Below are 57,671 nucleotides of genomic sequence, written 5' to 3' on the forward strand. Positions count from 1 at the left end.
ATAAATGATCCTCCACCATTGGAGTACAATACATTTGGGAATCTCCAGATGTTACCAAGTCCAACAGCAGAACCTATCATTGCTAAAATAAATGTTATATTACTGTTCCACACACTTTTATTTTCATTCGACATTTATATCACTTAATTATATAATTTAGATTTTTCCTTAATATATAATTGGTGATTTCTATATGTTTAATTATCAAATAAAAGCATTAGATTAATTATTATAAAAATTAAGCAATTTTTTTAAAAGTGAATAATATTTTTATAATATTTTAAAAAATAGAACATTTTTCATTAAAATGATTTAAATAAAAAAAGAGGAAATTAGGATTATAATCCTAATCTGCTAAATATTCCATCTAAAGAGAAGCCGCCTGAATTGTTTCCTACAATTTCAGTCACTTGATTTGTGTAGTTTGCAACATCTCCCTGTACAGCCTGAACTCCACCGATACTTGTAGCAAGGTTTTCAATACTGCTGTTTGACATATTGATGTTGTTATTTACTGTATAGTTGTAAATAATGTTTACAATAGTGGAGTGGTCTGTGATATTATTTTGTTGTACAGTTTCTTTAACGTTGTCCACTAATTTTGTTAAGTTTTCTGCACTTACATTATCTTTTTGTACGATTTCTGATTCTGTGTAAATTTCTTCGTTAGCAGCTTTTTTTACAGTATCAGGTATTTGAACATTGGTTGCTGCTTCGTATGAATTCATAATGCCGGCAAGTGCGGATTCACCGGTTGCAGATACTGGACTGGTTACATATGCATGTCCATGAGTAACTCCAGCAGATTTTAGTGCTGAGATGTACATATCCGCAGTAATAGTGGTGATTTTTGATTTATCCACAGTTACTTTAATATTTCCTTGTTCGCTTAAGTCAACTAATGCACATGAGAATATTTGATCTGAACCATAGGTTTTTCCTGTTATGGTACTTGAGATTTTATTCACATCAGCTGCTGTAATAGTTTTGGAGTCAATATTTTTCACATCAACTTTTGCCTGTTGATTAAAGAAGTTATCCACAGTAGACTTATAGTTTGCATTATTATAAGTCGTTTCACCATAGGTAATCACTTTGGTATTTGATTGAGCTGAAAACCCAATAGGCAAAGCGATACCAACAATAACAATTGATAAGAGTATTATACCAATCAAAGATTTGCGCATATTTTCACCTCTAAATTATAATTATAATAAGTAGTATTTAAATATATATGTAGGTAAGTTGTGTTTATATATAAATGCATTGAAAATCAGAGTATAAACAAAGGTGTTGAAGTTGATAAGTGATAAAAAAGCTATTGATATGGCCAGAAATCTTGAAAAGATTGATATTGATGTTAAAAAAACAATAGAAAAAGCATCAACTGCAGGTTATTTGGGAGAAGAACATTTTTACTGCAGTGTAATACAAAACGGTTCTTATACTCTTCCTATTGATAGACTATTTGAGGAAAATCCTCCAAAATTAAAATTGGATAACTTTTACTTTGATTTGGTATCAAAAGCCCTGGATGATGAAGGCATTTATATTTCACTGGCTTACTGCAATCCCGAAATGATGGTTTCGCCTGATGCAGTTGATGAGCTGATATCATATGATGAATATGAACTGGAAGCAGATGAGCTCTATTTCAAAAAGCAGTATGTTCTTGTCACTTCCAACTCAACAAAGGTCTTTGAAATCTATGAGGAGGAAGGCATTCCCGGCCATAAGCCAACAGATGATTTAGGCATAATCGTAAAATATGACAAAGGCCAGTATTATTCCTATTTTGCAGTAAGGTCAACTGACCTGTGCATGTCATCACTTCAGCTATTCCCTCTTAATGAAAACTTGCCTAAGGAAAATGAGTTTTCACTTCTAAATCCAATAAATAAAATTCTGATTGAAATGATGGGTGATGTTATCGTTTTAAAAAATGAGTAACATATTAATTTTACATGTTTTCTAATCGAATTCCCATTTAATTTTTTTATTTAACATCCATTGTGATTGGCTCGTTATGCTGATTACATCGTTTGTTGTCTTTTTTAGTTGCGAATAGATTTTTTGACTTTTTTTGGCAGATTTTATGTGAGAACTGATATTTTTCATTGGTCAATGCCATGTAAAATTTTATATACAAATATTAAAATATATAATATTATATATAATCTCAATTATTTTTTTTAATTTGATTTTGATTGTATATTTACATGTTTTATACAGGTGTTAAAAAAATGAACAATAAAATATTTATTATACTATTTTTCCTGTTTGCATTAATATCTGTGTCTGCTGTTTCGGCGGCGGATGCGGATGGAAACAATGATACGATTGTTTCATCAGCTAATGCGGAGATACTTTCCGCTGCAAATGATGTTAATGCAATAGACGATTTGAATAAAGATTATTCCGACAGTGATGATAAGGCACTTGCAAATGATGCCAAATCACTTGCTTTCGGTAAAAACAATGAAATTATTGGTGCGACATATGAGGAAGCTAACGGGGACTCAGCATCTCCAGTACTTGGTGCAGGCGAGTATGATGTTAATATAGAATGTTGGACTGCGTCATATGATGAATTTAGAACTGAATTTGAGGCTCATATTCAGGGACCGGATCAACCTGTTGGTCGTCTCCAGTTAGATGTCGATGGTAAGCAGGTGGCTTCCGTTGATATTGATAGACCTGGTCAGTTGTTCTCATGTGATCCTGTGAATGCCGGTACCCATACTTGGTCTGCCAACTTCCAGCCTAATGGTGGTGGTGACACAAGTAGCGGAAGCGGATCGTTTACAATAAATAAGGCCGATTCCTCTATTAATATTATAAATCCTTCAATTGAAATCGACGTTGGTGCCAGTGCAAATTTAAATTTATATGTTGATATGTACCCTTATTCAGCTAGTCCAAGTTTTTCTTCAAGTGATGATAATGTTGCTAAAGTTGAAAACGGCCAAATTACAGGTGTTGGTGTAGGTACTGCAACAATTACAGTTTCATTTGCAGGAAATACAAATTATAATGCTGCTGAAAACAAGACTATCACTGTTACTGTAAACGAAGACAAGATACGTGCGAATTGGACTTATATTAGTATGGCCGGCAAGGAAGTAAGTATTACTGGCGTTATACCTGTTCCATGGAACTATTATCCTGAATGTTATGTGAAATATGCTAATGGCACTGCTTTGCCTGTCGGTACAAAAATTACAATTTCATGTCAGGGTGAACAAAATTATACTATCAACGCTGTTACTCAGGAAGATGGTTTATTCAATGTTAATTTAAGTAATGTTAAACTTGGAGAATATAAGACTACTTTCTCTGCTGAAAATTATACTGATGCAAAAGCTACAGTATATGTAGTTAAAGCATTAACTGAAATTAATGTTACCGATACTAATGTTTCTTTAAAAGTTAATAAGAATGTTCCTGCAAGCGCTACTTTAACTCCTGCTGATGCAGGTAACTTGACATACACTTCAAGCAATTCCAGCATTGCAATTGTTGAAAATGGTAAAATTAAGGGTATTAAGGAAGGTAAAGCTAACATTACTGTCAGCTTCGCTGAAAATGAAATGTATTTTGCTGCTAAAAATAAGACAATTGAGGTTACTGTAACTTTAAATGATGCTAGTGTTGCCGCTGAGGATATTACTTTGGATATTGGTGCTAATGCCACTATTGCTGCTACTACAACTCCTGAAGGTTTGAAAGTTGATTACACTCCGGATAACTCTGGTGTTGTGACTGTTGAAGATGGTGTTGTCACTGGTGTTAAAGTGGGTACTGCTAAAGTCACATTAACTGTCGGTGGAGATGAAGTATATGCTGAAAACTCAACCACCATTACCGTAACAGTTAAAAAGATTGATACTACTATTCTTGCTGAGGAATCTTTAGAGTTGACCATTGGTTCTAATGATACTGTTCTTGTTGTTATTGAACCTATTAGTGCTAATTTAAATGCTACTTTTGCTTCCAGCAATCCTTCTATTGTGACTGTTGACGATGATGGTAATGTTAAGGCTGTTGGCGTAGGTAATGCTACAATCACTGTCAGTTATGCCGGTGATGATAAGTATAATGCTGCTGAAAACAAGACTATCACTGTTACTGTAAACGAAGACAAGATACGTGCGAATTGGACTTATATTAGTATGGCCGGCAAGGAAGTAAGTATTACTGGCGTTATACCTGTTCCATGGAACTATTATCCTGAATGTTATGTGAAATATGCTAATGGCACTGCTTTGCCTGTCGGTACAAAAATTACAATTTCATGTCAGGGTGAACAAAATTATACTATCAACGCTGTTACTCAGGAAGATGGTTTATTCAATGTTAATTTAAGTAATGTTAAACTTGGAGCATATCAGACTACTTTCTCTGCTGAAAATTATACTGATGCAAAAGCTACAGTATATGTAGTTAAAGCATTAACTGAAATTAATGTTACCAATACTAATGTTTCTTTAAAAGTTAATGAGAATGTTCCTGCAAGCGCTACTTTAACTCCTGCTGATGCAGGTAACTTGACATACACTTCAAGCAATTCCAGTATTGCAATTGTTGAAAATGGTAAAATTAAGGGTATTAAGGAAGGTAAAGCTAACATTACTGTCAGCTTCGCTGAAAATGAAATGTATTTTGCTGCTAAAAATAAGACAATTGAGGTTACTGTAACTTTAAATGATGCTAGTGTTGCCGCTGAGGATATTACTTTGGATATTGGTGCTAATGTCACTATTGCTGCTACTACAACTCCTGAAGGTTTGGAAGTTGATTACACCCCAGATAACTCTGGTGTTGTGACTGTTGAAGATGGTGTTGTCACTGGTGTTAAAGTGGGTACTGCTAAAGTCACATTAACTGTCGGTGGAGATGGAGTATATGCTGAAAACTCAACCACCATTACCGTAACAGTTAAAAAGATTGATACTAATATTACTGTTGATGAAGAGTCTTTGGACTTGAGAGTTGGTGATGATTCTAGTGTTACTGCTACTTTGACTCCTGCTGATGCTGGTAATGTTACTTTCACTTCCAGTAATCCTTCTGTTGTGACTGTTGATAAGAATGGTAATGTTAAGGCTGTTGGCGTAGGTAATGCTACAATTACTGTCAGTTATGCCGGTGATGATAAGTATAATGCTGCTGAAAACGTTACTGTTGCTGTGACTGTTAAAGACCCTAAGCAAAATACTACAATGGATATTGTTACTGGTGAAGTTGTTGAGGATGAAAACTCTACAATCACTGTAAACTTGCCTGAAGATGCTACTGGTAATGTTACTGCTGTTGTTGAAGGCGAAGAGTACACTGCTCCTGTTGTTAACGGTACTGCAAATATTTCGGTTCCTGGCTTAAGGCCTGGAAACTATTCTGTTCCTGTAACATACTCCGGTGACGACAAGTACAACCCTGCTACAGAAAAAATTACATACAATGTTGAAGAGGTTGACAAATCAGATATCATTTCAGCTCCTGATGTTACCAAATACTTCAATGGGCCTGAAAGATTTGTTGTAAACATTACTGATTATAAAGGCAATCCTGTTGCTAACAGATCTGTCAGCATTGTAATCAACGGTAAAGAATATAACAAAACTACTGATACAAATGGTACTGCAAGCATTGCTTTAGGATTAAACAGTGGTGTTTATAATGCTACTGTAACTGTTGGAAATGAAACCTTAAATCCAGTAGTTACTGTATTGTCTACCGTTAACGGTACTGATGTTGTAAAAGTCTACAGAAATGATACACAGTACTACGCTACTTTCCGTGACAGCGAAGGTAACTACCTCAAAGACGGAACTGCTGTTAGATTCAACATCAATGGTGTAATGTATGACCGTAAAATCTCAGGTAGTGAAGGTTTAGCTAAATTGAACATTAACCTTAATCAGGGTAATTATGTGATTACAGCAACCAACCTTGAAACCGGTGAAAACGCTGCAAACAACATTACAATCATTTCCAGACTCGTAGAAAACAGTGACATTACCAAATACTACAGAAACGCAACACAATACACTGTTAAAGTGATTGGTGATGACGGTAATCCTGTTGGTGCCGGTGAAACCGTAACATTCAACATTAACGGAGTATTCTATAACCGTACTACCAATGCATCAGGCATTGCTAAGTTAAACATTAATTTGCCGCCTGGAGATTACATAATCACTGCAGAATATAAAAACTGTAAGGTATCCAACAATATTAAGGTATTGCCTGTTTTATCTGCTAAGGACTTGAATAAAAAGTACGGCACTCCGGATCAGTTTGTTGCAACACTCCTTGACGGTCAGGGAAAAGCTCTGGCTGGTGAAACTGTTCAGTTTAATGTAAACGGTGTTTTATATAACAGAGTAACTGACAGTGACGGTCATGCTAAGCTTAACATCAGATTGATGGCTGGACAATACATTATAACTTCAAGTTATAATGGTGCAAGCATAGCAAACAATATAGTTATAACTGCATAGTGTGAATATTTCATTCACACTATTTTTTTTAGAATATTCTCTTTTTTTTATCTATCTGATTTTTACCGGGTCAAGGCAATATTTACTTCATGCAATTCTATTGGACAAAAAAGTCAATTTTACTTTAAGCTTACTAAATTTTATATATAATGTAATTAATAAATTACACTTATAGTGGATAATTTTTTAATGCTGCTATGATTTTATTAATTAGCATAAAAAGGGGGTGAAAATATCAAAAGGTTAGACAGTAAGTTGATGTTTATTCTAATAATTTCGTTAATGCTTATGTTTTCGCTGAATGCGATTTCTGCAGAGGATAATTCAACTTTGCTTGCGACAAGCACAGATTCTCCTGATGTATTGCAGGCACCCAATTCGATAAATGTTCACGTAACTGATTCCTATGTTGCTGAAAACAATACATGGAGTGAAGATGGAGTAAATCTGGCTAATGCAAGCGTATCAGTTTATGATTCATCTAACAATTTGGTATTTTCAGGATTAACAAATAGTGAGGGTAATGTTGTTATATCAAATTTAAACTCAGCAAATTATAATGTTGAGATTAAATATTCCACTTATGAGCCTTATCGCCAAAGTGTTGATTTGTCAACCAAAACTTCCCAGGCTATTGACTATATGTTCATTCCTGACATACTCTTGTTGGTGGATTATGATTCACACAATGAAAAAGTTGATTTATTGATGGAAATGTCAAAAAGGGTTGCTTATATAAGTACGACAAACTTTGATTTGACAAGGGAATGGTTATTTGACTATGCAAAATTCATCCAATTGGATATGTTTAACGAAGGTTCATATCATACTGTAACTGGTGAATACTTAAAAGAAGTTCTTGAGACTTCACCTGCTAACATTAACTATAATGTGGCATATACATTTGGTATTTATTCAGACAGTATATTAAATGCAACGGGATTGCATATTGTGGGTGCTAGTCCATCCAATAACACATTCCATACAATAGAAAATACTTATATAGGTTCTTATTTCCAGGCTGATGATATTGATAATTCTGATGTTTTGGATGCAAACATGAAAAATTATCTTAAATATGTTTATTATTTAATTAATTCTTCCAAATATACCAATCCTTTATTGGATGTTAAAAATGCTCCGTTAATGAGTCCTGAATGTGGTTTTTACCATCCTGATTTGGGAATCTATACAATCGTGCCTGATGGAAATATAATCAATGAATGGATTAAAAACAATCCTGGTTACGATGCTGATGGGCATGGAAGTCTTAATTGGATGATTGAGAATTATCCTAACTGGCTTGAAAATACTTTGGATCCTACAACTCTTTTCAAAACATTTGAAAAAGATTATATTGGCAATATTTCTTATGACAAACCATTCATAGTTATTGCTACTTACTATTCTGGTGGAAGTGTAGTCGATGCTTTAATTAGAAGTTATGAGGCTAACGGAAGAGCTGCTTTTAATGTATTTAAAACAGGTACTGTTCCTTCAATGTCTTCTATATTAAATAAGATTACTGATATCTCAACTGTTGGTATTTCAGCTATCACATCACTTTATAGTTGGTCTTTAAATTATGCAAATGGTTCTGCTGAGGGGGATTTGGAAGATATTGATCTTGCAGTATTAAAAGGTGTTTATGATATTTCCGAAACAAGTTATCTCAATGAACTTGGTCCTCAAATAGAATGGACTTTTTCAGTAACTTATCCAAGTTTTGAAGGTGTATACGGTCCTATAGTTTTATCATATGTTGATGGTATGGGTAAATCTCATGTCATACAGTCAGGTGTTGATAAAATGGTCAAATTGTCCTGTCAATGGGCTGAACTAAAAGAAATGGATAATGCTGATAAGGTTGTTTCAATTATTTTGTATAATTATCCTCCAGGTAAAGCAGAAATCGGCGCATCATATTTGGATGTATTCCAAAGTACTTATGACTTGCTTTTCCAATTGGAAAAAGCGGGTTTTGATGTTGGAAATGTTTCAGACATTCCTTCTTTATATAACTTAACTGAATTGATTGTAAAGTTCGGTAACAAGGGTACTTGGGCAAGAGGTTTATTAAATGAATATGTAGAACAAAACTTTGATGAATTGATGGCACACAACCAGCTCATTGATATAAACCAGTTCTATAATTTGACTGCACATATCAATCCTGCATTATATGAATGGATGATTAATCGTTGGGGTGATGGTTTGGGTGAAATCATGGTTTACAATAACACATATATTGTAATTCCTGGTTTGTGGTTTGGTAATGTATTCATCACTTTCCAGCCTTCAAGGGGATGGGAAGAGGTTCAGAATTACCACGACTTGAGCTTACCTCCTCATCAGCAATATGTTGCATTCTATGAATGGTTGGATCAGGTAGTTGGTGCTGATGCAATAATCAACATGGGTACTCACGGAACACTTGAGTGGCTTCCTGGTAGAAATATTGGTGTAATGGAAGGAGATTGGACTTTTGAGTTAACTTTAACTCCTACAATTTATCCATATATTGTTTCTAACCCTGGAGAAGCTATGGTTGCACGTGATAGGATTGCTCCATTAATGATTACTCACATGACTCCTGCAATGGTTTCATCTGCATTATATGGTAACTATACTCTTTTGGCTGATTACATTGCTCACTACAGAGATCAAGTCAAACTTAATGTTTCTACAAATGCTGAGGAATATAAGGATTTAATCATAGATTTGGCTCCTTCTTTAGGTTATTCCAAATTTAATGAATCCAATGAAACATTTGATGAATATGTTGCTGAATTGCATTCATATCTTGAAGGTATGGAAGATGATTTCTATACTTATGGTTTACATTATTTAGGTAAGGTTTTAACTGGATACGAGTTAATCGAAGAGGTTATAACTGTTACAACATCTCAAACAAGAATATATAATCATATATTAGCTCATTTCTATCCTGAATTGGCAAATATGAGTTTTTATGATGATATTCGTCACCATGATGCCTATGAGTTGGTTGAAGCTTCAGTTGTTTCATTCCTGAAAGAATATGTTACCGCTTTGGTTTGCGGAACTTCCGTTGAATATCTGAATGATGAGTATGGAATTGCTAAAGGCTCTGCTCTTTACAATGATACTGCTTATGCGGCCAGTGTTATTGTAAATATTGAAAACAATAATGAATGGGCTGCAATCATCAAGGCTCTTGAAGGAGATTATGTGCTTGCAGGTTTATTTGCAGACCCTGCTTACGGTGATTCAATTCCAACAGGTTATGATGGTTTTGCATCTGATTCAACAAAAATGCCGTCAAGGTCAGCTTATGCATCCGCAATCAAAATCGTTAATTTGCTTTTGGCTAATTACATGGAAGAACATGGTGAATGGCCTAAATTGACTTCATTAATCCTTTGGGGTACTGAAATATCAAGAACAGAGGGAATTGGTATTGCAGAATTCTTATACTTCTTAGGTTGCAGGCCTGTCTGGGCTGAAAACGGTAAGGTCATTGGTGTTGAAATGCTTCCGTTAAGTGATTTGACTGTACAGTTAAATGATGGCAGTGTTGTAAACAGGCCAAGAATTGACGTATTTGCAAGTATCGTAACAAGTAATAAGGACTGGTTAACATGGCTGCTTACCGGTGTAAATCTCGCGTTGAATGCTGAAGGCGAAGACTTCTCACAAAATTATGTAAAACTTCATTATAATCAAACTGGTATAATCGATAGGTTATATGGTCTTCCTGGTGCTATTTTGGAAGGTACGGGTATGAGTAATTTTATTCCAAGTACTAGTGACTGGAATATTGAAACTGTTAATGAAGAGGCAACAAGCATTTATCTTGACAAGGTTTCATTTGCTTGGAACATGGATGATAAAGGTAATATTGTTGTAACTCCGCAAAAAGATGCTTATATGAAATTACTCTCACAAGTTGATTTAATTACTCAAAATTTCGACAGTACATGGAGATTCATTGATTCAGATGATTATTATGATTGGTTTGGTGGATTATATAATGCTGCACGTACACTTGGTGCAAAACCTGATACCGCATTTGTTGATATCAGAAACCAGAACAATTATGTTTCAAGAACTTATGAGGAAGAATTGGACTTTGAAATTCGTAGTATGATTTTAAATCCTAATTATTATAATCCTTTAGTTAATTCTCAGGCAGGTTCACTTTCTTATGCTAAAAATATGGAAAACCTTTATGGAGGATTAATCTTAGGTGGAGGTCAATTAAATGCAGAATTAGGTAATCAAATAGCTAATACATACAACGGATTAACAGGAACTATTAAATCCACTGCTCAGGCTGCAGCTTGGCAGAGTATGGCTGCTTGGATGTTTTACTTAAACGACCAAAAAGTATGGGAAGGTGATCCTAAGGCCGTTCAGGAATTGGCCAATAACATTATTGAAATAGCTACCCAGTACGGTGTTGCATGTTGTCACCACACCTGTAAGAACTTGGACTTTAACATGAAAATCATTCAGGCCAGTTCACTTTCTCCTCAAAAAAAGGCGGAATATGCTGAAATTTTAGCTCAGGCTACTTTGACTGATCCGTTATTTGTGGCTGATGATGCTACTGTTGATGGAGACGGTAAAAGTGAAACAAATCCTTCATCTGAAGAGGTTCTAGTCAATGGAACCAGTGACAGCAATGGCGGTCAGGCCGGTGGTCAGACTGCTGTTGGAGACCAGCCTGCTTCATCACAGGATGCAAGTGCAAGCGCTTCAGCTTCTGCACAGTCAACCAGTGACTCATCACAGAACAATGATGCTAGTGAAGACGCTTCTCAAGCTAGTGACTCCAATGCTTATGAAATTTCAAAAAGCTCTCCAGCTAAAAGCGCTAGTCCTGAATCAAGCATGCCTATCGTTGTAATTATTGCTATCATCGTATTGATTGCAATATTCCTGGTTGGTTATTCTCGCAATAAAGATGATTTTGATGAATATTAAAATCATCTGATTTTTTCTTTTTTTTTCACAATTTTTAAATATGGTTTAATTACAAAAATAAACTTATAATACATTTTTTAGTCAAATGTATTTTAAAAAAGTTATGATGTGATTAAATGTTTAAAAAGATTAATATTATTTTGGTCTTGTTTGTGCTTTTAATCGTTTCTTTGGGCGCAGTCAGTGCAGCTGATGATGTCAATGAAACTTTAAGCATTGATGGGACTTCTCAAAATAGTGAAGTATTGACTGCTTCACAATATACTGTCACTTCTGATACTTATAGCCAATATTTCTCAACTTCTGGTGAAATGGCAAGTGCTATTAATTCAGGAGATACTGTAGTCTTAAACGGTGATTTCTCACAAAAGGATTTCACCATCAACAAGCAAATTATTCTTAAAGGTTCCGGCGGAACAATATCTAACGGTATCATTAAGCTTACCAGCGGAGCTTCCGGAACTGAAATCAGCGGTTTAACTATTAGAAATAATGAAAACTATCATTCTGGAATTTTCATTGATGGAGCTAAAAACTGTTATATTCATGACAATGACATCAAAAATACCGGTATGTCATCTTATCCTATTGTTTTAAATGAAAATTCTGATTTCAACAGGATAGTCAAAAATACTCTTGAAGCTTACGGCCAAACCTATGGTCACGGTTCAAGGTCAACATCAATTATCCTTCTTGGAAGTGCGGATAATAACTACATAGCTGAAAATAACATTCGCGTTGCAGATGCAAATGCAATCTATTTGTCCAGCTATGGCGGAGGTACTTTCAAGGGTGGAGAGTCATTCAACAATGTAATTTATAAAAATGTCATTACCTACACTGTTAACACTACCTCATGGGCTTATGCTATCCAGTTGATGGGTGGAAACAATACTGTAGATTCAAATATAATCAATGGTGCATACAGAGGAGTTTCCTCTTCAAATCAGCCATTGAATAAGGTAATTAACAATATTATTTATGTTGCAGGTACTGATTTCAGTTCCCATGCTGCAACAGGTGGAGATTATGCTATTGCACTTGCAGCAAATGCAACAGTAAGAAATAATACTGTAACTGGTAATTTTGTTGGTGCAGCTATTTCTGCAGGTGACAATTCAGTCATTGAAGATAATTATGTCAATGCAACCAAGGGATACGGTATAGAAGCAAGCGGTGACGACACCAAAATCATTGGAAATGAAATTTACACCACTTCAGGTGCTGCTGTTCACCAGCAAGGTAATCAGGAAGGCATTGTGGTTGACAGAAATGTTATAGTTTCTGACACAGGTATCGGTGTTTTGCTTTCAAAATCATCCAAAACCAAGTATCCTTCAAGAATTACCGTTACCAATAACCAGATTACAACTTCAAACAAGTATATGATTAATGCCGCCGATGCGGATAAGGATTCATGGGTTATTAAAAACAACACTGGTAGTGGTACAATATTGACTCCTTCAGGTGAGGTAGACCCTTCAGTTCCCGACTTTAACTTTAACGGAACAACCCATATAATTACTCCTGCAAATTATCACAATTTCATTGATGAAAACGGAAACCTGAAAAATGACTTCGTACAGGACGGAGATACTCTATACTTCGATGGAGTATTTGACAATAAACAGATTCTTGTTACAAGCAGTGTTAAAATAACAGGTAACAGCCCTAAATTTACCAATTCCACTTTCATTGTAACAACAGATTCTGTATGGATTGAAAACTTGACAATAATCAATAAAAATGCTGAAAGGCATAATGCATGGGGTATTTTTGTAGCGGATGCTCAAATCGTAAAGATTGTAAACAACAACATTACAGTTTATGACCCTGCATCAGCTTATGCAGTCTATATCTATCAATCATCAAAGGTTTATGTTGAAGATAATGAACTGTTCTCCGGCGGAAACTCCCTGACATATCCTTTGCTTGGTTACGGTGCTGAAGAATGTGAATTTACAAATAATGTTGTCAACTGTCTCGGTACCGGTGAGATACATGTATTTGAAGACGGCGCTGATATAAATGCAAACACTTCTGAAGTCTGCATCGGCCAATGCCTTGGAGATGTATTGAAAGAGCACTGTCTTGACGGAACTAATATAGTTCCTGAAATCTACAGGACATACGGTATTTTAATGATCAAATCATCCAACAACACATTAACAGGAAATGATGTAAAAGTCCGTTCATTAATTAATCAGACATTGCCGTCCAATTCAACCAATTCACTTGTGGGTATTGACTTCTACTATGACTGTGACAACAACATGATTTCAAACAATAAAATTGATGTTGAAGGTATGGATAATTACCTGTATGGTGCTGGAGCTATTGCACATTCAACCGGTCAGTTCTCATCAACAACAGCTAAAAACAACACTTTTGTGGATAATGAAATCACTGTAAAAGGACCTAATGTCGCTGAAGGATTAATATTCGGTGATGGCTGCGACGATACAAAAATCCTAAACAATGATTTGATATTGGAATGTGACCGTATGGTTTACGGTATTAATTTGGAGATATCTGACAAGTCAACAATCAAAGGAAATAACATTAAAATCAGTTCCGATGTTGCATATGGTATTGAAGCATTTGAATCAGATGGAAATGTCATTGAAAACAACACTATTGTTGGAGAAGGTAAAGTTATCTCCGGAATTGCAGGTGTTAAAACTAACAATAACATAATTCAAAACAATACCATCACATCTAAAGGCAGTGGTGATAAACTAGACTTTGCTGTTCGCGATTCTGTAAATGCTCCAAACTCTGGTGTGTTCCTTACCGGTGTATCAAAAGGCAATTTAATTGATTCAAACATTATTGAAACTGAAAATGGGTATCCTGTGGATCTGGATACTGCTGCAACCGGAAACACTGTAACATACAATTATCTTAAAGGAAAAGAAGGTTCCGGTGACGATGGAGTAAACAATTCAGCATCCAACACAGTACATGATAACTACGCATCAACATTTGATAATTTGAAAATGGATAACGTTACTGTTGAATACAATACCAAATTCACAGTTACTGTTGAAACTGAAAAAGAGGCTAACGGCGCTAATGTACAGTTCATGTTGGGAAATCTCATTTTAGGCAATGCAACTGTAAGCAATCAAAAGGCCAGCCTGACTTATGATTTAAATAAGAATTTAAATGTTGGAAAATATAATGTTACGGCGGTTTTAACAAAATCCGGATTTAAATCCGGCGAGATTACTTCTGTTTTAGAAATTACTAAAGCTAACATAACTGTAACTGTTGATGATGTATCCGCTAAACAGGGAGGCAGCGTTCCTATAGTTGCCCATGTTGTCGATTCAAATAAAAATCCTGTCTCAGGAATTGTAGTCAGATTCCAGAGAAATACTAATTATATCGGAACTGCAACTTCTGATGAAAACGGTGTTGCATCATTCAATACTAAAATACCCGCATTGTCTGACGGAACATATAATCTAATTGCAACAACAACAGAATCAGATAATTATGCACAAAGCATTGGGCAAGGCAAACTGACTGTAAGCGACACTTCAAAGACATATACAAAAATCACTGCAGGTAATGTAACGATGTATTGTAAAGACGGAACCAGGCTTGCTGCAACCATAACTGATTTGGATGGAAAAGCATTGTCAGGATTGAAGGTTAATGTAACTATTAACAATGTTCAATATACCAGAACAAGTAATGATAACGGCCAGTTCTCAATAGCTTTAGGATTGCCTTCAGGTGTGTATAACGCATCATTTGACTTCAAAGGAGATGCTAAATACAGGGCTTCAAGTGCAACTTCCACAGTCACAATCAATCCTACATTGTCAGGTACTGATGTCGTGATGATGTATAAGAATGGAACAAGGTATTATGTTTCCGTTAAAAAGGACAATAAGCCTGTAGCAGACGTTAAGATTAAGTTAAACATCAATGGTGTAATGTATTACCGTACAACCAGTGCTGTTGGAACTGCAAGCATTGCTATTAATCTTATTCCGAACACTTATATTGTAACTGCTGAAAGGGAAGACACTGGTGAAAAAGTAAGCAATACCCTTTTAATCAAGCCATTGCTTGTTGAAAATAAGGACTTGACTATATACTACAGAAACGGTACCGGATACACGGTTAAAGTAATAAAACAGGACGGCAGTGTTGCAGGTGCAGGTGAAGTTGTTAAATTCAACATCAACGGAGTATTTTATGAACGTAAAACAAATGATCAGGGAATCGCTAAGTTAAATCTTAATTTAGGTCCTAGTGATTACATCATTACTGCTGAATATAATGACTTCAAAGTTTCAAATAAAATTAAGATACTTCCTGTGCTTTCAGCATCTGATCTGACTAAAAAATATGGTACCAGCACTCCATTCACTGTAAAAATAGTGGATGGTCAAGGAAAACCTCTGGCTAATGCAACTATTGGATTTAACATTAATGGAGTATTCTATAATCGTATAAGTGATTCAACAGGTACTGCTAAGTTAAACATCAACCTGATTGCTGGAGAATATATAATCACATCATCTTATAATGGTGCAAACATAGCAAACAAAGTAACCATCACTGCATGAGGTTAATTATTCTAACCTCTTTTCTTATTTTTTTTAAAAGAACATAAAATTAGATTGTTTTTGCAAAAAATTATTTAAATTATTTTTGGTGTGGTTTTATAAATGTAGGTTATGTTTCGAGTAGTCGAAACATATCCTAAAATGATTTTTTTATTTGTAACACGGGAGATGTTACAGTTTAATATTTTGTTAAAATTAGTATTTAAGTGTTTCTTAATTTAAGAATGCCTAAATTTTAAAATTAGTCGTTGAAAATTGATATTTTTTATTTTTAAATTAAATGGTTAGGTTTTTATATAAAATACATGTTTTAATCATAAATGAAAAAAACATGTATCCGATAAATGATTTTTTAAATAGCAACACGGGAGGTGTTACCATTTAATATTATATGATTATATACTATTTAAACATTTCCATATAATTTTAAAATTTTATTATATGCAAAGTTGATTTGACTTTGTAAAAATCTTATTTTTTATATTAATGTTTAATATTTTTAATATTTTATTAAATAATTGTATATTTTATTTTTTTAGTGGTATTCTTTTTATCAATTACTTTCTCATTGTTTTTAAAAAGTATTGGATTTTGTACAGAAAATATCTCTTAGAAATGATTAATTTTTAAATTATGGATTATCTTTATTTAATTCTTTTTTATTTGGGATTTTAGGTATTAATTTTTAATTTTTTTATAAATTTAATTATTCATTGATTTATTTTTTTAATTTATTTTTTTTAAAATAAATTTTGTTTAGATATTTTGTTCATTAATAAATTAACAATATTTATTTATGAATATTAATAAATAGTTTAATGATTAAGTTTTTCTCTTTGGATTTAATCTATAAATTTAAAGGAGGTGAAACTATATGAAAAAAAGAATGCTTTTAATTATTTCGATAATAATTATTTGTTTCTTCTCAATATCATGTGTTAATGCTGAAAGCAATCTAACTAATGATATTTTGGGTGATGATTTGAGTTATAAATCATTCACGGATTTACAGTCGTTAATACAAGATTCTTCTGGTGTTGTAGAACTAACTGATAATTATAAATATAATTCAACTATTGATACTTCTGATTTTTCAAATGGAATATTTATTCCTAATCCTGTTACCATCAACGGAAACGGCCATTCTATCGATGCTTTAAATAAAGCTAAAATCTTTACCATTACTGGATCTAATGTACTTTTAAACAACATAACTTTTAAAAATGCTTATGGTGATCTTTTCGGTGGAGCTATATCCTGGTCAGGTACTGGAGGTAGTCTTTTAAACTGTCAATTCGACTCATGTAAAGCGAAAATAGATGGTGGTGCTATCTATTGGTCAGGAACTTACGCCAAAATCGATAATTCAAATTTCACTTCATGCAGTGCATTTGAAGCCGGAGGTTCAAGTGGTGGTGCTGTCATGATAGCTGGAAAATTTTCAAATATCCAAAATTCAATTTTTGATTCGAATATTGGTCAAAATGGTGGTGGATTAGCTATTAGCGGAGATATGCCTTATTTGGATAATTTGACTTTTGTTAATAATTATGCTACTTCAAGAGGCGGAGGTCTTTATGTGACTGGGGGTAGTTGTGAAATATCTAACTGTAAGTTTATCAACAACTCTGCTCAAGGTCAGGGTGGCGGTGCATATTTCGATGCATGGGCACAGGAATTAACATCTTTGACTTTTGTAAATAACTCCGCTGCATTAGGTGGAGGTTTAGTATTCAAATCATGGAGTAATGGTTTTCTTGTAAATTCTGAATTCTATAATAATCATGCTGCATACGGTGGTGGAGCCATTCTTGAACAAGGACAAACAGGTTTATTCATGAATTTAAAAATTATAAATAATTCTGCAAATGGTTATGGTGGAGCTATATGTTTAAATCATGCTATTTTAAGATTTTCTGATATAATTAACAACACCGCATATGTTGGTGGTGGAGTTTATGCTAGCGGTGGAGAAATATATAATGATACTCATTTCTCAGGCAATGCTGCTGAGTTTTTAGATTCAATTGCACTTTTAGATAATGTGGACCTTCACGGTAATTTCGATTGCGATATTGGTTATGTTAATGTTACTGATGATGTAAGTCCATTGTCTAGGGATGTTTATAAAATGGTTAAATTATCAAATGGTTATTATGCATATTGTAATGAAAAATATGGTGATGGGCCTAATGATGCTTATTTCTATGAAAATATAGATTTAATTAAAAATAGATTAACTGGAGAGTTCATAGGTGAATATCTCAAAATTCTAATCTATGATAATATTAATTCCAAACAGGATGCATTAGCGGTAGATTTAACTTGGGACATTTATGAGTTCACTGATGGTGATTTTAGAAACTCCCTATATTATCCTAAAGTAAAAAGGGCAATAAGCTTGTACGATAGTGGGTTAAGAATTCCAAACAATGCCACTAAGATTTTACAAAATGGTACTGTTGTAACATATCAGTTTGCTTCATACATTACTTCAAAAGCTAATCAGAACTTGTTCTGTTTTTATATAAATGAAAGCGGACCAGTCAACAAAACCTTGATTAAAGATACTTTAAATAAAACAGTATTCGTCGGTGAAAATGTTGAATTTAATGTTACATTAAATAATCAGTATAATTTCACAATGTGTGGTATTGTTGTTGAAGATCATTATTCAAACGGTTTAAGCTATGTTGGGTGGAATCCTACTCATGGTGACTGGACTTATAATGAAACCACTAAACAATGGCATTTAGATAGCCTAAAAAGTGGAGATGTTGCTTCATTTGTTGTAAAATTCAAAACAACTATTAGTGGAGTATTGAACAATACTGTTGTTTCATGGTCTAGAAACACTACTGAGGTATATGATAATAATACAACTCGCACATACCTTAAAAATCTCACAATTGAAAAAATTGCACTTAACCCAACTGTTTTCGTTGGAAATCAAACAACATTTAAAATCGTAGTTAAAAACACAGGTGAAGTAAGTTTGGCTGATGTTAAAATAACTGAGGTTTCTTATGATGGTTTGATTTATGATTCATACAAATCAGATGAGTCATGGGATTATTCAAATAATGTATGGGTTTTAAAAAGAATTTTAGAACCTGGTGAGACTGTAAGTATTGATGTAACATTCAACACAACTCGTGTTGGTAATTTTACTAATATTGTGTGTGTAAGTTCCAATATAACTGAAAATAAAACTACAAATAATAATACAACAGTTTTAAAAGCAGATTTGGAAGTTAAAAAAATTGCTTTAACTCCAAAAGTTAAATTAGGAGATTTAACATCCTTTGAAATATATGTTCACAATATCGGCGATGTTGAACTAAGCAATGTTTGTATTGTTGAAGAGTCTTATCCAGGATTGATTTATGATTCATGGAATGAAGACAAATTGTGGACTTATGATGTTATCGGTGGTAAACATACATGGACATTAAATCGTAATTTGACTTTAGGCGAAAAATTAGCTATTGAAGTTTACTTCAAGACAAATTCCACAGGTAACTTTGTCAATACTGCAGTTGTATCATCTAATGAAACTGAAAATAAAACTGTTACTAACAATACAACAGTTTTAAAACCGGCTATGGATGTTAAAAAAATTGCTTTAAATCAAAGTGTTTCTATTGGAGGCATTGCTATATTTGAAATTATAGTAAACAATGTCGGTGAAGTTGAATTGTATGATATTACATTAAATGAAGTAATTCCTGATGGTCTTGATTATCTTGGCTATCGTGAATCCAAATTCTGGACTTATAAAGGTAATTATGTCTGGAAAGCTAATGCTCCTTTGCTTGTTAATGAGAAAGAGTCATTAATTGTATACTTTAATGCAACCAAAGTAGGTAACTTGACTAATGAAGTAATTGTAAGTTCAAATCAGACTGAAAATAAAACTTCCAACAACACTACTGAGGTTTTAAAATGTGATTTGTATGTTGAAAAGATTGCTCATAACAAAACCGTTGCAATCAATGAAATTGTGACCTTTGAAATTTTCGTTAAAAACACAGGAGAAATTGATTTAACTGATGTTACAGTTAAGGATATTCCTCAAGAGGGCTTGAATTATGTTGGTTATAGACATACTAATGATTGGAATTATGTTGGTGGGGTTTGGAAACTTAATCGTGTTTTAGAACCGCAGGCTTCTTCAGTTATTTATGTTTATTATAATGCAACTAAATTGGGTAATCTAACCAATACTGCTGTTGTTTCATCTAACAAGACAGAAAACAAAACAGACAATGATACTGTTGAAGTTTTAAGACCACATATGTCTGTTGTAAAGATTGCAAAGGATAAAACCGTTAGCTTAGGTTCTAATGCTACATTTGAAATTGTTGTCCATAATGATGGTGAAACTGACTTAAACAATGTACAAGTATCTGATATTGTGCCTGAAGGATTAATTTTCCTATCTCAAAATTCTAGGGGATTGTGGGATTATTCCAATGGGGTATGGATACTTAAAGATACTTTAAAAGTTGGTGAGTATGCTGCATTTTATGTAACATTTGCTACTAATAAAACAGGTAATTTAACAAATACTGTTGTTGCCACTTCCAATGAAACCGGTAACATTACTAATGAAACTAATGTTACAGTTTTAAGCGGTAATTTAAGTGTTAGAAAAATTACTTTAAATCATTATGTAGCTATTGGTGAGAGCATTGCTTTTGAAATATTCGTTGAAAATACCGGTGAAATTGATTTACATGATGTCTATATTATAGAAGAGTCATACGAAGGCTTGATTTATGAAGGCTATAGCAATATCGATGACTGGTCTTACTCTGACGGCAAATGGATATTGAATCATATCCTAAAACCGGGTCAGTTCACAGGTTTGCTTGTATATTTCATTTCAAATAAAACAGGTAACTTTACAAATTATGCAAGTGCTGGTTCTAATGAAACCAATAAAACTTATACCAACAATACTACTGAAGTTTTCAATACGACTGAAGAAATACCTATTTCAAACTCAACAGAAATTGAATCTCTTGATTTGATAAAAACAGCTTTAAACAAACAGGTTACTTTAGGCGATAAGGCTATTTTCCAAATTGTTGTTCACAATACTGGAACAGCTACATTGTATAATGTAACTGTAAGTGAAGTGTTCTATGGTGGATTAATCTATGATTCCTTTGTGGATTATACAGGATTATTTACCAAAAATAGCAATCTGTCATGGACAGTTGATGTTCTTTATCCTGGAGAGTTCTTAGGTTTTACAGTCTATTTCAATACTACAAAACCTGGTGAATTTGTCAATGTTGTATCTGATGGAAATAAAACTGATAATGATACAGTTAAGGTTTTAAAACCATCATACACTATTGAAAAAATTGCCTTAAATAAAAATCTGCATTTGGGTGATTTGGCGGTATTTGAGATAATGGTTCATAATGATGGCGAAGTAAATCTGGATAACATTACTGTCAGCGAATTATTATTCGAAGGTCTTGATTATCTGTACTTTGTAGATTATCTTAACTCATGGGAATATGTTGGAGATTTAACATGGTCCTTAAATAATACATTAGTTCCTGGTGAATATTCAGGGTTCTTTGTATACTTTAACACAACTTTGCCGGGTAAATTCATAAATATGATTTCATCCGGAAATAAAACGGCTAATGACACTGTTGAAGTTCGTGACTTTGTATTTGACATTGAAAAAATAGCTGTTAATAAAGTTGTAAAATTAGGCGATCAGGTTATATTTGAAATCGTTGTTCACAACAGCGGTGAAATTCCATTGAATAATGTTGTTGTTCGTGAAATTTTCTATGACGGATTAATCTATGATCATTATATTGATGAGAATGGTTTATGGAGTTATGATAATTTAACATGGACATTAAATGATTTGCTTGTTCCTGGAGAATATTCTGTGTTTTCAGTTGTCTTCAACACTACTGAAGTTGGTAAATTTACAAATGTTGTAAGTTATGATAATAAGACGGCAAATGATACAGTTGAAGTGTTCACTCCAGAATATGAAATTGGCAAAGTCGCTTTGGAAAAAAGTGCTGTTGTTGGAGATGAAGTAACATTTGAAATCTATGTTCACAATACTGGTAAAGTAAATGTGGATAATATCACTATCAATGAATCATCCTTTGATGGTTTGGAATTTGTGAGTTTTGTCGATAATTCAGAATTCTGGGATTATGCGGGCAATTTATCATGGACTTTAAATAGATTCATCGCCCCTGGTGCATATGTGGGATTCTTTGTAACATTTAAAACCACAAAATCTGGAGAATCAGTAAATGTTATTACTTCAGGCAATAAATCTGCAAATGACACTGTCGAAGTAAACAAACCGCAATACGAAATAGATAAAATAGTCTTGAATAAAACAGTTCAAGTTGGTGAGCAAGTAATTTTTGAAATTGTTGTACATAACAGTGGAAAAGTTGCTATTGATAACATTACCGTAGTTGAGTCTTCATTTGTGGGTTTAGAATATGTTGGTTATTTGGATACCACTGGAAGGTGGATAAATAATGGCTTATCCTGGACATTAAGTGATACTTTAACTCCTGGTGAGTATATAGTATTCTTTGTAATATTCAATACTACTAGCGAAGGTAATTTTACAAATACAATTATTTCAGGTAATTTAACTGAAAATGATACTGTTGAAGTACTTAAAAATGAAACTCCATCTGAAAACAAAACAACTCCTGATGTTCCTGAGGTTCCTAGTGAGGAAATTCCTGCTGAAGAAGTTGTTGTTGAGGATAAATCTGAGGTTAAAATCTCATCAGGAACTGGTAATCCAATTCTATTGATTTTATTAGTACTTTTAAATTTAGTAATTTTAAGACGCAGAAAATAACCTGCGTCATTTCTTCTTTTAAATGAAATATTCATTCAATTATTTTTTGTGTTTTTGATTTTAATTAAATTTAATGAATCATTATTTTATAAATTATGGCTTTAATATTGAAGTTTATTTTTAATAGTTTGGTTCATCTACATGTAGTGGTTGAATTATGATTATTACATCATTTTAGCAAAAACTTAATATAACTCTGTGTTTAAACTATGATTATATGATGGAGGTATTGTCATGTGGGAATGTGATGTATGCGGATACTTGAATGATGACTATGATGATGTATGTGAACAATGTTGGGCAGTACGTGGTGTAAACAACTTCATGGACTGGTCAGACGAAGCATGATTAATGATATGTTTTAAATGTATAAACAACATATTTATATTCGAGGTTTAAAATGACTAGGGTATATGATGTTTTTGATAAGTTTTCAATTGTTGATATTATTTTTGGATTTCTTTTAGGGATTTATCTTGCTGTTTTCCATAACAATCCTGATTTATGGATTCATGCTGTTCAATGGGTGCTCATATATTCCCTCGTTATTACGCTACTTCCTGTAGCGACATCAATTTATGCTAAACACAAATACTCCGAGTCAATCAATCTCCGTGCCCTTATAGAGGCATTTCTTTTGAATGTTGCAATGACTGCAGTCAGTTTGGCATTCGGATTTGTAATCGGATCATTTATTGTAGGCAATTTCATTCCTGATGAAGGAAAATTACCTTTATAACTTCTTTTTGATAACATGAAAAAACAGTTTAAAAATCCTTCAGAATATAACAGGTTTAAAAAGCTTGTTAAGGAAACTAAAATCTATGATGAGCCTATTTCGTTAAACGGCGAGCTGAGGCCATATCAAAAGATTGGTTATTCATGGCTTGTTCAAAACATTAAATTCAAATTCGGAAGCATCCTTGCAGATGATATGGGTCTTGGAAAAACCATTCAGATATTGACTGCAATTCTTTATTTTAATGAGCAAAACAGGCTTGATAACAGGCCGTCATTAATTATTGTTCCTCCAACATTAATATCAAACTGGGAAAATGAGATAAACAAGTTCACTCCGGAGCTTACCTATTATATCTATCATGGAACAAACCGTACTTTCCCGATAGATGATTATGACATCATTCTGACTTCTTATGGTGTAGTTCGCCTTGATTTAGATCTGTTCATGGATGATGACTGGCTTTTATGTGTAATTGATGAAGCTCAAAACATTAAAAATCCGAACACTGAACAGACAAAAGCTATTAAAAGCATTCGTGCATCAACCAAGGTTGCTTTAACTGGAACTCCTATTGAAAATAAGCTGATGGACTATTGGTCAATATTTGATTTTGTAAATGAAGGATATCTTTCAACCAAGGATAATTTTAAAAGGGATTATGTTGTTCCTATTGAAAAGCTGGAAGATGAGGAAACTCTTGAAAACCTGAGAACTATTGCAAAGCCTTTTGTTATGAGGCGACTTAAAAGCGATGATGACATTAAAAAGGAGCTTCCAGAGAAATTCGTAAACGACATCTACTGCACATTGACCAAAAAGCAGATCAGGTTATACAATGCAATCTTGGATGAGATTTTCTTTGATATAGAAAATTCCAAGGGAATTCAAAGAAAAGGAATTATCCTTAAGATACTGACTGCATTAAAGCAGACCTGCAATCATCCTGCACAGTTTCTCGATATTAAAAAGCCTAAGATTTCCGAATCAGGCAAAATGGAACTGCTTGTCGATATTTTAAAAAACATTCTGGATGCCGATGAAAAGGTAATCATTTTCACACAGTATGTTGAGATGGGAAAGCTTATTCAGGAGCTTGTTTCAAAGAAGTTTAAAAAAGAAGTCCTGTTTTTGCACGGTTCACAAACACTTAAGGAAAAAACCCAAATCATAGATACATTTCAAAATGACCCGAATTACAAAATATTCGTTGCAACATTAAAGACAGGTGGTACAGGATTGAACTTAACGGCTGCGCAGAATGTGATTCATTATGATTTGTGGTGGAATCCTGCAGTGGAAAATCAGGCAACCGACAGGGTTCACAGAATCGGTCAGGAAAATGACGTGATGGTATACAGGTTCATCACAAAAGGAACACTTGAAGAGACAATTAATGAAATAAGCAAGCATAAGATAGATTTGGCCAGCAAATCCATAAGCAATGATGAGACATTCATAACTGAAATGAGCAATGAGGAACTGAAAAGTGTTTTGGCATTGAGAATTTAGCTATTTTGATATTTTTTTAATTATTTTCATTTTTTCTACATTAAATTTCTTTTTTTATACTAAAAGCAATATTTACTTGAGTTTGGACTAAATAAAAATTATTTATAGTGTTAAATCTAATATTAATAGTAATTAAACTCTTGATCCAAAAGGGGGTGATATTATTCAGGACAAAATAATATTGCCAATAGTGGGGTTTAAATCGTGGATTTCAATCACTGTTGCTTTTGGTAAATCTATTGGCTTGAATGGAGGAATCTTTGTGAAGATTCAAAAGAAATTTTGGATTTGGATGCTCATATATACTATAATCATATGGTGTTTAGCATTTTACATTATGTGGATTGTGTATAATTGATGGTGTGTCATGATTGATTTCTCCTTTAAATTGTAGGAATCCTCAAATATTATAATTATTGTTTTTCGATAGCCTTGTTTGGTTATGTTTGGGTTTGTTAGATTATAATTGACACTTCCTGCAGTTTAAAAATTAATAATAAACTTTATATATGATTTATTTTAAAATATTCATCAGAGTTTAAAATCCACATTTGGATATAATTAAATTCTAAACTATTCGAGTGAATAGATTTTAATTCAATGTCTAATTGTCCCAACATGATTTTTCATGTTGTAGACATTGATTTTATTTAATTCTTCTTTTTTTCTAAAAATAATGAAATTCTCATTGAGAATTTAGCTATTCTGTTTCTTCTGTTTGAATAGGGAAAATCAATTCATAGCCCATTCCTTTTTCGGGCTGGATTAATCGGATATTTCCGCTCAGCTGCTTTGTCAGGCTTTTGATTATTTCGCATCCAAGATTTTTCGTGATTTTTTTGGTGTCTTCAATTCCCACACCGTTGTCCGTAATTATTAAACAGGCAGTATTGTCATCCACTTTTAAAATCTTTTTGGTGATTTTCTTATCCTGCATTGATTTGTCCGGAAATGCATGCTTTATGGAATTCATTGTTATTTCATCAATGATTAAAAGCAGTGGAGTTATGTTGTCAATTGTCAGGTGGAGGTTTTCATCCACATAGGTTTCAAACTCAATGTCTGTAGGTGAATCCATAAAGTTTCCTGTTTTTTCATCATAATCCTTCATATACTCCTTCAGATTTATGTTTTTAAAATCCTTGCTTCCGTAGGTTTTTTCATGAAGCAATGCAAGTGATGTAAGACGTGTTTGCATATGCTCAATTATTGTGTCGGGATCATTTCTGTATGCCCTTTTTTCAAGATTTAAAAAGCTGTTTAGAACCTGGAGATTGTTTTTTACTCTGTGGTGGATTTCCTTGATTAAAATCTTTTGAAGTTCATTTGCTTCCTTAAGCTGATTCTGTTCCCTTATCTCTTCGGTAATGTCTGTTAAAAATCCTAGGCTATGGACTTCATTATTGTATTCAAATCTTTCTATGTAGACATCAACAATCTTTTTCTTTTTGGGGTTTGCGTCAACTTCAAATGTTATTGTTTCATAGATTTTTTTTATTTCTCCCTGGTATAGCTGTTCAAACCTTTCGGCAGCGTCTTTTTCAACAATGTTGTCTATGATTTTGAGGGAATGTTCATATTCTTCATAATCCTTTTCAATAATGTAGTAAAATCCTTTGGAGAACTTATAATGCTTTTTGTTTAAAGGCTCAATCAGCAAAGCCAATTTTCTGCTGTTCTTAAATCCGTCCATCAGGAAGTCAACCGGCTTGCTGGTTTCATAATGATGGTGCTGTGTAATGTCGTTGATTAAACCTTGGCGAATGATTATTCCGCTTTCATCAAAATAGGAATATATGTTGACTTCAAGAACTTTTATGGCTCCGTCACGGGTCATGATGCGAAGGATTTCATTGCATTGTGAGGTTTCCTTGTTTGTTATAGTAAAAATCTTGTCAACTATGTGCTGGTCTTCAGGTATTGCCAAATCAAAAACGATGTTGTAAAAATCGTCCGCCTCTTCTTTAGGGCGGTTGATGATATTATATATTCCTTGAGACCAGGTATATTTTCCATTAAGATTATAATAGCTACCCGTTTGGGAAAAGCTTTCTATCATGTTGCTTTTGTCTTCATCAAAGTGTTTATCTCCAATATCTTCTTCTTTATTGATGTTTGTATCCACATTGTTTGTTATTATGAATATTCTTTCCATATCATAGACTATTCTTGCTGTGCTCAGTTTTGTCAATTTCTTTCCGTCGTAATAGACAAACCTTATATTTTTTGGTTTGCGCCTTGTATAAACGCCCAATAAATCATCATGTAGAATATCATAAAATAGTGGTGAAAGCTTGCTTAACAGTCTGCCTTTTGCATCTTCCTGTGTGCTGTTGTATCTGTCAAGGGTGAAACTACCTAAAGACTGGATGATGAAGTCTTCGCCGTCGTTATATGGGATGAAAGTGTGGATTTCTATTGGGAGGTTGTTGATGAATTCCTGGATTGGTATGTCTTCAATGTCAAATTCCTGTGGTGTTGGTTTATAAAAGTCTTTTTTTCTGGCATTATAAATTCGAATTTCATCAATGTTTTCTAGAAGCCTATATTCTTTTTCAACTTTCATCTCATCACCTTATATAATATATTTATCGAATAATCTATTTAAATTTTGATAAGTAGGGGATTTACGTTTAAGTTTTTTTCTGAACTTTTTAACATTTAATTGTTAAGAAATTTTCAATAGAATAATCTTTGAAATATTGATGGGTAATATTAAATATTTTGTTTAAATAAATATTACATATTATTATCATTTAAAATATTTTTTGTATAGATAATTCCTTAAATATGGTGTTATTAAGATATATTGTTAAGTAGTTGGTTGTTTGTGGTGTTTTTAAATGCTTAAAAGAAAGATGTTGAGGGATGTTAGTAACTATAAGGCTCAGTTCATATCCATTTTTTTAATGGCATTTATTGGGGTGTTTGTATTTACTGGAATGTATGTTGAGACATCAAGTTTTGAAACAACAATTGACAAATACGTTGGAAAGTATTGTTAAAATGGATATTGACGGCAAATTCTACTGTATTTTTTTAGATGATGCAAACCATGATACAGTTGTAGTCTGCTGTAATGATAAAGATGTTGCCGTACATATGGCTCATTCAATAAATTACAAATAGAATTCAGATGCTGGAGAGCTTTCATCTGATGATGATTTTATATTAAAGGATTTAAGAGATATAACAAAAAATAAGGAATGCTGGGCTGAAAATATTGATAATGTTGCAGCTATTTTAGATAAAGAGCATTCCAATTCTGTTAAAGCAAAAGCATTGTGGATTTTAGGGGAGATGGGATTAAAACATCCTGCAGAAATTGAAAGGTATGTTGATACTATTGCTGGTTATTTGGATGATGATAATCCAAAATTGAGAGAAAGATCAGCCAATGCTATTGGAAGAATCGGAAGAGCTGATAAAAATTTAGTACTTTCTTATATGGACAGATTGATGGAAATGAGATTTGACGAATCCGAAAACGTTAGGCACGCATTCGTATGGGCTTGTGAAAACATTGCTTTAAATGCTCCGGAGCTATTTTGCGAAAAACTGGAAATTTTTCTAGATATGATTTCAGATACATCACTAAAGGCTAGAATTGAATCTCCTGAAATATTCAGGGTAGTTGGAAAACGAAAACCTGAATGCGTAAAGCCTTATCTGGAAAAACTGGAATGGATTAGTCAAAATGATGAAAACTCCACTGTTCGAATCCACAGTGCAGGTGCAGTCCGTATTACTGAAAATTCATTAAGAAAACATTAAAATATTATAATTTAAATAATATTAAATAGATTTTATCGGGAGGTGAAAAAATGAAACTAAATATGCCCTATTTGATTGTTGGAATAATTTGTTTAATAATTGGAATTGTTTTGTGTATACTGAATCAAAAAATTTCTGCAGGCAGTATCGCATCATTTATTCTAGCTATTATTGTTATAATTAAGGGATTAGGATTAAGATAATAATCTCTGTTCATTCTTTTTTTGTAATGCTGATGCTTTCGCGGGAATATAATTCAGGATTATCAATTATTTCCAATGCGATTTTAATTACAGACTCGACAGTAGTGTTATGAGTTTTTACGCTTTCCCCTTTTTTTGTAATGACATAGTCATCTTCATCACCGTAGTCCATAAGGCCTAATCTGAATATTGTGTAGTCCACATCACTGTTTTCAATCAGATCAACTGCATACTGGTTTGGAATTTGCAGCTGCTCGTTATCCACATTCAGATGGCTTGCATTTTCAAGCTCATTGTAAATGCCGACAGTTGCCATAAATATTAGTCTTTTCGGATGGCAGTTTATGATATTGTCTGCAATGACTGGTATGAAATCTCCTGATATCGCACAATAAACCAAATCCTGATTTTCTAAAGCCTTATTCAAATCCCTGATGTTGTTTGAAGCGTCAATGCTTTTAGATTTAATCCTATAGTTGTCTTCAAACTTATTGCCGGCATTTCTTGAAATCAGTGTTAAATTATGGTCTGTATATGCAAGCAATTTTGATGTTAGGGCAATTCCAAAGTTTCCTGTAGCACCGAGAATAGCTATATTCATATTTTTCACCTGTATTTTGATTTGTCTTTCTAATTAGAAAAATCTTTTTAATCATGTGGTTTACAGTTCATGTTATTTTTCAGGTTATAATTTTTCAATAGTTCAATACAATCCTCTTCAAATAATTCATCATAATATTCTTTAAAAGTTTGTTTAGGAAGTTTTTGATAAGTATTATTCATAATTTTTTCCCAAACCATATCTATTTGGGTTTTTGAATATATTTTCTTTTTCTTGTTAATTCGTCATATACTTTTTTTGGAAGTATTATTTTTGAGAATAATTTTTGTAAAAATTCATATTCATCTATTTCTAAAAAACATACTAAAACATCCGAATCATAAAAAATTGGTTTATAATCTATGTTAATCACATAAACTTTTATAAATAAGTTTTTCCTTATATAAATCAAGTAAAATGTCTTTTCTTTTCCCATTACCTATTTTTTCAGCATTCCATAATCTTTCTGTTAATGGTATCATGTGGCCAATTGAGTAGTACTGTTTGTTTTCTGGTGATTCGTATAATTCTGTATCATAACCTAAACTATTGGCTTTTTGTGTGATGTTGAATGAAAATTCTGCAAATTGTGATCCGTCTATCAATTTTTCTGAATATAATCTTCTAATTAATTGGTGGTGGTCTATTTGAAAATACTGCTCACATTTAATAATTTCTTCAATCGTCCATTTGTCAATGTTGTTGGATTCTATAAAATCATATAATCCGTGTGGTGTCATTAGTAAATTTGATGCAAATTCATCTGCTTTTTCTTCTATTTTGTTTTCAAATCCTTCAGAGCATATATAGAAGTTTTCATCCTTGTTTAGCAAATGGTATAATTCATGTGCTAATGTAAAATTTTGACGGCCTCTTGAATGTCGTGAGTTGATTAATATGATAAAATCAGAATTTTTATTAAAAAAGCATCCGCTTACGCTTCTTTTCATGGGAAATGAAACAATTGTTAAATTTTTAATTTTTTGAGGAAGAATTGTAAATAGATTTATTGCACCGTATTCATCAATTCCAAGTTGTCTTCTTATATTGATGTTTGATTTGGGTAGTTTATCTTCTTGTGGTGTTGTATGTTTTCTTAATAGATTTAAATGTGATGCAAGTTTATTGATTTTGGCTATTGCATTTAAATCCATATCATTTCCAGATTTGAACATTATTTTTTGTCTTTCATACTCATCGCTTTGGCCTAAAAGATATTCTGGTGTGCAATTGTATAGGAAACATATTTTGTCTAATAATGTTAAATTTAAATTTCTTTTGTTATTTTCTATTTTTGATAAGTTGCTTTGGTCTATTTTTAAATATTCTGCAATTTGCATCTGTGAATATCCATGTTCTTTACGTAATCTTTTTAATTTAAATCCAATATCTGTCATATTAATCCCATATATAATAATTGTCATATTAATTATTTAAAATTATCTTATTTTTTTAGGTCAAAGATGTGTTAATTTAAATATATGTCATATTTCTTTTTTTTAAGATGGAGTGTTCTTTGATTAAATATTGTTGTTATGTGCAACTATTTATATGATTAATTAAAAAATATTAATTAAGGTGATTAAATGAGTAATCTTGAAATAACAGATAAATGGGATAAAGTTTTTCCTAAAAGCGATAAAGTAGATCATAAAAAAGTAACATTCAAAAACAGATATGGATTCACTTTGGTTGCAGATTTATACAAACCAAAAGATTCAACAGATAAATTGCCTGCAATTGCATGTGCAGGACCATTCGGTGCTGTAAAAGAACAGGTTTCAGGTCTCTATGCACAGACATTAGCCGAAATGGGCTTTTTGACAATAGCTTTTGACCCTTCATTTACTGGTGAAAGTTCAGGCGAGCCTCGGGACATGGCATCTCCCGACATCAACACTGAAGATTTCCAGGCTGCAGTAGACTACCTTGTAACATCAGATGATGTTGACGGTGAAAGGGTTGGAATCTGTGGAATCTGCGGATGGGGAGGAATGGCTTTAAACGCCGCATCCATTGATACCCGTATTAAGGCAACTGTAACATCAACAATGTATAACATGACCCGTATCAATGCAAAAGGCTACTATGATGCAGATGACAATGCTGATGCAAGATATGAAATGAAGGTTGCCCTAAACAACCAGAGAACTGAAGACTTTAAAAACGGCCAATATGCAAAGGCCGGCGGTGTTATAAAAGAAGTTACTGATGACCTGCCTCAGTTCGTAAAGGATTATCATGACTTCTATATTGAGCCTTTAGGTTATCATCCAAGATCTCCTGGTTCAAATGACGGATGGAACGTAACCGGATGTATGTCATTTATTTCCCAGCCGATAATTGCTTATTCAGATGAAATCAGAACTCCAATTTTGATAATTCACGGTGAAAAGGCTCACTCAAGATATTTCTCAGAAGACGAGTTTGCAAAACTGACTGGAGACAATAAGGAATTGATGATTGTTCCTGATGCGGTTCACACTGACCTGTATTACAAAACAGATGTAATTCCTTTTGAAAAAATTGCTGAATTTTTCCGTGAAAACCTTTAAGTTACTTTTTTAAGTAACTTTCTTTCTTTTTTACAATAAAAGTAAATTTTTTACTTGTCGTGACTATTGTCTGGAAAGTGCTAAGTACGAAATTTATCTTATCTCTTTTAGACTGTATAAACTTACAAATCATCACCGGCTAGAGATTTAGCTGTTGTCTTTTTCATCCACTTCTTTTACCATTTGATGATTCATTCAAAATAATTAATTACTGTTCTTGGACTATATCATTTCCTTAAAAATGTAAAATAAAAAAAAGTTGAGAAGTATTTAAACTTCTCATGTTTTAAGCTGTTACGGTTACAGTATTAGAGATTCTTGCTTGTCCGTAAGAAGCAGTAATAATGTATTTTCCAGCTTGCAAGTTAATGTTTAATTTTGCAACACCATTAGCATCGGTTGTACGTTGATACATTACACCGTTTATGTTGAACTCTATTTTTTGGTTAGCGTATGCTTTACCTTGACCGTCAACTAATTTTGCTTCGTAAGCACCAGATTGACCGTATTTCTTGGTAAGGTCATTACCAGTTAATGTTGGTAAAACAGTAACATTGTGAGCAACCTTACATCCTTTATACTCAGCAGTAATAATGTAAGTTTTAGGAGGCAAGTTGATGCTAAGTTTTACATGACCTGTTGCATTGGTTGTACGGTTGTAGAATACACCGTTGATGTTGTAGGTGACAATTTCACCAGCTTTAGCAGGGTTACCATTATCATCTAAAACTTTTAAGACATACTGACTGTCATTGCGGAAGTATTTCACTAAATCTGAATCTTCAGTAAATCTAGGCAATACAGTAATAGTATTTGTTACACTTTCATTGGTAACAGGGTTTGTAGTCTTAATAGAGTATGTACCCGGTACCAAATTAATGTTCATTCCAGCCTTACCGTTTGCATCGGTGGTTCTGGTATAAGTAATATCATTTAATCCAAAAGTAACATCCTTATTAGCCAAAGCATTACCATCACTATCAGTGAATACAGCTTCAAATCTATCAGGTGCCTTTTCAATTTTAGTTAAATTCTCACTAACAACAGTAATGATTTCTTTTTCAACAGTTACGGTCTTATTAGTAGTAGCAGGTTTGTATTTATCATCCCCAGTGTATGTAACTGTGACTGTGTGATTTCCAGGAGCCAATTCAGGTAAATCAATTGATGCTTTACCGTCTTTTACAGGTGCATAGTATCCTTTACCGTCAACATCAACTAATACATAACCGGTTGCATCTTTTGGTAATTCAACGTTAACTGCATCATCAGAAATGTTAATGTCTGCTTTTGGATCAACAGGTTCAGGTGTTGGTTCTTCATCCTCAGGAACAGTTACACTAGCAGGTTTGGTTGCATTGGTGTATTTGTCATCACCAGCATATGTTACAGTTGCAGGATAGGTTCCTTCATCTAAACCGATTACGTTGACTGTTGCTTTACCGTCTTTTACAGGAGCATAGTAACCTTGACCGTTTACATCAACCAATACGTTACCTGTAGCGTCTTTTGGTAAAGTTACTTCAATGGTTGTGTTTGTAACTTTAACAGTCATTTCAGGAGTTACAGGTTCAGGGATTGGTTCGTCTTCTTCAGGAATGCTTACAGCAACGCTGCTTGTGTTTGCTTTGTAGTTATCATCACCAGTGTATGTTACTGTAGCAGTGTAGTTACCGGCATCTAAACCAGCAACATCAACAGTTGCCTTACCGTCAGTTACTTTTGCATAGTATCCTTTACCGTCAACATCAACTAAAACATAACCTGTTGCATCTTCAGGCAATTCAACAGTAATTGTGGAATTGGTTGAATCAACAGTCATGCTAGCATCTTCAGGTTCAATTTCTTCCTCTTTAGGAACACTGATTTTAACAGTAGTCTCATCTTCAGTGAAGTTATCATCACCAGTATAGATTACGGTTGCAGTGTAGTTTTCACCTGCTTCTAAGCCTTTAACATCGATTATTGCTTGGCCGTCTTTGATTTCTGCATAGTAGCTTGTTCCGTCAACGTCTACTATTACACCACCTGTTGCATCTTTGTTTACATTAACAGTTACAGTAGTGTTTTCTGCGGTTGCTTTGAGTTCAGGATCTTTTGGTTCAACTATTGGTTCAGCAGGGATACTGATTTCAACTGTGGTTTCATCTTCTGTGAAATTATCATCACCAGTATAGATTACGGTTGCAGTGTAGTTTTCACCAGCTTCCAAGCCTTTAACATCAATAACTGCCTGACCATCCTTAATCTCAGCATAGTAACTTGTACCATCGATATCTACAACAACACCACCAGTAGCATCTTTATTAACAGATACAGTAATAGTCGTATTATCTGCAGTTGCTTTTAATTCAGGATCTTTTGGTTCAATTACAGGTTCTTCTGGAATATTTAATGGAACTTCAAATGAAGCATTATTATAGTTATCATCACCAAGGTATGTTATTTCGGCAGTGTAATTTCCAGGTTCTAAATTAGGAATTGAAATAACTGCTTCACCATCTTTTACAGGAGCATAATAACCGGTTCCATTAACATCAGCTAAAACATAACCAGTTGCATCATCAGGTAAATCTAAAGTAATTGTTGATTGATCAGCATCAGCAACAACATCTGGAATGATTATAGCATCAGCTTTAGTAATTTCCAATTTTTCAGTATCATTTACCGCTTCATTATAGATTTCATCTTCATTGTAAGTTACAGTAACATCATATACACCTATTGGTAATACAGGTAAAGTAAATTCTTCACCAATAACAACATCGTCAAATGTTTCTTCACCAACTTTAACAGTAACATTACCTTTACAGTTAGTAGAAGTTACTGTAATTGTAGCATTGGTAAATACTGTTCCATTGTTAATGTTTACACTTAATTCAGGAGTTACTTTTGATACAGTGAAATTTGCATTTTCACTTGCTTCAGCATAATATGTATTTCCACCATATTTTGCAGTAACATTGTATGTTCCTTCTTTTAAGTTAGCTATATTTAAAATAGCTTTACCATCAGCAACAGTCTTGTTAGTAGTATTTTCATAACCATTATCTGAAACAATAATGAATGTTATGTTTTCACCATCAAAAGTAGAGTTCATATTTGCAGTTATGCTAATCTCATCAAGAGTAGTGAATTCATCTTCAACTTCTAAAGTTAATTCAGTTTCATTTTTATAACCTAATGCATAAAGGGTGTCTGCAGTTACTGCATAGATTACACCATTTTTATCCATTGCTAATTGTCCTTTAATTTCTGAATTTAATTCAAGACTCCACACTAATTTTTCATTTTGGAAAGCCCAGAGCATACCTTTTGAATCTCCAATATATAAAATACCATTTCCATCAACAATCATGGTAGTAGCATTTGCACCTATATCATATATTTCTGCTTCATTACCATTTTCTTCAGTATTATAACTATATAGTATACCACTATTATCAACTGAATACAATAAACCATTTTCATTATCAATTGCCATTACAGATCCAATACCATTATTTACTGTTATATTCCAAAGTGGACCTTCATTATTTAAAGCATTGATTGTATTGTCTTTACCAAATACATATACAATATTATTTTCATCAATTACTGGACGACCAATAGTACCCACATCAGAAAGTGATAAAATTATTTTATCTGAAGAAATAATATCAACAGCACGAATACCTTCAACTGTATTTACATATAATATATTGTTATCATCAAAAACAGGCATTGAAATTGGTTGTTTATCTATTACAACATTACCATAGGTTATTTGATTTGATGTTTCATCAAAGTTCAACATGGTAACATATTTGCCCTGATTAGGTTGTGCATCATTATCTGCAGCAACTGAAAGATATATTCTTCCATCAGGACCTTTTATTACAGGATATTTACTGTTTGTATACCATTGAACTCGGGAATCACTTGTTCCCATACCAGAAAAAGTATTAACATCAAAAGCTACTATATTTGACCATGGCCTTACATAGGATAATATATGATCATCAATTAAAGATACAGCACCTCTACTACCACCGTCCCGAGTGGTTTTTAAAGTACCATTATTATAGAATATTTTAACATTGCTATTGTCTGCAATATAAATATTGCCTTTGGAATCAATCACAACTGAAGAAATTGGATTATTTACAGATGCATTCCAAGCAACATATGCATTATTTAAACGAGTATATTCGGAATTTCCGGAATTTTTATTATCAAATCCAGGTACTCCCCATTGTGATGCATTATAAATAGTTGCAGTAGATTTATATTCCATATCATCAAAATTACCATCAGTATAACTAACAATCACCTCATAATTATCTGCAGCTAAACCAGAAATAGTAGTTGTTTGCACATCACCATTTAAAGTCAATTTAGATTTTTCCTCACCATTTAATTTTATGCTAATGTTACCAGTAACACTATTTCCACTACCATCAACACTAACAGTAATGCTGTCACTACCTGTTGAAACAGATGTTGTGAAAGGCAATACTAAAATAGGAACATGTAAATCTAAAGGATTATAATTATCATCACCAGGATATGATATAGTCAATCCATAACTTCCAGGGTTTATTGGATTATAGACATATACATAAATACAACTACCATCATACCACCAGTCAGCCATACCATAATTTCCAAAATTTTCACTCATTTGAATGTTAATATTGCCTTGATTAGCGGAACCATAATTCACATTATACTTGTGTGCTGGTTCCATTTCGTCATGATATCCAACAGGCAAATAAATTGTTTCTGGAATATCCACTATAATATCTGATTTTTCACCATCACCCATTACATCATCATCACTAACCCCCAACAATTGAGAGCTGGATGAGTCATTTACAACTATGTTTTTATTCAAAACATAGTTATTGTCACTAGTTTCCACATTTAAGTCAGAACTATCTAAAGTGGAAACATCTGTATTTAAATCATTTTCTACATCAATATCGGCTGCACTGGCCGCGCCAATGCATAAAACCAATACCAACATAGCACAAATTAATGAAAATTTAAATTTCATAAAACTTTACCTTCTTGAATTTAATAATAATCAATTATAAAAATTAATGTTTATTTAAAAATCAATTCAAATAAAATTTAAATTAACAAATATATAATTGATTATATTAGATATTTCTAATAACTATTATATAATGGTTATTAATGCAGTGTTGCATACTCGTCGGAAAATACATTAAACATTTAATTCTTTCTGTATAATTTGATCCAGGATTAAAATAATCTTCCCATAATGGTCGGAAATTATGATTGCACTACTATCACTGCATTGATACTTTCGTTTATAAACAGAAGTAGTGTCATTTATTTCAAAGTTATCTTTTCCTTCCCTATAAAGTTTAGATTAACATTTTAGAGATTTTTCTATCTCAGATACAATTAAAAAATTATTTTTGATTGTTTTATTTTTCACTGCATAAATGATAAATAATGAATCTATATCATCACTAAATTCAATGAAACCTTTTTTTATTAATGCAAAAACTTAATAATTTATCTAACCAATTTAAATCTGTGGTGGTTTTTTGGATTATACTATTATTTATACTCCACTCAATCTTTAACCATTACTATGACTTTAAAATTACTATTAAACTCATTAAAAGTTTTAAAATATTTCTTTTTTTGAAATATCATTTTTTGGATTTAAAAATTTAGTGTATAACATATTATAGTTTAAAAGAAGAATGATACGATTAAATTGATTTTAATCTTGTTACTTGTATTTTAATTAAGTCTCTATGGCATTAAAATTTGATAAATAGTTTTAGTATTTATTATTTTTTATTATATTTGTTGTTGTATATAAATTAAAGTATAATTTAAAAATAGAAATAAATTTAGACATTTTCCGACGAGTATGCAATACTGCTAATTATATTGGGGAAATAATATCAAAAGCATATAAAAGAAAGTATGGAACTAAAGAATCAATAATTAATCAAATTAATGGAAAGGGTTGGATTAAAAACCAAAAAAAATCAACAAACATAATACTAAATTATTTAAATCATATTTGATATATATTAACATAATTCTAAAAAATAATTGAGTTGAAAAAATGAATTTAAAGAAAAGAATAATGTTTATATTAATTATCTCTTTGAGCTTAATGATATTTTTATCACCAACATATGCAAGTGAAATAAATACTAATATGAGTATTGATAATTCAGATTTTCCACTAAAAATTAGCAATACTGAAGATATTCATGATGAAATTATTGCTAAATACCCTGTTGGTATTGGCAACACATACTATAATGGTGATTATAAAAATGAATATGGTGATTATGAATATAATGATAGTTACTATGATTATACTAAAGATTCATCTATAGATTATCCTATTACAGGAGTATATCATGGTCCCTATGTCGAACCTGGGCTGGTAATAAAAGAATTTAATATTAGTGCAGAAGATATTGATTCAAATAATTATGTAACAATTAATGTAAAATTTAATGGAACAATATGCAGCAATATTTTTTCTTTAGAAAGATACCCTGTAAAAATACTGGAAAATGATAAAATAATTGGAATAATAGCAGAAAACACTGTTTCAAATACAGATTATCCTAGAAGCCCTGAGGATTCTTCGTGGTCTACATTAGAACCAAATTATGCATTTACAACATCATTTAAATACAAATTAAAAGATGACACTACTGAATTAAGATTAATATTATGTAGTTTTTCATCAAATACACTTGTATTTCACGGATTGACAAAAATTCCATTAACTAATTTAAATGAAAACTCGATTAGAATTTTAAATAATAATAAAGTACATACTTCCAATTCCTCCTGGTTAAACAATGTCGAATCTTTGAATAAAGCACTTGAATTAGTAGAAGAAAATGGAACAATCATTTTAAATAATACTGACTTTTATATTAACTCAAAAATAAACATCAATAAAAACATTTCAATAATTGGAAATAATGTTACAATCAATGCTTTGGAAAATCCAGAAATATTTGAAATTATATCTGATGTAAAATTAACAAATATTACTTTTAAAAATGCTTCAGATTATATGTTAAATATTAAAAATGTAAATTGCATATTAGAAAACTGTATTTTCACGCAAACCAATGGAAAAATTATTAATAACACAGGAAATCTTAAAATAATCAATTCATCATTTAAGGACATTGATGGAATAAAAACATTCAACAAAATGAAGGTGAATAATAATACATATACTTTAATTTATAATCAGAATACTATTGAAATAAAAAACACAACATATGCAAATATAAAATTACCAAGATATATTGAATTAGACAATCAAATAGTAAATTCAAGTTATTTAATTTATAATTTAAAAAATTCCTTAATAAAAATAGACGATAGTAATTATAATAATGTATCCGCCAAAATAATCCACAATGATGGAAGTATGCATCTTAAAAATACAAATATCACAAATAACAATATTGAATTACCCATACTGAAAACAACATCATATCATAAAAAACTCAACAACACAGAATTAATTTCATCATACATTAAAACCTTTGATCCTAGTACCATTACTGGATTAATAGATAACTCATGTGAAATGAATATCTCAAATTGCAATATTGAAAACCTAACCTGGGTAGGGAAAAATGGAACAGGTAATCCCCTTCATGATTCATACTATATATTCTTTTATATCAAAAATCCATATGAAGTATATGGAGTATATGGTGTCCCATCAACAAGCTTTTCAACAAAAGCAGGAGCAATATACAATACAGGAAAACTAAACATCAACACAACAACATTCAAAAACCTCAAAGCAACCAATTCCGGAGCAATAGAAAATGAAGGAACACTCACAATAAACAATACCCTATTTGAAAACACCAAATCAGACAGGAATGGTGGAGCAATAACAAATAAAAAAACACTGACTGTTGAAAACACATTGTTTAACCATACAACAGCAGGATTAGGTGATAATGGTGATGGTGGAGCAATATACACAACAGGAAACGCAACAATAAACAAAAGCAACTTCACATACTGCGAAGGTACTTACGGCCAGGCAATAGTCAACTACGGAAACATAGCGGTAAACGGCTCAATATTCGACAGGTCAAAAGACAACAGCAGATTAAACCGAAACGGAGGAGTGCTGTACAACGGAGAAGACGGAACATTCACATTAACTAATTCAGTTATTGAAAATACCAGATTCAAACAATCATCAATATGGCCTACAATGTTTTACGGTGTTGTAATAAATGAAGGAGACATGACACTAACCAGAAACGTATTCAACAACAACACACCAACATCATACCAAAACATCATAGGAACATATAACCTATACAATACAGGAAAAATGAATGCTACTTTCAACATATTTACAAATACCATGAGGTCACATTATACACAAACGACTTATTTATATGCATTCAACAACAATAATGGTGAATTTTATATGAATCACAATTATTTTGACTACAACAAAGATCCATATAAAAACCACACCAACATGGAAGTCAACCAGTTCTTTGTCCTAAACTTCGAACCTAATTACATGCCATTGGAAATCGGAGAAAACACAACATTGAAAGTTACTCTAAAACAAAATAACGGTAAATTCTATTCAGATTATTCCAAACTGCCGGAAATGAACATTATATTGGACGTTAACGGTACAGTCATGACCAAAAAATTAGTTGATGGTGAAACATCAATCAACATAAACAACACACAAAATAAAGGAACATACTATGTAACCGCATATTATGGTGAATGGAACCAGACTGTGCAGATAGATATCGGAAAAGAAAACTCAAGTCTTGAAGTTGAAGCAGAAGAAATCTATTATGGTGATGATGCGAAATTCTACATGACCGTAACTGGAAACTATACGCACCAGCCAACCGGGAACATTACAATAATCGTTGACGGAAAGGAATACACAGCAAAAATCAAAGACACCAAAGCTGAATTGACAATCCCCGGAATGATACCAAAAACATATGATTTGGTAATACGCTATGAAGGTGATGAGGATTACTTCAAGGCGTTCTTCCATGAAAACTATACTGTGCACAAATATCCTACACAGATGAACATTTCAATTGAACCTATATATTATGGACAAAACGGAGTAGTTTTAGTTAGCCTATCACCAAGCGGTTTTACAAATCAGGCATACATGTACGTCACAGGACAAAATCAAAAAACAGTATATGTGCGTGACGGCAGTAAATTGCCTTTAAAGAACTTTGCAGCAGGAGAATATAACGTTACAATCGTAACATGGGATCACTCCAAATACGAAGCATGCAACGCATCAGCAGTATTCATTGTTAAAAAATACGAAACCAACCTTACAGTAAACACATCAGACATTATGGCCGGCGAAACAGCATATCTTAACATAACATTAGCTCCTGAAGGTGAAGTTGCAGGAGAGGCTAACTTAACAATAAACAATAAAACAGAAACAATTTATCTAAAAAACGGAAACAATACCGTTAAATTGGAAAACCTCACCGGAGGATCATACAACATAACAATTTTCTTCCCTGGAGATAAAAAATATTCAAACTCATCTGCAAATACAGTTTTAAACGTCAAAAAACACAACACAACAATGGATGTGACTGTTGAAGAGGATAAAATCACAGTTAAAGTCAATCCGTCAAATGCAACCGGAACAGTAAACTTATATATTAACGATCAATTGCAGCAATTAAACCTGACCAATGGAACTGCAACATTTGCTCCAAACTATAACAGATTCAACAACAGCATATTCGTCTACTACGAAGGAGATGACTACTATAACTACACTACATTCAACGCAACATATGAAAACAACAAATTGGCTAATCTAACAGGTTATGATGTATTGACTTATGATGGAGAAAGCGGAACAATTTATGTAACGTTAACTGATGAAAGCGGATATGGAATTTTCGGAAAAAACATTACAATAAGCATTAACAACAAAAAATACACTCATACAACCAATCAATCAGGAATAGCATCACTGACGCTGACACTTCCGATTGGAAATTACACAATAACATCAAAATATGATAATTACACAGCAGAAAATACTTTCACAGTGCTTAAAAATATAAACATGACTACTGTAGGAGATATTGAAGTATATGACAATGAAAGATTCCAATATTATGTTAAGTTAACTGACGGAAGAAACAACAATATCAAAAATGCAGAGGTTACATTCACTGTTAACGGCCAAAAATACATCAACAAAACTAATAATAACGGTATTGCAAGAATATTTTTAACACTAAACAAAGGAAACTACACAATTACTGCCAAATACAAAACAGAAACCTTAACAAATAAAATTAATGTTCGGGAAAACGATAATTACACATTAACTGCTAATGATTTGGAGATGTATTATCGTGACGGATCTGCATTTAATGTAACACTGAAAGACGGAAACGACAACACACTAAGCGGCAGAATAATCACATTCACAATCAATAATAACACATACCAAAGAACAACTGATAAAAATGGTGTGGCATCCATCCAAATAAACTTAGCACCAGGAAAATATGAAATAAAAACAACATACATAGACACATCAACTACCAATAAAATATTGATTAAAGACTATCCAGTTATCATCACTGGTGAAGATGTGGAAATGTATTATCGTGACGGTACCAACTACACTGTCAGCTTAAAAGACACAAGAGGAATCGCATTAACTAATGTCAATGTAATATTTACTGTTGATGGTGAAAACTACACAAGAACTACTAATAAAGATGGTATCGCATCCATTGCAATCAACCTGCCGGAAGGAACATACACAATAACAGCAACTTATAAAAATGCATCAACAACCAATAAAATTGTTGTTAAAGATTATGCACCAGTAATTACAGGAAACGATGTGGAAATGTATTATCGTGATGGTACAAACTACACTATCACATTGAAAAATACTAAAGGAGCACCACTAATTAATGTCGATGTAACATTCACAATAGATGGTGAAAACTACACAAGATCAACTAATTCTCAAGGTATCGCATCCATTACAATCAACCTGCCGGAAGGAACATACACAATAACTGCAACATATAAAAACGCTTCAACAACAAATAAAATTGTTGTTAAAGACTACGAACCGGTAATCACTGGAAGCGACATTGAAATGTATTATCGTGATGGAACAAACTACACAATCACATTGAAAAATACGCAGGGAACTCCGATTTCCAATGCTGATGTGATTTTCAATATCAACAACAGAAACTACACCAGAATAACCGATTCCAACGGTATTGCAAGAATAACAATCAACCTGCCGGCAGGAACATACACTATAAAAGCAACATATAAAAACGCTTCAACAACCAACAAAGTTACTGTTAAAGACTACGAACCGGTAATAACCGGAATAGATGTGGAAATGTATTATCGTGACGGTACTAATTACACAATCACATTGAAAAACAGTAAAGGCGATATCCTATCAAATAAAGTGGTTACATTCAATGTTGATGGTGATGACTATAACAGAACTACCAACAGCAATGGTGAAGCATCAGTGACAATTAACCTGCCAGCAGGAACATACACAATTAAAACAACATATAAAAATGTATCAACAACAAACAGGATTACAGTGAAAGAATATCCTCCAGTATTAACAACTGAGGACTTGGAAATGTATTTCCATGACAATTCAACATTCAAAGCAACCTTAACCAATACAAACGGTGATGTATTAACAAACAGGAAAGTTACATTCACAATTGGAAATGAAACATACACGGGAACTACTAATAATCAGGGTGTAGCATCTATTGCAATTAATTTGGCTCCTGGAAACTACACAATAAAAACAGCATACCAAAACTTAACTAAAACAAACAACATTGAAATCAGGACAAACTACAATCTTGAAACAAAAGATTTAGTCATGATTTACAAGGACGGATCAAGGTTTACTGCAAAACTGACTGACAAAAACGGTAACACTCTTAAAAATGCAACAGTTTTATTTACAATCAACGGACAGCTATACACAAGAAAAACCAATGATGAAGGAATTGCATCAATAGCAATCAATTTAAACAGCGGAATACATACAATCACAACAAGATACCAGGAAGAGTTTAAAACAAACAATATAACAATCAAAGCTACAGTTGAAGCAAAAGATGTTGTTAAAGTCTATAGAAACGCAACACAGTATTATGCGAAATTCACTGACAATGCTGGAAAAGTACTTAAAAATACGCAGGTCACATTCAACATCAATGGTGTCTATTACACAAGAACAACTAATGAATCTGGTGTTGCAAAACTAAACCTAAACCTCCAACAAGGAAAATATATACTAACAGCAATCAACCCAATAACCGGAGAAAACGCAGCAAACAACATCACAATACTGCCAACAATAACAGAAAACAGAGACATTACAAAATACTACAAGAACGCGACACAGTACACTGTCAAACTAATAAAACCTGATGGAAGCATTGCAGGAGCAGGAGAAAAAGTAACATTCAACATAAACGGAGTATACTACGAAAGAACAACCAACGAATCAGGAATCGCAAAAATGAACATAAACTTAAACCCTGGAGATTATATAATAACCGCTGAATATGCTGGTTGTAAAGTATCAAACAACATCAAAGTACTTCCAACAATAAAAGCACAGGATTTGACTAAAAAATATGGTGTTTCCAGCCCATTTACTGCAACGCTGCTTGACGGTACAGGAAAAGCACTTGCAAACGAAAAAGTAACATTCAACATCAATGGTGTATTCTATACAAGAACAACTGATGCTGATGGTATTGCAAAATTGAATATTAATTTGCAGGCTGGAAAATATATAATAACTTCAAGCTACAATGGACTGAATGTGGCAAACACCGTAACCGTACAAAGCTAAAAACATCTATAACCATCACCATTTTTAAATATATAATCAAAAAGGAAGTCTACGAAAAATTGTATAGTTACTATCTTATCTGGATTTAGGCAATCATGAATTTCATTTTTGAAGTAAATATATTTTTTAAATTTTATTTACATACAGTGAATACTAAATTTTTTGAATAGTTATCCAATTCTAAAAAAAAATACAATGCCGTCAACCTAATTTTTAATTTCATATTTTTTTCCTTTTATGTTGGTCTGTAATTCAGATTGAATTTTCTCTGTTTTTTAGGGTTTCTTTTTGTTGTCTGTTTTTTCGTGGATTTGTTTGGGGATTTCGTGCAGGAAATTATCAGATTTTTTGTGTAAGTTCGTATTATTTCTGGTGTTGGGTTTAAAATCATTATAGGCAAATATTTTTTTAATTTTCGAATTAAGTGTGCTTGATTTACCTTGAAGAGTCCAAGTTTTCCTTTTTGTCGTTGCGTTCTGTTTATTAGTAGGTTGAAGTAGTTTTCGTAATGTTGAAAGACGTTATATTTTAGGAATTTTGAATATATGTCTTGTTCTATTGTTATTCTTTTTTTGCCGCTGTAATTTTCGATGTTTAGTCTGTTTTTCATTGTATTGTAGTTGGTTTCGATTCCCCAGCGTAAATTATAGAGTTCTTTAAAATCTTCGATTTGGAACTCTTTATTGAAAATGTTTGTTAATAATGTTTCTGTTTTTCCATTATCTAGTTCAATGGTTAGTATTCTTAGATTTAGATGTTCTTCTTTTCCATATTCTTCTTTTAATGAGGGGTTGTGGAATTTTTTTATTCTGTCTTTGGTTAGTTTGATTTTGATTTCGGAGTCGTTTTCTTTAATTGTGTACCGTTCGTCTATGTAGCTTTTATCCTTTAATCTGACTATAAAATAACTATTTATGGACATTATGTGTGCGTATAGTTCCATGGCATTGTATCCTCTGTCAAATATGAAAATTGATTTTTCTGGGATTATTAAGTCTTGAATGTTGTCAAGATTTTGGTGCATGAGTGGTAATTCTGCTTGTTTGTAGTTTCCTATGATTCCATCGAGTATAAATCCGTTTAATAAGTCCATTATTGATGAAAATTTGGCTATTGCAGGTTTTCTGTATTTTGGTGTGTCTTTGATTCCAAAATCTCTTCGCACTTCTTCAAAATCAGGAATTTCAAAATCAGATTCGTCACCACCATACAAACGAAAACCTTTGTATTCCTTAAAAAAGTGATTATTTCTATTATAACCAATTAAACGTAAATATTCTTTACTTATTTCTTTAAATACTAGTGGATTTATGAATACTCTTTGTTTGGATAGTGCTTGTCTTGTTATTGTTTCGAGATTGTTGGTGAAATCATCTTCGATGAAATCTTCAAGATCTGCTTGATTGGAAGTGCCTTTGTTTACGCAAAAGAAAGTCACATAATCTTTGAATGAAAATTTACTATCTCTTGTAAATCTTTTTTCATCAATTACAAAGAATGATGCTGGTTTTACAATATTATCAATTGCTGATTTAAAATAAGAAAACATGAAGCATCACAACACCATACTGGGATGAAAAAACATTAAAAATACTGTTTATTTCATTTTTTAAACATTTTACAGCAACTTTCAAAAATTCTATTTTTTCGCAAAAAATAGAAAGATTAATTAATTTGTTACCCCAATATAGTATTGAGGGTTTGTTATTTTCTCGCATAATATATAATATACCCTCAATCCTTAATAAAACTATCCATACTGCTTCAATACTGTTTTTAAAATCAAATTACTATACTATAAATTAACAAATTCATGAATATCACTCGATTGAAAATCAACATGATTACATGATAGTACGAGCAAAATAAAAGGACCTTTGATTAAATCGGATTTTAATAGTAAAGTTTAAATAATAATGGAGCATAAATATTCATTTAAATGAAGTATACTAGTTAAAAACAAACTTATTTTAAAAATAAAGAAAAATAAACACCATATAAAGACAATAAATTAATAATATATTAATAATAACTAAAATAAGACAAATTAGAAAAAATTAGGTTGACGGCATTGAAAAAAAATAAAAAGATCAACAAATAATTATAAAAATTTTTTAGCTTCATTCATGAATTCTTCAGCCTTATTGATACAATCATTGGCAATAGTTTGATCAATATCATCAACAGCATCATAATCAGCGGCTTCTCTTAAAGATTGTGTGCTTGACAAATATTTAGAGATTTTTCTGTCAAAAGAGTCATTCAAAACATACTCTTGACCAAATAATGAGATCACGCCAGTATGCGTTTTAGGTTTGAATCCTTTTTTAATCAGTAATGTTTTAGCAACATTGAACATGCAATAATAACATGCACTAACACTGGTGGAAAATTGATCAACATCATACAATGCCTTAGCGGAAATCAATTTATCATTTGCTTTGTTCATATACTCCTCAATTTCAGACAAGTACCTCTCCCTCCGCTAAAACATTTGATAAAAATGAATAATCTTGTGTTGTATTGAATCTATCTGTACTCATTATGTGAGCAGAAATCAATTCCTGTTTCTCAAGAACAAACTCTCCAATCATATCTACAATATCATCCCAGATTTCACTGCGATAATCAGATATTATTAAAATGTCTATGTCTGAATTTTCAGTGTCATCGCCACGAGCAACGGAACCAAATAATATAATTTTCACGATTTTATCGGAATTTATTGACTCTGCAAACTCACGAGCAATCTCAAATCTATTATTCATAAACAAACACCAACGATTATTCTTATAATATCCTATTTCAATTTCATTAATAATAAATATTTTTGAAGTGTGACTTTGTGTGAAAACACAATTGTGTTTTTATATTGGGGTGTCTGCCAAAATTAATTTTTGAATTTTGCGAAAAAACTTTCCTTTACATATATCTGACAACCAACAATATCTTACACACCACTTCAAGTGCATATATATCGGTAGACCATAGTGCAGAGTAGATGAAACCCCATTAATAGTGCATAATCAGCCGGCATCTGAAATTTTTACTTGAAAATGCATGCTTGCAGCTACTTTAAATTTTCATCCAATAGCCTTGGATTTTTAGAATTTTTACTGCTCACAATTTTTCGTCCAGTTCGCTCTTCCAATTCCCTTAAAGCATTGCCTGCAATGTTTCCTCCATCTCTTGCAACTATTTTACTTTCTTTAAAACCTTTTGGATTTTCAGTTTTGCTAATTTCAGTAGTGGCCAACTCACCCAACATGTTAATAACCAATTCCGCATTAGTCATATTGTCACGAAGGTTCTCTTTTTTCAATCCTTTAATCTTTTTATGTTCTCCTGTTGTTATGCCAAAAGATGCTTGACTAATCTCATTGGTGAGTATTGCATATTCCCTTCCTTTTTTAACACCTGCCATATCCCATTCAGAAGTTAAATCCTTTCTTATTTCAATACTCCTTAATCTTTGGGTGATTCATTCTTCACTATATCCTTTTTCACGGTAAGTGGCAACTGCCCTTTCAATAGCTATTTCAGGGTCTGCTATCTCATCAAGTCTTTCACTGCCCACTTGAGCTAACCATTGTTTAAATGGTTCAGCATTTGGTGAAGGTATTGATTGAATGATACGGAATAACTGTTTTGCTGTAGCAACATCTGTTTTATACATTTTACCGTCTTTATGTGATGGTAATTTCAGTTGGTTACAAATTGTAACCAACTCAACACCTTCATATTTAAGTCTTTTTTTCAATACTTTCCAATAATTATTTGGATTTTTACTTTCACTAAGAATTCCAACAACGTCCACTACTGAAAAATAGTACTCTTCTATTTCATCATCCCATTTCAGCCTTACTTCCTGATTTTGAAATAACTTAATTTTTGTTTCATCAGCCATTTTCTTTCTCCTTTAATTTATTGTCCCCATTTCATAATATTATGTGAAAAACTAATCAGTAAGACGAATATCATATGAATAATTAAATTGACAATGGTATTTTTAGTGAAAATCCTATTTAAATTAAATGAGAGACCATTTGAAAAGTATTGATTATATGATAATAAACCCTCCAAATTAGTTTTAATAGTTACTATATGAAATTCCATTATGCACAAACATGAAAAAGATTTATCATTGATGAAAAAAAATAGATTATTTACAAATTATCCAAGTGGTAAGTACACGAAATTCAAACTACCTACTTTTTGTTTGTCAAAATCAAAATGACCTTCCTGAAGAACATAATAATTATGAATAAGCATTGCTGAAGCACTAATTAAAGGATTTGGATTGGGATAAATAATCCATATTTAATTTTAATAGTATAAATAATTTTTATTTAGTTCAAAATCAACTAAAAATTGCTTTTATTGGGTAAAAAAATAATTAATGATAAAATATTTAAGCAATCTTATGAATTTCCAATTAGTAATTTCAGATATGCTGATGAATTTTTAAATCATAAGAAACATAAGAATCATAAAATTTTTTTATGTTCTTTAGTTTCTGAAGATTAAAACTTTTTTTGAAAACAAATTTCATAAAAATGAAAATGTCATTGGAGGTATGTAGATTACATTTTCTTTCCTTTTTATTGTTTTTGTATTATTTGCAACAACTATTCCATATTCACAATCATATCTGTTAATGGCATCTTCAATTTGATATTTCTTTTTCTTTCCACGACCCACTTCAATTGGAATGATGTTTTCGGTTTCCTCCTGGATTAAAAAATCGACATTAGTTTTTTTGTTTGCATCATAGTATATTGTGAAATTGGTGAATCTCCTGTTGGACAGATTAAAGAGATTTGATGCTATTAGATTTTCTAATAGAAGTCCTTCATAATCATCGCTTCCAAGTAATGGGTTTCCAACTTTTCTTGACAGTGCGTGTCTGATGCTAGGTGTTGCAAAATAATATTTCCATGATTTTTTAACCCTTTTGGCTGAACCTCCATATGCTTCGCAATGGAAAATCAGATGGGTTTTTTCAAGCAGATCCAATATTTTATTGACATTTGCAGTGGATGTTTTTAAATAATTCGCAAGATTTGCATGTGTTAACTCACCAGGCTGTTGGAGGGCAAAATATCTTAATATTCGTTTTGCATTTGATTGATTAGCGGATGAGAGTTCTTTTATCTGGGACAGGTCTTTAGTAATGACTCTTTCTGTTATTTCAACTAAATCTTCACATATCTCCCTGTGTGTCTTTTTATCAAAAAGTATTGGAAAAGCACCGAATTTAAAATATTCATCCCAGTCATTAGAATTGTATTTTATGCAATTAGTCAGCATACTGTTGGTTTCAAATTCTGATTTGACGGCACTATCTATATTTCCGGTAAATATCAGATTTCTTAAATCATCCGATAGGTTAAATGTATTTAAGTCATATTTTAATTTAAGGTGTTGTGTGTAGTTTAAGGGAGTTATTGATTTTTTACGCATTCTCCTTGCAAGATCATCATTTTGTTCCAGATGGAGTGCTGATGAACCTGTAAATATGACGAATATATTATATGATTTATCATAGATGATTTTTCCGGTCTTTGCCCATTTCTTATCGATTTGTGATTCATCGATGAATATGAAAACCTTTTCGTTTAAAGTTCTTAAGTTCTCATTAAACACGTCCTTTAAATATATTTCAACCATTTCACGAATGCTGCATTCAACAAAATCATTTAAATCATCAAAAGACATGTATAAGATATTTTTGGGAGGAATGTTCTTTTCTTTCATTAAATATTCATAAAGCTGCAGAATCAGGGTTGTTTTGCCAACTCCTCTCAGGCCAGGTAAAACTACAATCTTATTTGATGTATCTTCATTTAAAAAAGTATCAACATATCCTTTTAGTTCATTTAATTCATCCCTTGCATTGAATTTTTTATTATTTTTAGATAAATCTCTGCTTAAAACATTAGGAACATCATTCAATTCATTTTTAATAAAATTAGAAATTAATTCTTCTTTTTTTAACATTATGTGCAACTCCTTAATCCAATACTTTCTATTCAAATATTTGAATTATCTTATATATAATATTATTCAAATAATTAAACAATTATATATAAATAATTGTTCATATATTTGAACAAATGGAATTATATTTATTTTTACAAATAAAATATATTAACATTTAAATCTATAAAATTACTCATTTAATCATAATATTAAAGAAAAAACTAGTTATTTATAATTTATTCCAAACAGATCTCATTAAATAGGATTTATTAAATTTTTTCATTGATATACTTTACAATTTTTCCAATTTTTACTTTACAATTTTTCCAATTTTTACTTTACAATTTTTCCAATTTTTACTTTACAATTTTTCCAATTTTTACTTTACAATTTTTCCAATTTTTACTTTACAATTTTTCCAATTTTTACTTTACAATTTTTCCAATTTTTACTTTACAATTTTTCCAATTTTTACTTTACAATTTTTTCCCCAAACATTTTTTATTAAAAATACCATATAACATTAAATTAATCATTAAATATCAATTTAAAAATAAAATCAAAAATGCATGATTTTTTTATTCATTCAAATTTTACATTAGTTTTTAATGGATACTATATGATTTTAAGTGGTCTTAGTTTTAATGGTTAGTATATGAAATTCCATTATGCACAAACATGAAAAAGATTTATCATTGATGAAAAAAATAGATTATTTACAAATTATCCAAAGTGGTAAGTACATGAAAATAAATTACTTTTAGGAGGTGTTGGCAAATGGTAAATTTTGACTTAAAAAGATTGATAATAGGAAGTGTGGCAGGATTAGTCATTTCCTTGGTCATTGGGCTTGTTATATTCTGGCTGACTTTGGGAAGTGTTAAGCTATACGATGCTGGAGTTTATTCTACAGGATTCACTGAGTTTAGTTTTGTTGTTGGAGTAGTGATTGCAGCTGCTTTGTTTGGATCAATGGAAAGGGACATAGTCTCTGCAGGAATTGTAGGTTTCATCATCGGCCTTTTGACCTGTTTGATTGAAGGATTTGTTTTAAGTCTCTTTTTTGCACCAATGACTGTACAAATCATCACTGGCTGGTGGGGAAGTCAAACTATCCTAATTTTTGCTGGTGTAATAGTAGCTGTTATCTTCAATATGATTTTTTCAAAAAAATCGAACTAACAAAAAAATATAAGTTACTTTTTTAACTATCATTACCATAAATGCTTTCTCTGATATTTTCTAATAATTCCTTTTCATCATCAGTTAATTCGAGGTCATTCAACTTGTCTTTTGATGTACGTCTCATACGGATTACAAATCTTAAAATCAATATCAATACGAATGATAATATGCTTGCCAGAGGTGAAAAGAATGCTAGGATAAGGGATATGACTGAACTGAGAACAGGCGTCATCAATATGTAGAACAGTGTCAGCATAACTCCTCTGAAATATAATTTTAAATTGTCTAATTCAACTCCATCATTATATGTTTCATTCACAGTAGCCTTTATTTCGTCTTTTTTTTCGAAATACTTTTTAAAATTGTCTCTGACAAGCAACATGAACATTAGTATGTATAATAGACTGATTATTAAAACCAGCAATGAAAAGAATATATTTACATTAGTATAATTGTAGAATTTAAAGAGAAATCCTGTTGCAAATGGTATTAAACATACAGATGCCATTGTAAGCATATTTAATGTTAGTATGCTGTCTTTTATCTTTTTAAATTGAAAAAGAAGTGTTGTGTTTTCCCAAAAATTGTAAACAATATAAAAACTTATGAAATAAATCAGGATTGACGGCAATAGATACGTCATGAAATATTCATTTAAAGCAACCCCTGAAGATATTTCAGATATTGTCGGGACTGCAATTTCCAAAACAAGAATCGTCATTGCGATTGCAAAAACACCGTCGGTTATTGCAACATGCCTGTCTTTTAAATTATTTAAAATGTTATTGTTTGTCATCGATATAATTAGAGTTTTCTTTTTATTTAATGTTTTTTGTTGTTATTTTTAAGTTTTTTTAAAAAATAAAATGTGTTAAAGAATATTGATTCTTTAATTTTTGATGGTTATTCTGTTTGATGTTGCAGCGCCGTTTTCATAAGTGGATGTTATGATGTATTCTCCGGCCATTAGGTTGATATTCAGTTTTGCAGTTCCATTTTCGTCAGTTGTTCTGTTGTAGAATACTCCGTTTACGTTGAATGTTATTGTCACGCCTGTTAATGGGTTTCCTTTACCGTCAAGGAGTGTTGCTTTGAACTGTGATCCGTCTTTGTAGGTCATATCCAAATCTTCGGCGCTTAATGTTGGCAGTACTGTTATGTTGTATGACATTTGAAGGCCTGTTAATGGGTCAATTGCAGTTAATGTGTATTTGCCTGGATTTAGGTTGATGTTTAGTTTTGCTGTTCCGTTTTCATTGGTGGTTCTGTTGTAGAACACTCCGTTGATGTTCATTGTAATTGTGGTGTTAGGAATAGCATTTCCTTCGCCGTCAATTAATGTGATGTAGAACTGTGATTCGTTTCTGAAGTATTTAACCAAATTATCTGCTATTAATGTAGGCAATATTGTAATGGTATTTTCAACAGTTGTTCCATTATATGTTGTTTTAATTGAATACTCGCCCGGTTTAAGATTAATGTTTATGCGTGCAGTACCATTTGCATCACTGGTTCTTGTATAATTATTGCCATTGATTTCAAATGTTATTGTTTGGTTCGCTTCACCTACATCAACTTCAAATTGTGATTCATTTTTATATATTTTAACTAAATCTTCGCTTATTATTGGGGTGTTGGACTCTTTTGTATATACTTTAAGGCACACTGTTTGGTTTTGTTTTGAAAGATCGCTCCATGTGTTCCCGTCACTGCTTACATAAGACATTCCGGACAATAGGTGTTGTCTTGTTTCATCCTGATAAGGTACATTATTGCTTTTGAATACGACTTTGAATGTGTCATTTTCTTTGATTGGAATGTTTTTATTTAATTTTATTGTCTTGAATCCTGCAAATGGGCTTGTTCCGTTTTGTGTTAGTTTTAAATTATCATTTACATATATCTTGAATTCGTAGTCAACTCCTGTGTCGTTGAAGTAGGTTCCGACAGCTGCTATGTCTGCTTTTTCAACAGCTTTAAATTCATTGCTGTAGAACGTATAGTTATTTGTGAAATCCTCGAGACATGTAAAATCTGTCTGGTAATTGTATGTGTAGTTTTCAGTGTTTTCTATTATGAATGAGAATGTATAATCAATACTTTCTTCTTTAGGATAAACTGATGTATCGTAATATGATATGTATGCATATCCTTTTTCTCCCCAGTTATCTGCCCAACTGTTTTTTATTATCCATGCTCCGTTACCTAGTGGGGTTATTTTAAAGTTTTCCTTAGGATAATTGTCATCCCAGCCTATTACAGCAACATCATGATTTGCTTCGTATGTGTTGTTGTGATATACTGAATTTGTTTTTTCATTGAAATATTCAGTTTCAGCATCAAAACTTATTAATCAGGAAAGTGATGAAAAGCACCTGAAAAGCATAAAGAACAATTATAAGAAAAGATTCTTTTCACATTGCGTCAAGTCAACGTCCTGTGAGGATGTCTGTCCTATGGAAATTCCAACCCAAAGGGCCATTTCAAAGATGAATAGAAAATCAGTCTGGAGAATCTGGCAGCTGCTGCATCTTGATTGAGGGTGGTTAATTTATTCTTCATAGGTGAAGACATCTTCGACATATTTTTGGTTTAGAGATTTGGTTATTTTAAATGCATGTATTAAATTTGGGCTCATGCGGTCATTTTCTATAGCATTTATGGCCTGACGTGAAATTCCAACTCTTTTTGCCAATTCCTCTTGGGTAAATCCATTTGATTTTCTCAAAACTTTAATGTTGTTTTTCATTTTCATACCAAATATTTTATTGTTATTATTTTTTAAAAGCTCATAAATATAGTTTTAGTTAGATGTAAATCTATCTTGATATTTTAATGGTAAATAGATTTCTTTCATTTACTATTTGATTAAAAAAAGAAAAATGGATGATTTATTTTACATAATGATATTGAAGTTGGCACTTTTTTAATTTGAAATTATCTTTTGTTTATTTTTCAGCTATTATGCAAATCCATTCGTTCATCTTGTCTGGAGAGAATTTTTCTTACATTAATGTATTTTTGGTGAGGTTTAAAAAAAATATAATATTTTGAAAATTATGAAATTATTAAAAAAGAGCTATTCATAATCTTCATTTAAAAAATCATTTAGGTTTTGTCTTTGCAGCATCCGAAAAAGAAGTTTTTAACTTTTTTGACTTTGGATTTTTTGTCTCTTTCCTTTTTCGCATTACGTGCATGCATATTATTTCTTGCTTCTACGATATTATCCATAGATATCATCTCCCGTTATATTATTTAGGTATGTCTAAAAATATATATAAAGTTATCTGATTCTAAATTATGAAAATATTACTGATTGGCTTGATTATTGATTTAAGAAAGTTTTATTGTTTAAATTAAAAACAAATAATTTACAACGATTAAATTAAATATTCACTTGTTAATAACATTAAAGAGGCATTTGCAATGACAGAACATTTTAAAGATCGCAGTTTCAAGCGACTAACAGACACATTTCCAGTGCCTATGCTAAAATAGCTGCATGTTCGCCATGACATGACAAAACCATACTAAGCAACACTGGAAATCACTAACAACAACAAGCAATTTCTTGATTTTGTATATTGAAATCACCTACCTGACTGTGGCTTTATTTATGAAATCCGATTTGTCCACTCTGAATTGCTTTTAAAAATTGTGAATTAACCAATCACGTTAAAGGTTTGAGTAATGAAGAGATTTATGAAATTAAAGTTTTTCAAAAAGCATTTATGGAAAAATTCATATCTGATGAGGATGAACTGGAGAAGATAGATATCAATAACCGCAATGGAAGAAATGAAACAAATATTTCCAAAAGAAACTCAAAAAATAATGGAAGAAGGAATGGAAAAAGTGGATTAAATTATTTATTATATTAATTATAAAGTAATACTTAACAAACAACTTGGAGGATAATATGAAAAAAAGGAATATTATAATTATTGTCATAATCATTATTGTTATTGCGATAGTTGGATTATATTCAATGGGATTCCTGAAAGATAATCATACAAATGATCCTACAGTATATGCTAATTCAATCAAGGATGTGGGAACATTCAATTCAACCGGTGTAACTAACTTCACAATGGACAATTCAACCACAAACAATATTTCAACCGATTATGTGGCAAATGATAATCTCACAAAGCTTTCCGTAACAAATGATACCAATCTGGTTAATGCAACAACTTCCGGTGCATCCAGACTTAATGAAACCGTCAAGGCACATGCAATCTATAAGGATACTCTTACTGACGGACCTCATAAAGGTGAAACAAGATACTTGTCAGTATTGACAGATAACAATAAATTTGTTATAATCAGCACTCCTGATTATAATCTAACTTCTATTATGGCAGATACATTCAAATTTGCTTAGTTTGGATTTTATCCAAGCTATTTTTTTTATTTTTAAATATTAATCGAATGTTTTCAAATAGCTTTTTTTATTTATTTTTCCTTTTATTTCATAAAAACTAAATCCTCTAAAAAAGAAAAAACCAAAGAAAACTATAAAACCTCATGCAAAACTGGGCATCAAACACTTGAACTTAACAAACGAAAGAGATAACCACATTGATTCCTTCCATTATATAGTACCATACACTGGTTAATATCCAATTTGAACAAAAAAATTTGGATATTACATATTTATATCATTGTTATATTTTAATTCATTTAATATAATTATAATTCTAGTTATATTTATATACTATATAAATTAAAATATCAATAACTGTTTTAAAAAATTTGTTAATAATATAAATTTGTATAATTTTTTTAGGTGCGGATAAAAATGAAAAAGATTTTTGCAGTATCAGTACTTCTCGTATTGTTTCTGCTTTTGGGGTCGGCATATGCTACCGAGGGCAATGAAACTCAAACTTTGAAACTGGATAATGAAGAGCACATTAGTGTTCCAAATGATGAAAGCACTTTTTCTCAACTTAAAAATGAAATCTCCTCTGGAGGAGATATAAATCTGTCACACTCATCATATAAATTCGATTCAGGCACAACTATAGAAATTACTAATCCCGGAACAATTGATGGAAAAGGAGCTGTCATTGACATGGTCGGTTCCTGGGATGTTTGCGTCTTTAAAGTATATTGTGACGGTGTGATAATTAAAAACATGACTTTTAAAAATGCCCATTCAACCTATTATGGTTCTGCCATTTATTTTAACTCTTCAGGCACTGTAGTTGACTGTAATTTCATCAGCA

36 protein-coding genes (2 of these 36 only partly in view) are annotated in these 57,671 nt (G+C 32.0%); 18 read left to right on the forward strand and 18 right to left on the reverse strand.

All coding sequences use genetic code 11. The features are described from left to right. Both SM9_RS01090 and SM9_RS01095 read right to left on the reverse strand, forming a co-directional pair. Positions 1-134 carry the 5' portion of a sodium-dependent transporter gene (locus SM9_RS01090; RefSeq protein ID WP_058738383.1) on the reverse strand. 1,354 nt of this gene lie to the left of the window's left edge, so the window shows 134 of its 1,488 coding nt (coding positions 1-134); it begins with the start codon at positions 132-134; its stop codon lies beyond the left edge, outside the window. 204 nt (positions 135-338) lie between these two features. Next, the gene (locus tag SM9_RS01095; protein ID WP_058738384.1) at positions 339-1,187 is read right to left on the reverse strand and encodes a DUF1002 domain-containing protein; all 849 of its coding nucleotides are present in this window, start codon (positions 1,185-1,187) and stop codon (positions 339-341) included. A gap of 112 nt (positions 1,188-1,299) precedes the next feature. Here SM9_RS01095 and SM9_RS01100 point away from each other — a divergent pair, with 112 nt between their 5' ends. Next, positions 1,300-1,950, forward strand: coding sequence for a hypothetical protein (locus tag SM9_RS01100; protein ID WP_058738385.1), 651 nt, complete (start codon positions 1,300-1,302; stop codon positions 1,948-1,950). Positions 1,951-1,996: 46 nt separating this feature from the next. Here the strand turns inward: SM9_RS01100 and SM9_RS12445 are convergent, their stop codons facing one another. Further along, complete coding sequence (locus SM9_RS12445; protein WP_269744791.1) at positions 1,997-2,131, reverse strand: hypothetical protein; 135 nt, start codon at positions 2,129-2,131, stop codon at positions 1,997-1,999. A 112-nt stretch (positions 2,132-2,243) separates the two neighbouring features. Between SM9_RS12445 and SM9_RS01105 the strand changes: the two genes are divergently transcribed. The 6 genes from SM9_RS01105 to SM9_RS01130 all read left to right on the forward strand — a co-directional run bounded on the left by SM9_RS01105 (position 2,244) and on the right by SM9_RS01130 (position 25,185). Next, positions 2,244-6,503, forward strand: a complete 4,260-nt coding sequence (locus tag SM9_RS01105) for an Ig-like domain-containing protein (RefSeq protein WP_058738386.1) — start codon at positions 2,244-2,246, stop codon at positions 6,501-6,503. A gap of 282 nt (positions 6,504-6,785) precedes the next feature. After that, entirely contained in the window at positions 6,786-11,471 is a 4,686-nt protein-coding gene (locus tag SM9_RS01110) for a cobaltochelatase subunit CobN (protein ID WP_058740284.1), read from the forward strand. A gap of 116 nt (positions 11,472-11,587) precedes the next feature. Then, positions 11,588-16,057: a right-handed parallel beta-helix repeat-containing protein gene (locus tag SM9_RS01115; protein ID WP_058738387.1), complete on the forward strand. Its 4,470-nt coding sequence runs from the start codon at positions 11,588-11,590 to the stop codon at positions 16,055-16,057. A gap of 874 nt (positions 16,058-16,931) precedes the next feature. Beyond that, a complete protein-coding gene (locus SM9_RS01120; protein WP_058738388.1) occupies positions 16,932-22,934 on the forward strand; it encodes a DUF11 domain-containing protein in 6,003 nt (2,000 codons plus the stop codon). Between the two features lie 400 nt (positions 22,935-23,334). Beyond that, a complete protein-coding gene (locus tag SM9_RS01125; protein WP_058738389.1) occupies positions 23,335-23,673 on the forward strand; it encodes a hypothetical protein in 339 nt (112 codons plus the stop codon). 15 nt (positions 23,674-23,688) lie between these two features. After that, on the forward strand, positions 23,689-25,185 hold the full coding sequence (locus tag SM9_RS01130) for a DEAD/DEAH box helicase (protein WP_058738390.1): 1,497 nt from the start codon (positions 23,689-23,691) through the stop codon (positions 25,183-25,185). Between the two features lie 700 nt (positions 25,186-25,885). Here SM9_RS01130 and SM9_RS01135 read toward each other — a convergent pair. Next, the gene (locus SM9_RS01135; RefSeq protein ID WP_083495794.1) at positions 25,886-27,751 is read right to left on the reverse strand and encodes a PAS domain-containing sensor histidine kinase; all 1,866 of its coding nucleotides are present in this window, start codon (positions 27,749-27,751) and stop codon (positions 25,886-25,888) included. 277 nt (positions 27,752-28,028) lie between these two features. Here SM9_RS01135 and SM9_RS11820 point away from each other — a divergent pair, with 277 nt between their 5' ends. From SM9_RS11820 to SM9_RS11830, 4 genes are all read left to right on the forward strand, one after another. Then, complete coding sequence (locus tag SM9_RS11820) at positions 28,029-28,190, forward strand: hypothetical protein (RefSeq protein ID WP_157064618.1); 162 nt, start codon at positions 28,029-28,031, stop codon at positions 28,188-28,190. A 1-nt stretch (position 28,191) separates the two neighbouring features. Further along, on the forward strand, positions 28,192-28,314 hold the full coding sequence (locus SM9_RS12450) for a hypothetical protein (protein ID WP_269744792.1): 123 nt from the start codon (positions 28,192-28,194) through the stop codon (positions 28,312-28,314). Between the two features lie 171 nt (positions 28,315-28,485). Further along, positions 28,486-28,959 (forward strand): HEAT repeat domain-containing protein, encoded by a 474-nt coding sequence (locus tag SM9_RS01140; protein ID WP_394326119.1) that lies wholly within the window; start codon positions 28,486-28,488, stop codon positions 28,957-28,959. A gap of 50 nt (positions 28,960-29,009) precedes the next feature. Then, the gene (locus SM9_RS11830) at positions 29,010-29,162 is read left to right on the forward strand and encodes a hypothetical protein (RefSeq protein WP_157064622.1); all 153 of its coding nucleotides are present in this window, start codon (positions 29,010-29,012) and stop codon (positions 29,160-29,162) included. Positions 29,163-29,172: 10 nt separating this feature from the next. Here the strand turns inward: SM9_RS11830 and SM9_RS01145 are convergent, their stop codons facing one another. The 3 genes from SM9_RS01145 to SM9_RS11585 all read right to left on the reverse strand — a co-directional run bounded on the left by SM9_RS01145 (position 29,173) and on the right by SM9_RS11585 (position 31,160). Further along, positions 29,173-29,763 (reverse strand): NAD(P)H-binding protein, encoded by a 591-nt coding sequence (locus SM9_RS01145; RefSeq protein ID WP_058738392.1) that lies wholly within the window; start codon positions 29,761-29,763, stop codon positions 29,173-29,175. Between the two features lie 47 nt (positions 29,764-29,810). Continuing rightward, the gene (locus SM9_RS12455; RefSeq protein ID WP_269744793.1) at positions 29,811-29,945 is read right to left on the reverse strand and encodes a hypothetical protein; all 135 of its coding nucleotides are present in this window, start codon (positions 29,943-29,945) and stop codon (positions 29,811-29,813) included. A 183-nt stretch (positions 29,946-30,128) separates the two neighbouring features. Continuing rightward, on the reverse strand, positions 30,129-31,160 hold the full coding sequence (locus tag SM9_RS11585) for a helix-turn-helix domain-containing protein (protein WP_083495795.1): 1,032 nt from the start codon (positions 31,158-31,160) through the stop codon (positions 30,129-30,131). 189 nt (positions 31,161-31,349) lie between these two features. Here SM9_RS11585 and SM9_RS01160 point away from each other — a divergent pair, with 189 nt between their 5' ends. Next, on the forward strand, positions 31,350-32,318 hold the full coding sequence (locus SM9_RS01160) for an alpha/beta hydrolase (protein WP_058738394.1): 969 nt from the start codon (positions 31,350-31,352) through the stop codon (positions 32,316-32,318). A 286-nt stretch (positions 32,319-32,604) separates the two neighbouring features. On the opposite strand, the gene SM9_RS01165 is transcribed toward SM9_RS01160, so the two are convergent. Beyond that, positions 32,605-37,356 (reverse strand): Ig-like domain repeat protein, encoded by a 4,752-nt coding sequence (locus SM9_RS01165; RefSeq protein ID WP_058738395.1) that lies wholly within the window; start codon positions 37,354-37,356, stop codon positions 32,605-32,607. Positions 37,357-38,511: 1,155 nt separating this feature from the next. Here SM9_RS01165 and SM9_RS01170 point away from each other — a divergent pair. Beyond that, the gene (locus tag SM9_RS01170; protein WP_157064624.1) at positions 38,512-45,270 is read left to right on the forward strand and encodes an Ig-like domain repeat protein; all 6,759 of its coding nucleotides are present in this window, start codon (positions 38,512-38,514) and stop codon (positions 45,268-45,270) included. A gap of 235 nt (positions 45,271-45,505) precedes the next feature. Here SM9_RS01170 and SM9_RS01175 read toward each other — a convergent pair whose 3' ends face one another. The 6 genes from SM9_RS01175 to SM9_RS01200 all read right to left on the reverse strand — a co-directional run bounded on the left by SM9_RS01175 (position 45,506) and on the right by SM9_RS01200 (position 51,270). Further along, a complete protein-coding gene (locus SM9_RS01175; protein ID WP_058738397.1) occupies positions 45,506-46,819 on the reverse strand; it encodes an IS4 family transposase in 1,314 nt (437 codons plus the stop codon). A gap of 552 nt (positions 46,820-47,371) precedes the next feature. Further along, positions 47,372-47,740, reverse strand: a complete 369-nt coding sequence (locus tag SM9_RS01185) for a HEPN domain-containing protein (RefSeq protein ID WP_058738398.1) — start codon at positions 47,738-47,740, stop codon at positions 47,372-47,374. Further along, positions 47,733-48,038, reverse strand: a complete 306-nt coding sequence (locus tag SM9_RS01190; protein ID WP_058738399.1) for a nucleotidyltransferase domain-containing protein — start codon at positions 48,036-48,038, stop codon at positions 47,733-47,735. Before SM9_RS01190 ends, SM9_RS01185 begins: the two co-directional genes overlap by 8 nt. A 302-nt stretch (positions 48,039-48,340) precedes the next feature. Next, positions 48,341-48,694: a hypothetical protein gene (locus SM9_RS12245; protein WP_232299143.1), complete on the reverse strand. Its 354-nt coding sequence runs from the start codon at positions 48,692-48,694 to the stop codon at positions 48,341-48,343. A gap of 57 nt (positions 48,695-48,751) precedes the next feature. After that, positions 48,752-49,177: a BRO-N domain-containing protein gene (locus SM9_RS12250; RefSeq protein WP_232299144.1), complete on the reverse strand. Its 426-nt coding sequence runs from the start codon at positions 49,175-49,177 to the stop codon at positions 48,752-48,754. 641 nt (positions 49,178-49,818) lie between these two features. Further along, positions 49,819-51,270, reverse strand: a complete 1,452-nt coding sequence (locus tag SM9_RS01200) for an ATP-binding protein (RefSeq protein ID WP_058738400.1) — start codon at positions 51,268-51,270, stop codon at positions 49,819-49,821. 759 nt (positions 51,271-52,029) lie between these two features. On the opposite strand from SM9_RS01200, the gene SM9_RS01205 reads away from it, so the two are divergent. Continuing rightward, positions 52,030-52,434, forward strand: coding sequence for a hypothetical protein (locus SM9_RS01205; RefSeq protein ID WP_058738401.1), 405 nt, complete (start codon positions 52,030-52,032; stop codon positions 52,432-52,434). A 22-nt stretch (positions 52,435-52,456) separates the two neighbouring features. Here the strand turns inward: SM9_RS01205 and SM9_RS01210 are convergent, their stop codons facing one another. Together SM9_RS01210 and SM9_RS11835 are read right to left on the reverse strand one after the other, a co-directional pair. After that, positions 52,457-53,233: a TMEM175 family protein gene (locus SM9_RS01210; protein ID WP_058738402.1), complete on the reverse strand. Its 777-nt coding sequence runs from the start codon at positions 53,231-53,233 to the stop codon at positions 52,457-52,459. A 93-nt stretch (positions 53,234-53,326) separates the two neighbouring features. Then, complete coding sequence (locus tag SM9_RS11835; protein WP_083495913.1) at positions 53,327-54,787, reverse strand: lectin like domain-containing protein; 1,461 nt, start codon at positions 54,785-54,787, stop codon at positions 53,327-53,329. Between SM9_RS11835 and SM9_RS01220 the strand changes: the two genes are divergently transcribed. Further along, a complete protein-coding gene (locus SM9_RS01220; RefSeq protein WP_058738404.1) occupies positions 54,756-54,977 on the forward strand; it encodes a hypothetical protein in 222 nt (73 codons plus the stop codon). The two genes, SM9_RS11835 and SM9_RS01220, sit on opposite strands and share 32 nt — an antisense overlap. Positions 54,978-54,988: 11 nt before the next feature. Here SM9_RS01220 and SM9_RS01225 read toward each other — a convergent pair whose 3' ends face one another. Next, entirely contained in the window at positions 54,989-55,192 is a 204-nt protein-coding gene (locus SM9_RS01225) for a helix-turn-helix transcriptional regulator (protein WP_232299145.1), read from the reverse strand. Between the two features lie 353 nt (positions 55,193-55,545). Continuing rightward, positions 55,546-55,671, reverse strand: coding sequence for a hypothetical protein (locus tag SM9_RS12460; protein ID WP_269744794.1), 126 nt, complete (start codon positions 55,669-55,671; stop codon positions 55,546-55,548). 452 nt (positions 55,672-56,123) lie between these two features. Between SM9_RS12460 and SM9_RS01230 the strand changes: the two genes are divergently transcribed. The 3 genes from SM9_RS01230 to SM9_RS01240 form a co-directional block, all read left to right on the forward strand. Continuing rightward, positions 56,124-56,321, forward strand: coding sequence for a hypothetical protein (locus SM9_RS01230; RefSeq protein ID WP_058738406.1), 198 nt, complete (start codon positions 56,124-56,126; stop codon positions 56,319-56,321). A 38-nt stretch (positions 56,322-56,359) separates the two neighbouring features. Next, entirely contained in the window at positions 56,360-56,824 is a 465-nt protein-coding gene (locus SM9_RS01235) for a hypothetical protein (RefSeq protein ID WP_058738407.1), read from the forward strand. A gap of 417 nt (positions 56,825-57,241) precedes the next feature. After that, a protein-coding gene (locus SM9_RS01240; protein WP_058738408.1) for an Ig-like domain-containing protein crosses the window boundary here: on the forward strand, positions 57,242-57,671 show its 5' end (the start). 5,693 nt of this gene lie beyond the right edge of the window; the window shows 430 of its 6,123 coding nt (coding positions 1-430); the start codon lies at positions 57,242-57,244; its stop codon lies off the right edge, out of view.

Origin of the sequence: Methanobrevibacter millerae (genome assembly GCF_001477655.1) — an archaeon.
GTDB classification, from domain to species: domain Archaea; phylum Methanobacteriota; class Methanobacteria; order Methanobacteriales; family Methanobacteriaceae; genus Methanocatella; species Methanocatella millerae_A.

Excerpts from the sequence above, each read along its gene's own strand:
- SM9_RS01160 (WP_058738394.1), top strand. The coding sequence starts at position 31,350 with ATGAGTAATCTTGAAATAACAGATAAATGGGATAAAGTTTTTCCTAAA.
- SM9_RS01170 (WP_157064624.1), top strand. The coding sequence starts at position 38,512 with ATGAGTATTGATAATTCAGATTTTCCACTAAAAATTAGCAATACTGAA.
- SM9_RS12445 (WP_269744791.1), bottom strand. The coding sequence starts at position 2,131 with ATGGCATTGACCAATGAAAAATATCAGTTCTCACATAAAATCTGCCAA.
- SM9_RS01165 (WP_058738395.1), bottom strand. The coding sequence starts at position 37,356 with ATGAAATTTAAATTTTCATTAATTTGTGCTATGTTGGTATTGGTTTTA.
- SM9_RS12450 (WP_269744792.1), top strand. The coding sequence starts at position 28,192 with ATGGATATTGACGGCAAATTCTACTGTATTTTTTTAGATGATGCAAAC.
- SM9_RS01105 (WP_058738386.1), top strand. The coding sequence starts at position 2,244 with ATGAACAATAAAATATTTATTATACTATTTTTCCTGTTTGCATTAATA.
- SM9_RS01205 (WP_058738401.1), top strand. The coding sequence starts at position 52,030 with ATGGTAAATTTTGACTTAAAAAGATTGATAATAGGAAGTGTGGCAGGA.
- SM9_RS01140 (WP_394326119.1), top strand. The coding sequence starts at position 28,486 with ATGGGATTAAAACATCCTGCAGAAATTGAAAGGTATGTTGATACTATT.
- SM9_RS01190 (WP_058738399.1), bottom strand. The coding sequence starts at position 48,038 with ATGAATAATAGATTTGAGATTGCTCGTGAGTTTGCAGAGTCAATAAAT.
- SM9_RS01175 (WP_058738397.1), bottom strand. The coding sequence starts at position 46,819 with ATGTTTTCTTATTTTAAATCAGCAATTGATAATATTGTAAAACCAGCA.
- SM9_RS01225 (WP_232299145.1), bottom strand. The coding sequence starts at position 55,192 with ATGAAAATGAAAAACAACATTAAAGTTTTGAGAAAATCAAATGGATTT.
- SM9_RS12250 (WP_232299144.1), bottom strand. The coding sequence starts at position 49,177 with ATGGCTGATGAAACAAAAATTAAGTTATTTCAAAATCAGGAAGTAAGG.
- SM9_RS11585 (WP_083495795.1), bottom strand. The coding sequence starts at position 31,160 with ATGACAGATATTGGATTTAAATTAAAAAGATTACGTAAAGAACATGGA.
- SM9_RS01145 (WP_058738392.1), bottom strand. The coding sequence starts at position 29,763 with ATGAATATAGCTATTCTCGGTGCTACAGGAAACTTTGGAATTGCCCTA.
- SM9_RS01210 (WP_058738402.1), bottom strand. The coding sequence starts at position 53,233 with ATGACAAACAATAACATTTTAAATAATTTAAAAGACAGGCATGTTGCA.
- SM9_RS01200 (WP_058738400.1), bottom strand. The coding sequence starts at position 51,270 with ATGTTAAAAAAAGAAGAATTAATTTCTAATTTTATTAAAAATGAATTG.
- SM9_RS12455 (WP_269744793.1), bottom strand. The coding sequence starts at position 29,945 with ATGAATAATACTTATCAAAAACTTCCTAAACAAACTTTTAAAGAATAT.
- SM9_RS01235 (WP_058738407.1), top strand. The coding sequence starts at position 56,360 with ATGAAAAAAAGGAATATTATAATTATTGTCATAATCATTATTGTTATT.
- SM9_RS12460 (WP_269744794.1), bottom strand. The coding sequence starts at position 55,671 with ATGGATAATATCGTAGAAGCAAGAAATAATATGCATGCACGTAATGCG.
- SM9_RS01095 (WP_058738384.1), bottom strand. The coding sequence starts at position 1,187 with ATGCGCAAATCTTTGATTGGTATAATACTCTTATCAATTGTTATTGTT.
- SM9_RS12245 (WP_232299143.1), bottom strand. The coding sequence starts at position 48,694 with ATGGCAGGTGTTAAAAAAGGAAGGGAATATGCAATACTCACCAATGAG.
- SM9_RS01130 (WP_058738390.1), top strand. The coding sequence starts at position 23,689 with ATGAAAAAACAGTTTAAAAATCCTTCAGAATATAACAGGTTTAAAAAG.
- SM9_RS01120 (WP_058738388.1), top strand. The coding sequence starts at position 16,932 with ATGAAAAAAAGAATGCTTTTAATTATTTCGATAATAATTATTTGTTTC.
- SM9_RS01135 (WP_083495794.1), bottom strand. The coding sequence starts at position 27,751 with ATGAAAGTTGAAAAAGAATATAGGCTTCTAGAAAACATTGATGAAATT.
- SM9_RS01110 (WP_058740284.1), top strand. The coding sequence starts at position 6,786 with ATGCTTATGTTTTCGCTGAATGCGATTTCTGCAGAGGATAATTCAACT.
- SM9_RS01125 (WP_058738389.1), top strand. The coding sequence starts at position 23,335 with ATGACTAGGGTATATGATGTTTTTGATAAGTTTTCAATTGTTGATATT.
- SM9_RS11830 (WP_157064622.1), top strand. The coding sequence starts at position 29,010 with ATGAAACTAAATATGCCCTATTTGATTGTTGGAATAATTTGTTTAATA.
- SM9_RS11820 (WP_157064618.1), top strand. The coding sequence starts at position 28,029 with ATGCTTAAAAGAAAGATGTTGAGGGATGTTAGTAACTATAAGGCTCAG.
- SM9_RS01115 (WP_058738387.1), top strand. The coding sequence starts at position 11,588 with ATGTTTAAAAAGATTAATATTATTTTGGTCTTGTTTGTGCTTTTAATC.